The organism is Yoonia sp., assembly GCF_014859355.1.
GTDB lineage: Bacteria > Pseudomonadota > Alphaproteobacteria > Rhodobacterales > Rhodobacteraceae > Yoonia.
In genome coordinates this window covers 1-57,671 of record NZ_JACUUJ010000018.1, presented here as the reverse complement: position 1 = coordinate 57,671, position 57,671 = coordinate 1, and the positions used below count along the sequence as shown (strand labels likewise).

Annotated in this window: 47 protein-coding genes and 1 tRNA gene (1 of these 48 running past the window's edge); 33 read left to right on the top strand and 15 right to left on the bottom strand. The window is 59.2% G+C overall.

The window, feature by feature from the left end; translation table 11 throughout:
* A protein-coding gene (locus IBX59_RS08410) for an adenosylcobalamin-dependent ribonucleoside-diphosphate reductase (protein WP_296374428.1) crosses the window boundary here: on the bottom strand, positions 1 to 2,110 show its 5' portion. The gene continues 203 nt to the left of window position 1, outside the view; 2,110 of the gene's 2,313 nt are visible here — the first part of the coding sequence; the start codon lies at positions 2,108 to 2,110; the stop codon falls past the left edge of the window.
* 150 nt (positions 2,111 to 2,260) lie between these two features.
* On the opposite strand from IBX59_RS08410, the gene IBX59_RS08405 reads away from it, so the two are divergent.
* On the top strand, positions 2,261 to 2,692 hold the full coding sequence (locus IBX59_RS08405) for a DUF1489 domain-containing protein (protein ID WP_296374416.1): 432 nt from the start codon (positions 2,261 to 2,263) through the stop codon (positions 2,690 to 2,692).
* Here IBX59_RS08405 and IBX59_RS08400 read toward each other — a convergent pair.
* Positions 2,660 to 4,063, bottom strand: a complete 1,404-nt coding sequence (locus tag IBX59_RS08400; RefSeq protein WP_296374414.1) for an aminotransferase class I/II-fold pyridoxal phosphate-dependent enzyme — start codon at positions 4,061 to 4,063, stop codon at positions 2,660 to 2,662. The two genes, IBX59_RS08405 and IBX59_RS08400, sit on opposite strands and share 33 nt — an antisense overlap.
* A gap of 151 nt (positions 4,064 to 4,214) precedes the next feature.
* Here IBX59_RS08400 and IBX59_RS08395 point away from each other — a divergent pair, with 151 nt between their 5' ends.
* Entirely contained in the window at positions 4,215 to 4,802 is a 588-nt protein-coding gene (locus tag IBX59_RS08395; RefSeq protein WP_296374412.1) for a hypothetical protein, read from the top strand.
* A 5-nt stretch (positions 4,803 to 4,807) separates the two neighbouring features.
* On the opposite strand, the gene hisG is transcribed toward IBX59_RS08395, so the two are convergent.
* The 3 genes from hisG to hisS are packed head-to-tail and all read right to left on the bottom strand — an operon-like array spanning position 4,808 to position 8,123.
* Positions 4,808 to 5,500, bottom strand: a complete 693-nt coding sequence (gene hisG, locus IBX59_RS08390; RefSeq protein ID WP_296374426.1) for an ATP phosphoribosyltransferase — start codon at positions 5,498 to 5,500, stop codon at positions 4,808 to 4,810.
* Positions 5,497 to 6,573 carry an ATP phosphoribosyltransferase regulatory subunit gene (locus tag IBX59_RS08385; protein WP_296374410.1) on the bottom strand — a complete coding sequence of 359 codons (1,077 nt, stop codon included), beginning with the start codon at positions 6,571 to 6,573 and terminating at the stop codon, positions 5,497 to 5,499. The genes hisG and IBX59_RS08385 overlap by 4 nt, the downstream gene beginning before the upstream one ends.
* Positions 6,573 to 8,123, bottom strand: coding sequence for a histidine--tRNA ligase (gene hisS, locus IBX59_RS08380; protein ID WP_296374407.1), 1,551 nt, complete (start codon positions 8,121 to 8,123; stop codon positions 6,573 to 6,575). The genes IBX59_RS08385 and hisS overlap by 1 nt, the downstream gene beginning before the upstream one ends.
* Before the next feature lie 198 nt (positions 8,124 to 8,321).
* Between hisS and IBX59_RS08375 the strand changes: the two genes are divergently transcribed.
* A complete protein-coding gene (locus tag IBX59_RS08375) occupies positions 8,322 to 8,525 on the top strand; it encodes a SlyX family protein (RefSeq protein WP_296374405.1) in 204 nt (67 codons plus the stop codon).
* A 29-nt stretch (positions 8,526 to 8,554) separates the two neighbouring features.
* On the opposite strand, the gene dnaE is transcribed toward IBX59_RS08375, so the two are convergent.
* Positions 8,555 to 12,055 (bottom strand): DNA polymerase III subunit alpha, encoded by a 3,501-nt coding sequence (dnaE, locus tag IBX59_RS08370; protein ID WP_296374402.1) that lies wholly within the window; start codon positions 12,053 to 12,055, stop codon positions 8,555 to 8,557.
* 126 nt (positions 12,056 to 12,181) lie between these two features.
* Here dnaE and IBX59_RS08365 point away from each other — a divergent pair, with 126 nt between their 5' ends.
* The 9 genes from IBX59_RS08365 to IBX59_RS08325 all read left to right on the top strand — a co-directional run bounded on the left by IBX59_RS08365 (position 12,182) and on the right by IBX59_RS08325 (position 22,879).
* The gene (locus IBX59_RS08365; protein ID WP_296374400.1) at positions 12,182 to 12,496 is read left to right on the top strand and encodes a helix-turn-helix transcriptional regulator; all 315 of its coding nucleotides are present in this window, start codon (positions 12,182 to 12,184) and stop codon (positions 12,494 to 12,496) included.
* Between the two features lie 192 nt (positions 12,497 to 12,688).
* Complete coding sequence (locus tag IBX59_RS08360; protein ID WP_296374398.1) at positions 12,689 to 14,044, top strand: xanthine dehydrogenase small subunit; 1,356 nt, start codon at positions 12,689 to 12,691, stop codon at positions 14,042 to 14,044.
* A complete protein-coding gene (gene xdhB, locus IBX59_RS08355) occupies positions 14,041 to 16,389 on the top strand; it encodes a xanthine dehydrogenase molybdopterin binding subunit (protein WP_296374396.1) in 2,349 nt (782 codons plus the stop codon). The genes IBX59_RS08360 and xdhB overlap by 4 nt, the downstream gene beginning before the upstream one ends.
* A complete protein-coding gene (gene xdhC / locus IBX59_RS08350) occupies positions 16,386 to 17,126 on the top strand; it encodes a xanthine dehydrogenase accessory protein XdhC (protein ID WP_296374394.1) in 741 nt (246 codons plus the stop codon). Before xdhB ends, xdhC begins: the two co-directional genes overlap by 4 nt.
* Positions 17,123 to 18,700 carry an ABC transporter ATP-binding protein gene (locus tag IBX59_RS08345; protein ID WP_296374392.1) on the top strand — a complete coding sequence of 526 codons (1,578 nt, stop codon included), beginning with the start codon at positions 17,123 to 17,125 and terminating at the stop codon, positions 18,698 to 18,700. Before xdhC ends, IBX59_RS08345 begins: the two co-directional genes overlap by 4 nt.
* A gap of 51 nt (positions 18,701 to 18,751) precedes the next feature.
* Entirely contained in the window at positions 18,752 to 19,831 is a 1,080-nt protein-coding gene (locus IBX59_RS08340) for an ABC transporter permease (RefSeq protein ID WP_296374388.1), read from the top strand.
* Positions 19,831 to 20,745 (top strand): ABC transporter permease, encoded by a 915-nt coding sequence (locus IBX59_RS08335; protein ID WP_296374424.1) that lies wholly within the window; start codon positions 19,831 to 19,833, stop codon positions 20,743 to 20,745. Before IBX59_RS08340 ends, IBX59_RS08335 begins: the two co-directional genes overlap by 1 nt.
* A 30-nt stretch (positions 20,746 to 20,775) precedes the next feature.
* Positions 20,776 to 21,855: a BMP family ABC transporter substrate-binding protein gene (locus IBX59_RS08330; protein ID WP_296374385.1), complete on the top strand. Its 1,080-nt coding sequence runs from the start codon at positions 20,776 to 20,778 to the stop codon at positions 21,853 to 21,855.
* Positions 21,856 to 22,027: 172 nt separating this feature from the next.
* The gene (locus tag IBX59_RS08325) at positions 22,028 to 22,879 is read left to right on the top strand and encodes an MBL fold metallo-hydrolase (RefSeq protein WP_296374384.1); all 852 of its coding nucleotides are present in this window, start codon (positions 22,028 to 22,030) and stop codon (positions 22,877 to 22,879) included.
* 56 nt (positions 22,880 to 22,935) lie between these two features.
* Here IBX59_RS08325 and IBX59_RS08320 read toward each other — a convergent pair whose 3' ends face one another.
* Together IBX59_RS08320 and IBX59_RS08315 are read right to left on the bottom strand one after the other, a co-directional pair.
* Positions 22,936 to 24,486, bottom strand: coding sequence for a sodium:alanine symporter family protein (locus IBX59_RS08320; RefSeq protein ID WP_296374382.1), 1,551 nt, complete (start codon positions 24,484 to 24,486; stop codon positions 22,936 to 22,938).
* A gap of 11 nt (positions 24,487 to 24,497) precedes the next feature.
* A complete protein-coding gene (locus IBX59_RS08315) occupies positions 24,498 to 24,938 on the bottom strand; it encodes a universal stress protein (protein ID WP_296374380.1) in 441 nt (146 codons plus the stop codon).
* A 395-nt stretch (positions 24,939 to 25,333) separates the two neighbouring features.
* On the opposite strand from IBX59_RS08315, the gene IBX59_RS08310 reads away from it, so the two are divergent.
* The 6 genes from IBX59_RS08310 (at position 25,334) to IBX59_RS08285 (ending at position 32,131) form a co-directional block, all read left to right on the top strand.
* Positions 25,334 to 27,205 (top strand): putative bifunctional diguanylate cyclase/phosphodiesterase, encoded by a 1,872-nt coding sequence (locus IBX59_RS08310; protein ID WP_367119368.1) that lies wholly within the window; start codon positions 25,334 to 25,336, stop codon positions 27,203 to 27,205.
* A gap of 13 nt (positions 27,206 to 27,218) precedes the next feature.
* Complete coding sequence (ettA, locus tag IBX59_RS08305; RefSeq protein ID WP_296374376.1) at positions 27,219 to 28,874, top strand: energy-dependent translational throttle protein EttA; 1,656 nt, start codon at positions 27,219 to 27,221, stop codon at positions 28,872 to 28,874.
* A 300-nt stretch (positions 28,875 to 29,174) separates the two neighbouring features.
* On the top strand, positions 29,175 to 29,381 hold the full coding sequence (locus IBX59_RS08300) for a cold-shock protein (protein WP_296374375.1): 207 nt from the start codon (positions 29,175 to 29,177) through the stop codon (positions 29,379 to 29,381).
* A 238-nt stretch (positions 29,382 to 29,619) separates the two neighbouring features.
* Positions 29,620 to 29,829 (top strand): cold-shock protein, encoded by a 210-nt coding sequence (locus IBX59_RS08295; RefSeq protein WP_296374422.1) that lies wholly within the window; start codon positions 29,620 to 29,622, stop codon positions 29,827 to 29,829.
* A 119-nt stretch (positions 29,830 to 29,948) separates the two neighbouring features.
* The gene (locus IBX59_RS08290; RefSeq protein WP_296374373.1) at positions 29,949 to 30,611 is read left to right on the top strand and encodes an SDR family NAD(P)-dependent oxidoreductase; all 663 of its coding nucleotides are present in this window, start codon (positions 29,949 to 29,951) and stop codon (positions 30,609 to 30,611) included.
* The gene (locus tag IBX59_RS08285) at positions 30,605 to 32,131 is read left to right on the top strand and encodes a cryptochrome/photolyase family protein (protein WP_296374371.1); all 1,527 of its coding nucleotides are present in this window, start codon (positions 30,605 to 30,607) and stop codon (positions 32,129 to 32,131) included. The genes IBX59_RS08290 and IBX59_RS08285 overlap by 7 nt, the downstream gene beginning before the upstream one ends.
* A gap of 3 nt (positions 32,132 to 32,134) precedes the next feature.
* Here IBX59_RS08285 and IBX59_RS08280 read toward each other — a convergent pair whose 3' ends face one another.
* Positions 32,135 to 33,547, bottom strand: coding sequence for a 2-isopropylmalate synthase (locus IBX59_RS08280; RefSeq protein WP_296374358.1), 1,413 nt, complete (start codon positions 33,545 to 33,547; stop codon positions 32,135 to 32,137).
* Between the two features lie 152 nt (positions 33,548 to 33,699).
* Between IBX59_RS08280 and IBX59_RS08275 the strand changes: the two genes are divergently transcribed.
* From IBX59_RS08275 to gltX, 3 genes are read left to right on the top strand one after another with little or no spacing between them, the layout of a single operon-like run.
* Complete coding sequence (locus IBX59_RS08275; RefSeq protein ID WP_296374356.1) at positions 33,700 to 35,361, top strand: NAD+ synthase; 1,662 nt, start codon at positions 33,700 to 33,702, stop codon at positions 35,359 to 35,361.
* A gap of 2 nt (positions 35,362 to 35,363) precedes the next feature.
* Positions 35,364 to 36,830 (top strand): MFS transporter, encoded by a 1,467-nt coding sequence (locus IBX59_RS08270; protein ID WP_296374354.1) that lies wholly within the window; start codon positions 35,364 to 35,366, stop codon positions 36,828 to 36,830.
* 28 nt (positions 36,831 to 36,858) lie between these two features.
* Positions 36,859 to 38,184 (top strand): glutamate--tRNA ligase, encoded by a 1,326-nt coding sequence (gene gltX, locus IBX59_RS08265; protein WP_296374352.1) that lies wholly within the window; start codon positions 36,859 to 36,861, stop codon positions 38,182 to 38,184.
* Here the strand turns inward: gltX and IBX59_RS08260 are convergent.
* Genes IBX59_RS08260 through IBX59_RS08250 form a run of 3 tightly spaced genes read right to left on the bottom strand, consistent with a single transcriptional unit; the run spans position 38,181 to position 41,931 of the window.
* Positions 38,181 to 38,729, bottom strand: coding sequence for a gamma-glutamylcyclotransferase family protein (locus IBX59_RS08260; RefSeq protein WP_296374350.1), 549 nt, complete (start codon positions 38,727 to 38,729; stop codon positions 38,181 to 38,183). The genes gltX and IBX59_RS08260 overlap by 4 nt on opposite strands.
* On the bottom strand, positions 38,726 to 41,242 hold the full coding sequence (locus IBX59_RS08255; RefSeq protein WP_296374349.1) for an FtsX-like permease family protein: 2,517 nt from the start codon (positions 41,240 to 41,242) through the stop codon (positions 38,726 to 38,728). The genes IBX59_RS08260 and IBX59_RS08255 overlap by 4 nt, the downstream gene beginning before the upstream one ends.
* Positions 41,239 to 41,931, bottom strand: coding sequence for an ABC transporter ATP-binding protein (locus IBX59_RS08250; protein ID WP_296374347.1), 693 nt, complete (start codon positions 41,929 to 41,931; stop codon positions 41,239 to 41,241). Before IBX59_RS08250 ends, IBX59_RS08255 begins: the two co-directional genes overlap by 4 nt.
* Between IBX59_RS08250 and IBX59_RS08245 the strand changes: the two genes are divergently transcribed.
* The 8 genes from IBX59_RS08245 to IBX59_RS08210 all read left to right on the top strand — a co-directional run bounded on the left by IBX59_RS08245 (position 41,930) and on the right by IBX59_RS08210 (position 51,221).
* On the top strand, positions 41,930 to 42,637 hold the full coding sequence (locus IBX59_RS08245) for an arylesterase (protein WP_296374344.1): 708 nt from the start codon (positions 41,930 to 41,932) through the stop codon (positions 42,635 to 42,637). The genes IBX59_RS08250 and IBX59_RS08245 overlap by 2 nt on opposite strands.
* Before the next feature lie 219 nt (positions 42,638 to 42,856).
* Positions 42,857 to 44,416 carry a 2-isopropylmalate synthase gene (locus IBX59_RS08240; RefSeq protein ID WP_296374342.1) on the top strand — a complete coding sequence of 520 codons (1,560 nt, stop codon included), beginning with the start codon at positions 42,857 to 42,859 and terminating at the stop codon, positions 44,414 to 44,416.
* 307 nt (positions 44,417 to 44,723) lie between these two features.
* Positions 44,724 to 45,761 (top strand): rod shape-determining protein, encoded by a 1,038-nt coding sequence (locus IBX59_RS08235; protein WP_296374340.1) that lies wholly within the window; start codon positions 44,724 to 44,726, stop codon positions 45,759 to 45,761.
* 14 nt (positions 45,762 to 45,775) lie between these two features.
* Positions 45,776 to 46,684, top strand: a complete 909-nt coding sequence (mreC, locus tag IBX59_RS08230; protein WP_296374338.1) for a rod shape-determining protein MreC — start codon at positions 45,776 to 45,778, stop codon at positions 46,682 to 46,684.
* The gene (locus IBX59_RS08225) at positions 46,677 to 47,216 is read left to right on the top strand and encodes a rod shape-determining protein MreD (RefSeq protein WP_296374336.1); all 540 of its coding nucleotides are present in this window, start codon (positions 46,677 to 46,679) and stop codon (positions 47,214 to 47,216) included. The genes mreC and IBX59_RS08225 overlap by 8 nt, the downstream gene beginning before the upstream one ends.
* Entirely contained in the window at positions 47,213 to 49,153 is a 1,941-nt protein-coding gene (gene mrdA, locus IBX59_RS08220) for a penicillin-binding protein 2 (RefSeq protein ID WP_296374333.1), read from the top strand. The genes IBX59_RS08225 and mrdA overlap by 4 nt, the downstream gene beginning before the upstream one ends.
* Positions 49,150 to 50,289 carry a rod shape-determining protein RodA gene (gene rodA / locus IBX59_RS08215; RefSeq protein WP_296374331.1) on the top strand — a complete coding sequence of 380 codons (1,140 nt, stop codon included), beginning with the start codon at positions 49,150 to 49,152 and terminating at the stop codon, positions 50,287 to 50,289. Before mrdA ends, rodA begins: the two co-directional genes overlap by 4 nt.
* Positions 50,289 to 51,221 (top strand): glyoxylate/hydroxypyruvate reductase A, encoded by a 933-nt coding sequence (locus IBX59_RS08210; RefSeq protein WP_296374329.1) that lies wholly within the window; start codon positions 50,289 to 50,291, stop codon positions 51,219 to 51,221. The genes rodA and IBX59_RS08210 overlap by 1 nt, the downstream gene beginning before the upstream one ends.
* Positions 51,222 to 51,331: 110 nt before the next feature.
* Here IBX59_RS08210 and IBX59_RS08205 read toward each other — a convergent pair whose 3' ends face one another.
* The 3 genes from IBX59_RS08205 to IBX59_RS08195 form a co-directional block, all read right to left on the bottom strand.
* Positions 51,332 to 52,504, bottom strand: coding sequence for a GGDEF domain-containing protein (locus tag IBX59_RS08205; protein ID WP_296374327.1), 1,173 nt, complete (start codon positions 52,502 to 52,504; stop codon positions 51,332 to 51,334).
* An 85-nt stretch (positions 52,505 to 52,589) separates the two neighbouring features.
* Complete coding sequence (locus IBX59_RS08200) at positions 52,590 to 53,366, bottom strand: SseB family protein (RefSeq protein ID WP_296374325.1); 777 nt, start codon at positions 53,364 to 53,366, stop codon at positions 52,590 to 52,592.
* Entirely contained in the window at positions 53,363 to 53,944 is a 582-nt protein-coding gene (locus tag IBX59_RS08195; RefSeq protein ID WP_296374323.1) for a uracil-DNA glycosylase family protein, read from the bottom strand. Before IBX59_RS08195 ends, IBX59_RS08200 begins: the two co-directional genes overlap by 4 nt.
* A 194-nt stretch (positions 53,945 to 54,138) precedes the next feature.
* Here IBX59_RS08195 and IBX59_RS08190 point away from each other — a divergent pair, with 194 nt between their 5' ends.
* The 4 genes from IBX59_RS08190 to IBX59_RS08175 all read left to right on the top strand — a co-directional run bounded on the left by IBX59_RS08190 (position 54,139) and on the right by IBX59_RS08175 (position 57,410).
* Positions 54,139 to 54,798 carry an ABC transporter ATP-binding protein gene (locus tag IBX59_RS08190; RefSeq protein WP_296374319.1) on the top strand — a complete coding sequence of 220 codons (660 nt, stop codon included), beginning with the start codon at positions 54,139 to 54,141 and terminating at the stop codon, positions 54,796 to 54,798.
* Positions 54,776 to 56,323, top strand: coding sequence for a capsule biosynthesis protein (locus IBX59_RS08185; RefSeq protein WP_296374317.1), 1,548 nt, complete (start codon positions 54,776 to 54,778; stop codon positions 56,321 to 56,323). The genes IBX59_RS08190 and IBX59_RS08185 overlap by 23 nt, the downstream gene beginning before the upstream one ends.
* Positions 56,323 to 57,156, top strand: coding sequence for a 3-deoxy-8-phosphooctulonate synthase (gene kdsA, locus IBX59_RS08180; protein ID WP_296374420.1), 834 nt, complete (start codon positions 56,323 to 56,325; stop codon positions 57,154 to 57,156). Before IBX59_RS08185 ends, kdsA begins: the two co-directional genes overlap by 1 nt.
* 179 nt (positions 57,157 to 57,335) lie before the next feature.
* Positions 57,336 to 57,410, top strand: a tRNA-Gln gene (locus IBX59_RS08175).
* Positions 57,411 to 57,671 lie beyond the last annotated feature (261 nt).

Genomic DNA, 57,671 nt, shown 5'->3' with positions numbered 1-57,671 from the left:
CAATCGCCGCAAGAATGGACGGCACATATTTGCCCTGCATCCATGCGCCGCCGCGCGGGTCGAACACGGCTTTCAGTTCTTCCACCACGAAAGACACATCGCCACCGCGCCGGAAAACGGCGGAAATCATCCGCGTCAGCGCCACGGTCCATGCGAAATGTTCCATGTTCTTGGAATTGATAAATACCTCGAACGGGCGGCGGTGGCCTGCGATCACCAGATCATTGATCGTGATATAGATCGCATGTTCACTGTCGGGCCATTTGAGCTTGTAAGTCGCGCCTTCCAGTTCTGCGGGGCGATCCAGTGGTTCGGACATGTAGACAACTTCGCCCTCTGACGCAAAGACAGTGCCGCCGGCACCGTCGGAGCCTCCGGCGGGAGTATTTTCGGCAAGATGATGCGCAGGCTTTTCCTCGGACACCGACAAGACCGATCCCGTCACGTCATTCGGCCGGTAGGTCGTGCAGCCTTTGCAGCCCTGATCCCACGCGGCCATGTAGACATCTTTGAAATCGTCAAAGCTGATGTCTTCGGGGCAGTTGATTGTTTTGGAAATGCTGCTGTCGATCCATTTCTGTGCTGCGGCCTGCATGCGGACATGGTCCAGCGGCGCAAGCGTCTGGGCGTTCACGAAATGGTCGGGCAAGGGCGCGTCGCCCTTCAGGTCGCGCCACATCTGCACGGCGTAATCGACCACCTCTTCCTCGGTCCGCGAGCCGTCTTTTTGCAGCACCTTACGGGTATACGCATAGGCGAAAACAGGTTCGATCCCAGATGATACATTGCCCGCATAAAGGCTGATCGTGCCCGTCGGTGCAATTGACGTCAGCAGCGCATTTCGGATGCCATTTTGACGGATCGCATCGCGCACATCATCATCCATATGCTGCATTGCACCGCTGGCCAGAAATTTGTCGGCATCAAACAGCGGGAACGCGCCTTTTTCACTGGCCAGATCGACCGAGGCCAGATAGGCGGCGCGCGCAATCGCGTGCATCCATTCATCTGTCTGGGCGGCGGCCTCTTCTGACCCATAGCGCAGGCCGACCATCAGCAAGGCATCAGCCAGCCCTGTCACACCCAAACCAATGCGGCGTTTCGCGTGGGCCTCATCTGCTTGCGCCTGAAGCGGAAAACGCGAGGCATCGACAACATTATCCATCATCCGCACTGCTGTCGCGACCAGATCGGTCAACGCATCCTGATCCAGCGCCGCATCGGCCCCGAAAGGATCGGCCACCAGACGTGCCATATTGATCGACCCTAGCAGACAGGCGCCATAGGGCGGCAGGGGCTGTTCGCCGCAGGGGTTGGTTGCTGCGATGGTTTCGCAATAGGCCAGATTGTTCATCTGGTTGATCCGGTCGATGAAAATCACCCCCGGTTCGGCGTAATCGTAGGTTGATTTCATGATCGCATCCCACAGATCGCGCGCCCGCAAGGTGCGATAGCAGCTGCCATCGAACACCAGATCCCACTGGCCATCGGCCTTGACCGCCGCCATGAAGGCATCGGTGACCAGCACAGACATGTTGAACATGCGCAGGCGGGCGGGGTCGGATTTGGCGGTGATGAAATCCTGAACGTCGGGGTGATCGCAGCGCATGGTGGCCATCATCGCGCCGCGGCGCGACCCTGCCGACATGATCGTGCGGCACATCGCATCCCAGACATCCATGAAAGACAACGGGCCGGAAGCATCCGCCGCCACCCCTTTGACCGCCGCCCCCTTGGGCCGGATCGTGCTGAAATCATAGCCAATGCCGCCGCCTTGCTGCATGGTCAGCGCGGCCTCTTTCAGCATGTCGAAAATTCCACCCATGGTATCGGGGATCGTACCCATGACAAAGCAGTTGAACAGCGTCACCGACCGGGCCGTGCCAGCCCCTGCCGTGATCCGGCCCGCGGGCAGAAATTTGAAATCGGCCAATGCGTCGCGAAATTTGGCTTCCCACAGCGCCGGCTTTTTCTCGACCGCCGCCAGCGATTTTGCGATTCGTGCCCAGGTATCTTCGACCGTCACGTCGATCGGCATGCCATCGGCGCCCTTGAAACGATACTTCATGTCCCAGATCTGTTGGGCAATCGGGGCGGAAAATACGGTCATGGCGGTATCCTTGGTCACGGAAATGGCATTGGGAAGGACTGCGAACATATTGCGAACCCCCGCGCCGGTCAAACCATATCTGGTCATTTCGGCCCCTTGAAAGTAGGTTTCATCGGGTTAACTTTCATCCACATCCCGGGGGGGGATCGCATGACCAAAACAGTGCATATGCTGAAACTATCGGTCGGCACGGATGATGTGGCGGGCCTTGCCGCATGGCAGGGCAGCGCGCGCGCGCAAACCAGTGACGGTTTGCCGCGCCACATCACCCGCATGTGGCCAAAGCGCGGCGATGACATTCTGAACGGCGGGTCGATTTACTGGGTGATCAAGGGCGTGATTCTGTGTCGGCAACCGATTTTGCGGCTGGATGAATATATCGCAGGCGATGATATCCGCCGCTGCGCCATCGTCTGCCAGCCTGGCCTGATCCGTGTCGCAGCGACGCCCAAACGCCCCTTTCAAGGCTGGCGATACCTTGATCCAGCCGATGCCCCCGATGATCTGCCAAAGGGTCGGCAAGAGGAAGACCCCCTGCCGCCCGAACTATCAAAGGCACTGGCCGCCATCGGTGTGCGTTAGCGCGCGCAGCACCGTCGCCACCGTCATCACGTCATCGCGGGTGCAATCAAACTGCCCGACCTGCACGCGGATTACGAACTGGCCTTCATGCCGCGTCTGGGTCAGATAGACCCGCCCGTCATTATTGACCTGCGCAAGCAGGTTTTCCGTGGCCGCATCATCGCCATAACGAAAGGTGAACAGCGACAGAATCGGTGCGGTGACGATGGTAAAACCGGGCATATCACCGATCACCCGCGCCAGTTCCTGCGCCCATGTCACGTGGTTGCGGATACGGGCCCGCAGCCCCTCTAGCCCATAGACGCGCAGCACGAACCAGATTTTCAACGCCCGAAACCGCCGCCCCAGCGGCACGGTCCATTCGTTGAAATTCACCACCTCGTCCTGCCCCAGCGTTTGCAAGTAATCGGGCCGCAGCCCCAATGACCGGATCTGCGGCGCGGGATCGGCCAGAAACTGCACCGCACAGTCAAATTGCACCCCCAGCCATTTATGCGGGTTGAACACCACGCTGTCCGCGCCATCGACACCGCCCCATAAATACCGGAATTCCGGGCAGATCATCGCCGAACCCGCCCATGCCGCATCCACATGGGTGTAAAGATCATGCGCCCGGGCCACCGCCAGACAGTCTGCCACCGGATCGCAAGCGCCGATGGATGTGCCGCCCGTGCAAAGCACCACGCCCGCAGGTTTGTATCCCGCCGCCAGATCGGCGCGGATTGCGGCATCAAGGGCGGCAGGGTCCATCCCGAAATCGTCGCGCGTGGGGATTTTTACCAGATTGGCCTGCCCGATACCGGCCAACCGCACCGCTTTGTCCACAGATGAATGGGTCTGCGCCGACGCATAGATGCGCAGGCGCGGTGCGCCAAACAGCCCCTCGTCAACCGACCGCCAGCCCAAGGCGCGGTCGCGCATCGTCAGCACCGCCGACAGGGTTGCGGTTGTGGCGCTGTCATGGATCGTGCCGGTGAAATGCGCGCCCAGCCCCAGCGCCGCGCGCAGCCAGCCCACCATCACCTGTTCCATTTCCGTCGCCGCCGGCGATGTCTGCCACAGCATCGCCTGTGCCGCGATGGCATTGGCCAGTTGTTCGGCCAGCATCGATGCCGGCGCCGCGTTGGCCGGAAAATAGGCAAAGAAACGCGGGTGCTGCCAATGGGTCATTGCATCGGGCACGATGGCCTCGAAATCCGCGAAAATCGTGTCAACGGGCTCGGCCTGTTCAGGGGGCGCCGTGGGAAGGCGCGCCGCCGTTGCCCCGTAATTCGTCTGCGCCCGCACGGGCCTGTCACGCAGCCCCTTGTGATAGGCCAGCGCCCATTCGGCCGCGCGCCGCGACCATTCCAGCAATTCGTCATGTGTCATGCGCGCACTAAGCCACGGCGCCACCGCCACCGCAAGACAGAGATACCGCGCAAAGGCGCCAGAACGGCAAGCGGCTGATTCCTTTCACATCGCCCTTTGCAAATCTGTGCTAGGCTGACCCTGACAGCAGGGCAGAAACAGGGGCGACACGATGTCAGACAAGGTCACAAACCTGATTGCGCGGATCAAGTCCCTGGAGGACGAGCTGGAGGATGCTTTTGCAGAACAGCGCGCCGCCCTGAACTTGCGCATCGAACATGGCCGCGCCGTTTTCGACCAAGAGGTGCAGCGCCGCCACTCCGCGCTGCGCACCGGACTGCTGCAATATATCGCAGGCTCGCGCCCGCTGATCGTGCTGACCGCACCAGTGATCTATGCGGTCATCATCCCCTTTGTGCTGCTTGATCTGTTCATCACGATCTATCAGGCGGTCTGCTTTCCGGTTTACGGCATCGAAAAGGTCCGAAGGCGCGATTACATCGCGATTGACCGGCACCGGCTGTACTATCTGAACGCGCTGGAAAAAATGAACTGCGTCTATTGCGGATATGGCAACGGGTTGCTGGCCTATGCGTCTGAAATCGCGGGGCGCACCGAAAAATTCTGGTGCCCGATCAAGCACGCCCAGCGCATGGAAAGAACCCACCCGCATTACCCCGACTTTGCCGATTATGGCGACGCAGAGGCCTATCACAAAAAGGTCGAAGCCCTGTCAGCCCGGCCAAAAACTGAAGATTGAACCGCTTAGATCGCCAGCGTGTTTTGCAACGATTTCATCGTTGCCCGCTGCGCATCGGTCCAATCGCGCCGTCGCCCGCGAAACAGCGTGGCCTGCGAGGCATGGATCAAACCGTCTTCCAATATTTTCAGCCCGTTGGCGCGCAGGGTTTCGCCGGTTGATGTGATGTCGGCAATCGCTTCGGCGGTTTCGTTCTTGACCGTGCCTTCGGTCGCGCCCTGACTATCGACCAACTGATAATCCGCGACCCCCTGTTCGCGCAGAAATTCGCGTGCCAACCGGTGATATTTCGTGGCAATCCGCAACCGGAACCCATGACGCGCGCGAAACGCCGCCGCCGCCGCATCCAGATCATCCAGCGTATCCACATCAACCCAAGCCTGTGGAACGGCTACAATCAGATCAGCGCCGCCGAATCCCATCTGCGTCAATTCGGTGACATGGCTGTCCCAGTTCGCGAGCTTTTCACGCACAAGATCAGACCCGGTGACCCCCAGATGGATATTGCCGGCCGCAAGTTCACGCGGAATTTCCCCCGCCGACAACAGCACCAGTTCCATCCCGTCGATCCCGTCCACGGCACCGGCATATTCACGTTCCGACCCTGATTTGCGCAGCGTGACCCCGCGCGCGCCAAACCAGTCAAAGGTCTTTTCCATCAGCCGCCCCTTGGACGGCACACCCAGTTTCAACATCAGTGCAAGGCCTCCATCAGATCAGGGCGGATCACGCCACCCACGGCAGGCACCGCACGCCCCTGCCCCAGCCGCGCGGTCAGCGCATCATACCGCCCACCCGTCGCGACGGGCGGCCGGTCGGGCGCATCCACCGCATAAAACCCGAATACAAACCCGTCGTAATATTCCAACGATGTGCGGCCATAGCTGCCCTCGAATTCGAGCGTTTCCACATCCACGCCACGCGCAGCCAGCGCGTCCAGCCGCTGCGCCATACGTGTCACCGCGCTGTTGATTGCGGGCATATCGACCGCGATGTCGCGCAGCGCACTTAGCACATGTGGCGCGGTTTCATGCAGGCCAAGCAGCGCATCAATCAGTGCCAGTTCCTCGCCCGAGATGGGCGCGGCCGCAGCATCGGCCCGCAGGGCGGCGATGCGCTGTTCCACTTCTGCACGGCTGCGCAACCCGATATCCGGCCCTGCATTTGCAAAAGGATCAGATGCCGCCAGCAAGGCGCGCCGTGACGCAGGCACAGGCACCTTGCCCGCATAGCGTTGCAGCAAGGCCTTGAAACGACGCGGCCGCCAGATGTGGCGCAGCAGCGCATTCTTACGCGCCTGCGTTGTGCGCAACCCGCCCACGGCAGCCATCAGCAGCCCGATGTCACCGGTCGCCGCACGCAACGGCAGCCCTGCCAAAGCGTCGGCAAACAGCGCAAAGACTTCAGCATCCGCAGCAGCGGGGTTCTGGCCGTCGAACACCTCGTATCCGACCTGCACATATTCATTGGCGCGGGTTTCATCGCTGTCCTGTTTGCGAAACACCTTGCCGGCATAGGTATAGCGCGCCGGGTCAGCGTGGCTTTGCATATGCCACTGCACAACTGGCACAGTGAAATCAGGGCGCAGCACCATTTCACCGCGCAAGGGGTCGGTCGTCAGATAGGCGCGCCCGCGAATATCTTCGCCATAAAGATCCAGCAGCGTATCGGCAGGCAACAGCACATCCGACGCAACCACCTGCGCCCCCTGCGCAACGAACAGATCCAGCAGGCGGCGCGCTTCGGTCGAGATGCTCAACATATGTGCCATCAGCCTTGCCCACCCAGAATGGCGCGCACACGGGTCACCATCTGATCGCGCGGCACCTCGTATTGACTGGGCCGGTCCTTCCATTCCGCAAGCGAGGCATTCTTGGCAATTTCCGCCCCCAGCACCAGATCCTTGATCTGCACGACACCGCTGTCAAACTCATCCCCCCCCGCGATGATCGCGATGGGCGCGGCGCGTTTGTCGGCGTATTTCAACTGGTTGCCAAAATTCTTGGGGTTGCCCAGATAAACCTCGGCCCGGATGCCCGCGTTCCGCAATTCCGAAACCATCGCCTGATAATCGGCCATGCGATCACGGTCCATGACGGTGACAACGACAGGCCCCTGGGCTGCATGATCCACCTGCCCCTTGGCCCGCAACGCGGCCAGCAGCCGGTCCACCCCGATGGACACACCGGTCGCAGGCACGGATTGCCCGGTGAACCGCTTGACCAGATCATCATAACGCCCCCCCCCCGCAACAGAGCCAAAGTTGCGCGGCCGCCCCTTTTCATCGGTGATCTCAAAGGTCAGTTCCGCCTCGAAGACGGGGCCGGTATAATAGCCGAGACCACGAACAACGGAAGGGTCGATCACGATGCGGTCGGGGCCATAGCCTTGGGCGGCGAGGAGATCTGCAATTTCCTCAAGTTCATCAAGGCCAGCCGCGCCAACAGCTGATTCGCCAATCAGCGCTCTGAGATTTCGCAGCACCGTAACATCAACGCCCTTGGCATTTAAGACTTCAGCCGCCGTACGGATTCCTGACACGGCCCTTATGGTAGCACTTCGTTGGTAGGTTTTGTTACCGTTAAAATACTGCACAATCGGAGCAACTTGCACATCACTCAACCCAGCACCCTTGGTAAAATCCCCACTCTCATCCTTGCGGCCTTCACCTAGCAACGCACGCACGCCCTCCAAGCCCAACCGATCCAGCTTGTCAATCGCGCGCAGCACAATCCCGCGCTTGGCCTCATTGTCGTCACCCGACAGGCCCGCCACCTCCAGCACCCCGTTCAGCACCTTGCGGTTATTCACACGGATCACGTAATCGCCACGCGCGATGCCCACGGCCTCCAGCGTATCGGCCAGCATGGCGCAAATCTCGGCATCCGCTGCCACGCTCGGCGCGCCGACCGTATCCGCATCGCACTGGTAAAACTGCCGAAACCGCCCCGGTCCGGGTTTTTCATTCCGCCACACAGGCCCCATCGCATAGCGGCGATAAGGGCTGGGCAGATCGTTACGATACTGCGCCGCGACCCGCGCCAGCGGCGCCGTCAGATCATAGCGCAACGCCAGCCAGTCGGCATCCTCCTGCCAAGCAAAAACGCCCTCGTTCGGGCGGTCCACGTCGGGCAGGAATTTGCCCAGCGCCTCGACCGTTTCCACAGCGGATGTTTCCAACGCATCGAACCCGTAACGATGGTAAACCTCGCCGATCTTGCGCAGCATGTCGTTGCGCGCGGTCACATCCGCGCCGAAATAATCCTGAAACCCCTTGGGCGTCTGCGCCTTGGGGCGGGGTTGTTTCTTGTCCTTGGCCATCTGGTCCTGCCTTCGCTGGTCTCGGGGCCGTTTAACCCGACACTGTGACAGGGGCAATGCAGTCCTGCCCCTCTGGCGCGGCAAGGCAGCCGGTTTCGCGCAACGCTCCCCCCTTCATCTTGGCCAAAAAACTCAAATCCCGCCCGTGCAACCAGCGCAAACCGTTGCTTGTGACACGTAACGGTGTAAAAGGCCCCCATGACCGACATTACACATCTGGAAGAACAGATCGCCCATCTGACCCGCATGGTCGAGGATCTGTCCGACATCGTCGCGCGGCAGGAAACCGAACTGGCGCTGGCGACACGGCGGCTGCTGATGCTGATGGAACGCGAAGCCACCCGCGAGTTGGACAGCGGCGGCACCATGCCCCTGGCCGACCAACGCCCGCCGCATTGGTGAAACACCCCGAAAGGTGGGTTTAACCTACCCTACGCGTCCTCCACCTCGATCACACCACCAAGCGACCGCAAGGCGCCCTTTATCTGCGGGTTCACCGGAAATTCCTGCCCCAGATCCAGTTCCACCTCGCCGGGCAGATCATCGCCCATCAGGCAGAAGTAGATCGGCCCGCGCGCCGCGCGCACGCCGTCACGGGCGGCATTTTCCAGAATTCTGGCCACCGCGCCAATCGCATCCGGTGCGTCAATAAACACCCGCAGGCCCGCACCACCCGCATCGGCCACCACGCTGTCAATCGGCGCCACCGACCGGCCCAGCAATTTCAACTGATCGCTTTCCATTGTCGCCACCACCGTCATCACGACCTGCGCGCCGGTTTCCAGAAAATCCCGCGACGCGTCCAGCACATCGGAAAACAGCGTCACCTCATACTGACCCGTCGGGTCTGACAATTGCGCAAAGGCAAAGCGGTTACCGCGTGCCGATTTGCGTTCCTGCCGCCCCGACACGGTGCCTGCCATTTTCACGATGCATTCGCCGCGTTCGGCCTTGGCCGTCACCTCGTCCAGCGTCAGCACCTGCTTGCGTTTCAGCGCACCCATGTAATCATCCAGCGGATGCCCCGACAGATAGAACCCGATCGCCTTGAACTCCTCGGCCAGCCGTTCGGCAGGCAGCCAGTCATCGTCGCCTGCAAGCCGTGGTTCGGGCAAGTCATCGCCTGCCTCGCCGAACAGCGACACCTGGTTGGATGATTTCTGATCGTGGATCGCCGCCGAATAGCCCGACAACGCATCAAGGCTGGCCCTCACCCGCCTGCGGTTTGCATCCAGCACATCAAAGGCCCCCGCCCGTGCCAGCATTTCCAGCGGGCGCTTGCCGATGCGTTTCAGATCGACCCGGCGGGCAAAATCAAAGAGGTTTACAAACGGCTTGTCGCCACGCCCAGCAACGATCAGCTTCATCGCCTCGACACCCACGTTTTTCAACGCGCCCAGTGCGTAAACCAGCTTGCCATCCTTCACGTCGAACGTCGCCATGGACCGGTTCACGCAGGGTGGCGTATATTCCAGCCCAAGCCCCTTTTTCACCTCTTGAAAATACACACCCAGCTTGTCGGTCAGATGGATATCGCAGTTCATGACACCGGCCATGAATTCCACCGGGTGGTTCGCCTTCAGCCATGCCGTCTGATAGCTGACCACCGCATAGGCTGCGGCATGGGATTTGTTGAATCCGTAGTTGGCGAATTTTTCCAAAAGGTCGAAAACCTCGGTTGCCTTCTTTTTATCAACCCCGTTTTCCATCGCCCCTTTTTCGAACTTGGGGCGTTCCTTGGCCATTTCCTCGGCGATCTTCTTCCCCATCGCGCGGCGCAGCAGGTCAGCCCCGCCAAGGCTGTAGCCCGCCATGACCTGCGCGATCTGCATCACCTGTTCCTGATAGACGATGATGCCCTGGGTCTCTTCAAGGATATGATCGATCAGCGGGTGGATCGAGGCCCGCTCTTTCAGGCCGTTCTTCACCTCGCAATAGGTGGGGATGTTTTCCATCGGGCCGGGACGATACAGCGCAACCAGCGCGACGATATCTTCGATACAGGTGGGTTTCATCCGTTTTAGCGCATCCATCATGCCGCTGGATTCCACCTGAAACACCGCAACCGTCTTGGCACTGGCATAAAGCTGGTATGACTTTTCATCATCCAGCGGGATTGCACCGATATCGTATTCAAACCCTCCCGGCGGCTGGTAAAGCACCGTGCCATCGGCGGCCACATTCAGCGGGCGGCCCGCCTTGCGCACCAGGTCAACCGCGTTCTGAATGACCGTAAGCGTCTTCAACCCCAGAAAATCGAATTTCACCAATCCGGCCTGTTCGACCCATTTCATGTTGAATTGCGTGGCGGGCATATCAGATCGCGGGTCCTGGTACAGCGGCACCAACTCATCCAGCGGACGGTCGCCGATCACGACACCGGCGGCGTGGGTGGATGCGTTTCGCAGCAACCCTTCGACCTGCTGGGCGTAGGTCAGCAGGCGGTCCACGACCTCTTCGTTCTTGGCCTCTTCGCGCAGGCGGGGTTCATCGGCCAGCGCCTTTTCGATGCTGACGGGTTTCACGCCTTCCACCGGAATCATCTTGGACAGCCGGTCCACCTGACCATAAGGCATTTGCAATACGCGGCCCACGTCGCGCACCGCAGCCTTGGACAAAAGCGCGCCAAAGGTGATGATCTGCCCCACCTTGTCACGGCCATATTTTCCCTGCACGTAGCGGATCACCTCCTCGCGGCGATCCATGCAAAAGTCGATATCAAAGTCGGGCATCGACACACGTTCAGGGTTCAAAAACCGTTCGAACAGAAGGCTATAGCGCAGCGGGTCCAGATCGGTAATCAGCAACGCATAGGCCACCAGCGACCCCGCCCCCGACCCCCGCCCCGGCCCGACGGGAATGCCATTATCCTTGGACCATTTGATGAAATCGGCCACGATCAGGAAATAACCGGGGAACCCCATGCCTTCGATAATGCCCAGTTCGAATTCCAGCCGTTTTTCATAGTCTTCGACAGGTGCGGCATGGGGGATCACGGCCAGTCGGGCCTTTAGCCCCACATGTGCCTGGCGGCGCAGTTCCGCGACCTCGTCATCGGCAAACTTTGGCAGGATCGGCGCGCGTTTATACACCTTGAAGGCACAGCGGCGCGCGATTTCAACCGTGTTTTCAAGCGCCTCGGGAAGATCGGCGAACAGCGTCGCCATTTCCTGCGGCGATTTGAAATAGTGCTGCGGGGTCAACCGCCGGCGCGATTCCTGCTGGTCGACATAGGCCCCATCGGCGATGCAGATCAGCGCGTCATGCGCCTCGTAAAGTGAAGCTTTGGGAAAATACGCGTCATTGGTGGCCACCAGCGGCAGACCCTTGGCATAGGCCATTTCCACGAAACCGCGTTCGGACAGCTGTTCCTGTTCGGGCAGGCCGCCGTCACCGGGGTGGCGTTGCAGTTCGACATAGATCCGGTCGGGGTATGTGGCCGCCAGCCGGTCCATCAACGCCTCGGCCTTTGGCCGCTGACCCTGCCGCAACAGCCGCCCCACGGGGCCGTCCGGGCCGCCCGTCAGACAGATCAGCCCAGCATTATACTGTGCCAATTCTTCCAGTGTGACCTGCGGCACCTGCCCGTCGCCCTTTAGATAGGCGCACGAATTCAGCTTCATCAGGTTCATATACCCCGCCTCGGACTGGGCCAGCAGCACGACGGGGGCGGGCGCGTCAGGGCGCTTGCCCGGATCAGGGGCGGTATAGGTCACATCCAGCTGGCAACCGATGATCGGCTGCACTCCGGCCTTGGCGGCATATTCTGAAAACTCGAGCGCGCAGAACATGTTGTTGGTATCGGTCACGGCAACGGCGGGCATCCCCATGCCAGCGGCCAGGCCAGAAAGTTTCTTGACCGGCACCGCCCCTTCCAACAGTGAATATTCGGTGTGGACGCGCAGGTGGATGAATCGGGGATGTGTGCTCATGCCGGCCAAAGTATCCGATGCGCGCCAGCGCACAAGGCAGCAATCGGGCTTTGCACAAAACCGCCAAAACCTAGCCCGTTAGCTTAGTTTATTGACAGGGCCGGTGCGATCAGCGACGCGCATGTCATGACAAAACAGCTTGATTCTTTTTTCGGGGCCATGTCGGACCCCACGCGCCGGGCAGTGATCGAACGGCTGGTCAGCGGCCCGGCCACGGTCAGTGAATTGCATGCCCCCCATGCGATGGCGCTGCCGACATTCATGCGCCATCTGCGCGTGCTGGAGGAAACAGGCATTGTCAGGTCGATCAAGAAAGGCCGCGTGCGCACCTGCCATATCGAACCGCATCCCCTGATCGCAGCACAGGGTTGGCTGGCATGGCAGCGGCACCTGTGGGAAACGCGTGCCGACGAAAACACCCCGTATTTTCCCAACCTGTAGGGTGGGTGAAGTTCCACCCTATCTTGCGCGCACTTTGGGCAGGCTTGAGGCGGCACGAAACAGGGGGCGCCGAAATCTCTTGCCAAACCGGGCGGGTGCGGCTTTCATGGACGGGCAAAGGCAGGTTGGTGTCTACGCCGCATCGACACCAGCCAAGACCCTGAACATCGGTAAGGCGGCAGGTTTTACATCATGAATGTCACGTTTCTTCTAAATGGGGAAACCGTGCAGGTCGATGCGGGCGCTACCCGCACCCTGCTGGACTGGCTGCGCGAAGACCGCGCCCTTTGCGGCACCAAAGAGGGCTGCAATGAAGGCGACTGCGGCGCTTGCACCGTGATTGTGCAGGATGACGGCGGGCCAAAGGCACTGAACGCCTGCATCCTGTTTCTTCCACAACTGCACGGCAAGGCGGTGCGCACCGTCGAAGGCATCAGCGCCCCCGATGGCACGCTACACCCGGTGCAGGCGGCCATGGTCGATCACCATGGGTCGCAATGCGGGTTTTGCACGCCGGGTTTCATCGCATCCATGACCGCCGCCCATATGCAGGGCCGCACCGACCACGATGATGTGCTGGCGGGCAACCTGTGCCGCTGCACCGGCTATGCGCCGATCATCCGCGCCGCACAGGCCGCCGCAACCGTCCCGTCACCCGACTGGCTGGCCGATACTCCGCCGGATGTTGACGCCCGGCCCTATGCACCCGAGACGCTGGATGAACTGGCCAGCTGGTATGCCGCACACCCCGATGCGACCCTGATCGCGGGGGCCACGGATGTGGGTCTTTGGGTCACGAAACAACTGCGTGATCTGCCGCAGGTGGCCTTTCTGAACCGCTGCGCCGATCTGCGCGCGATCACGATGACGGATGACAGCATCCAGATCGGCGCAGGCGTCACGATGACGGAGGTCTTGCACAAGATGGGTGAGTATCACCCATCCTACGCAGAACTGATCCGGCGCTATGGCTCTGAACAGGTGCGCAATGCCGCCACCGTCGGCGGGAATATCGCCAACGGATCGCCCATCGGCGATAACCCGCCCGCGCTGATCGCGCTGGGGGCCGTGCTGCACCTGCGCCATGGCGATGCGACCCGCGACATGCCGCTGGAGAATTTCTTTGTTGCCTACGGCAAACAAGACCGCGTGCCGGGCGAACTGGTCACCGGCGTAACGATCCCGCGCAGGGCACCCGATCTGCGCTGCTACAAGATTTCCAAGCGCTTCGATCAGGATATTTCCGCCGTCTGCGGGTGTTTCAACGTCACCGTGACGGATGGCACAGTGACCGCCGCGCGCATTGCCTTTGGCGGCATGGCAGGCACCCCCCTGCGTGCATCAGCGGTCGAGGCTGCGTTGATCGGCAAGACATGGGCGCAGGATACCGTGGCAAACGCCGTGCAGGCATTTGCGCAGGATTACACCCCGATGACCGATATGCGCGCATCGGCGGGTTACCGGCTGCAAACGGCAGAAAACCTGCTACACCGCTATTTCGCAGACCGCAGCGGACAGGTGACAAGCGTGCTGGAGGTGCAAACATGAGCATCGCCAAATCCCTGCCCCATGACGCTGCCCGCCTGCATGTCACCGGCACCGCGCGCTATGTCGATGACATCCCGACGCCGACAGGCACGCTGCATCTGGCCTTTGGCCTGTCCGGTATCGCCTGTGGCGCGATCACGGCGATGGAGCTGTCCGCCGTGCGCGCCGCGCCCGGTGTGGTGGCTGTTCTGACGGCGGATGACCTGCCGTTTGCCAATGATGTGTCGCCATCGATCCACGATGAACCGCTGCTGGCGACGGTGGACCTGCATTATCTGGGCCAGCCGGTGTTTGTGGTTGTGGCCGACAGCCACCTGAACGCGCGCAGGGCCGCACGGCTGGGCAAGCTAACCTATCGTGAAGACCCCGCGATCCTGACCATCGACGCGGCACTTGCTGCCGACAGCCGTTTCGAGGATGGCCCTCGCATCTGGACCAAGGGCGATGTCGATCAGGCGCTGGCATCCGCACCGCACCGCCTGCAAGGCGCGATCAGCATGGGCGGGCAGGAACATTTTTACCTTGAAGGGCAAGCCGCCCTTGCCCTGCCGCAGGAAGGTGGCGACATGGTGGTGCATTCTTCCACCCAGCACCCCACCGAAATCCAGCACAAGGTGGCCGATGCACTGGGCTTGCCGATGCACGCTGTGCGCTGCGAGGTGCGGCGCATGGGTGGCGGATTCGGCGGCAAGGAAAGCCAGGGCAACGCGCTGGCGGTGGCCTGCGCCGTCGCCGCGCGGGCGACGGGGCGGCCTTGCAAGATGCGCTATGACCGCGACGACGACATGATGATCACCGGCAAAAGGCACGATTTCCGCATCAGTTATGACGTGGGTTTTGACGATGACGGGCGGCTGCGTGGCGTGGATTTCGTGCAGATGACCCGTTGCGGCTGGGCGCTTGACCTGTCGCTGCCCGTGGCTGACCGGGCGATGCTGCATGCCGATAACGCCTATCACCTGCCTGCCGCGCGCATCACCTCGCATCGGTTGAAAACCAACACCCAATCCGCCACCGCCTTTCGCGGCTTTGGCGGCCCGCAAGGGGTGCTGGGGATCGAACGAATAATGGACGAAGTTGCTGCCCATCTAGGGCTGGACCCGGTCGCGCTGCGTCAGCGGAATTACTATGACGCGATGCACACAGGGGGGCTGTCTGCCCCCCGCGCTGCGCGCCCCCCCGAAGGTATTTCTGAACAAAAGAAGGCAGGGGCGGTGCAGACGACGCCCTATCAGATGCCGGTCACGGATTTCATTCTGCACGAGATGACAGAAGCGCTGTTGGTCACATCGGACTATCATCACCGGCGCACGGCAATTTCGGATTGGAACGCCGCGAACGCGATCTTGAAAAAGGGGATCGCCTTTAGTCCGGTGAAATTCGGTATTTCCTTTACGCTGAGCCATCTCAATCAGGCGGGCGCCTTGGTGCATGTGTATCAGGACGGGTCGGTCCATATGAATCATGGCGGCACCGAAATGGGCCAGGGGTTGTTCCAGAAGGTCGCACAGGTTGCGGCATCACGGTTCGGGATTGATGTGGCTGCGGTCAAGATTACCGCCACGGATACGGGCAAGGTGCCAAATACATCCGCCACGGCGGCATCGTCGGGGTCGGATCTGAACGGGATGGCCGTGGCTAATGCCTGCGACACGATCCGCGACCGGATCGCGGCCTGTCTGGCCGAATTGCACCATACAAGTGCCGAGAGCGTTCGTTTCGCGGACGGGCAGGTGCATGTAGGTGGGGAAAGCATAAGCTTTGCGCAAGCCGCGCAGACCGCCTATCTGCACCGAGTCAGCCTGTCGGCGACAGGGTTTTACAAGACCCCTGGCCTGTCGTGGGATCGGATCAAGGGCGCCGGCACCCCGTTTTTCTATTTTGCCCAGGGTGCTGCGGTGACCGAGGTGGTGATCGACACATTGACCGGCGAAAACCGCATTCTGCGGACCGATATCCTGCATGATGCGGGGGCATCGCTGAACCCCGCGCTGGACATCGGCCAGATCGAGGGCGGCTATGTGCAAGGCGCGGGCTGGCTGACGACCGAAGAACTGGTGTGGGATGACACGGGCCGTTTGCGCACGCATGCGCCATCCACATATAAAATTCCCGCCTGTTCTGATCGTCCTGATATTTTCAACGTGACGCTGTGGGATGCGCCCAATCCGGCGCAGACGATCTATCGGTCCAAGGCGGTAGGCGAGCCGCCGTTCATGTTGGGCATTTCCGCCTTTCTGGCGCTGTCGGATGCGGTGCGCGCCTGCGGGCCGCATGACCCTGATTTGCAGGCCCCCGCCACGGCTGAACAGGTGCTGGCCGCCGTGCAAAGGGCGCGGGGATGAAAGATTTTATTCGCATCAGCGTGCTGAAAACCGCAGGCTCTGCGCCGCGCGGGCCAGGCACGCAGATGTGCGTCTGGGCGGACAGGACGACAGGCACAATCGGCGGCGGTGCGCTGGAATGGCAGGCCATGGCCGAGGCACGTGCAATGCTGGCGAATGGCCGCGCACATCTGACGCGAACAATTCCGCTTGGTCCTGCGCTGGGGCAGTGCTGCGGCGGATCTGTCACGCTGGATTGGGCACGCAATGTGCCGGCGCAGGCACCTGCGGGGCGTCCTCTCTGGATTTACGGGGCCGGGCATGTGGGGCGCGCCATTGTCACCGTCATGGCCCCCCTGCCCGATTTCACGATCACTTGGGTCGATACCCATGCTGACAGGTTTCCCGAAACGGATGTAACGACACTTGTGGCCACTGCCCCTGCGCTGGCCGTGAAACATGCGCCCGACGATGCCGCGCATCTGATCCTGACCTATAGCCACGAGATCGACCTTGCCTTATGCCATGCCATTTTGTGCCGCGATTTTTTCAGTGTCGGGTTGATCGGATCGGCAACCAAATGGGCGCGGTTCAAAACGCGGCTGGTCGCCTTAGGGCACAGCCCTGCCCAAATTGCGCGCATTGCCTGCCCGATTGGCGACCCTGCCCTTGGAAAACATCCCGCAGCAATTGCACTTGGCGTCGCAACTGCCATGATGGCCGACAACACACACCGCGCCAAGGACCGCACGGCATGACTGAACCACTGTTGCGCCTGTCCGGCCTGACCAAAGCCTACCCGGGTGTCGTCGCCAACCGCGACGTGTCATTTGATATTGCGCGCGGCGAGGTCCATGCCCTGCTGGGGGAAAACGGCGCTGGCAAATCGACGCTAGTGAAAACGATCTACGGGTTGGTCAAACCCGACCACGGCACGATGATGCTGGCGGGGCAACCCTTTGCCCCGGCAGATCCCCATGCGGCGCGGACTGCCGGCGTGGCGATGGTGTTTCAGCATTTTTCGCTGTTCGACGCGATGAACGTGGCCGAAAATATCGCCCTTGGCATGGAAAACCCGCCCCCCCAGCGCGCGATTGCGGCACAGGTGCGCAGGGTGTCCGACCAATACGGGCTGCCGCTGGACCCGACCCGGATCGTGGGCGAATTGTCTGCCGGGGAACGCCAGCGGGTTGAGATCATCCGCTGCCTGCTGCAAGACCCCAAGCTGTTGATCATGGACGAACCCACATCGGTGCTGACCCCGCAAGAGGTGGCGATCTTGTTCGAAACCCTGCGCAAACTGCGCGCGGAAGGCACCGCGATCTTGTATATTTCGCACAAGCTGGAGGAAATCCGCGCCCTTTGTGACACAGCGACGGTGCTGCGGCTGGGTGCGGTTGTTGGCACCTGCGACCCGCGCGTGACATCAGCCCGCGATATGGCCGAACTGATGGTGGGCGCGGTGTTGCAGGCGCCGCAAAAGGCCGACCGGCGCGCAGGCGACGTGGTTTTGACACTGCAAAACCTGAGCGCGCGCGCGCCCCATCGTTTCGGCACGGCACTGATGGATATCTGCCTTGATGTCCGCAAAGGCGAGGTACTGGGCATCGGCGGGGTTGCGGGTAACGGGCAGGACGAACTGGTCGCGGCGCTGTCGGGCGAGCTACGCACAAAGGCCGGGATGATCACCTATCAAGGACGCCAGATTGGCCAGATGTCGCCCAACGCCCGCCGCCGGATCGGCCTGCTGGCCGCGCCCGAGGAACGGATGGGCCATGCCGCCGCCCCTGACATGTCGCTGACTGAAAACGCAGTGATGACGGCAATGACGCGACAGGCGCTGACCAGCTATGGATTTGTCCACTGGGCCCGCGCGCGGGCTTTTGCCCAAGGTGTGATCAGCACGTTTGACGTGCGTACCCCTGGGCCAGGCACTGCCGCGCGGTCGCTGTCGGGGGGCAATTTGCAGAAATTCGTTATTGGCCGCGAGATCATGCAGAACCCCGATGTGCTGGTGGTCAATCAGCCCACATGGGGTGTTGATGCATCGGCTGCCGCCGCAATCCGGCAGGCGCTGCTGGATCTGGCCGCCAAAGGGGCGGCGGTGATCTGCATTTCGCAGGATCTGGACGAATTGATGGAAATTTCCGACAGGTTCGCCGCATTGAACGAGGGCCGCCTGTCGGTGCCGCGCCCGGCAAAAGGGCTGAGCGTCGAAGAGATCGGCCTGATGCTGGGTGGTGCGCATGATATGGAAGTCGCGCGGAACGGGCGCGAAGCAAAAGGTGCGCGGGACGCGCAGAAGTCAGGGGTGTCGCATGTGGATGGGTAGGGATGCCTCCGGCGGGAGTTTTTTGGCCAAGATGAAGGGGGAGACGGACAGATGATCACCCTTGACAAACGGCCGCAACCGTCGCGGCTGTGGACAATTGCGACCCCGCTGCTGGCAGTGGTGTTGACAATGGTCTGCGGCGGACTGTTATTTGCCGCGCTTGGCAAGAATCCTGTTGTCACGATCCGCACGATTTTCCTTGATCCCTTGTTTTCGGAATTCGCATGGTATTACCGCCCGCAACTGCTGATCAAGGGGGCGCCATTGGTGCTGATCGCCATTGGCTTGTCATTCGGGTTTCGCGCCGGGATCTGGAACATCGGGGCCGAGGGACAATATATTGTCGGAGCGATTTGCGGGGCAGCCGTTGGGCTGGCGTTTTATCCGGTAGAGTCTGCGCTGATATTTCCGCTGATGGTGCTGGCCGCGGCACTGGGGGGCATTGCATGGGGGATGATCCCCGGTGTGTTGCGCGTGAAATTCGGCACCAATGAAATTCTGGTGTCATTGATGCTGGTCTATGTAGCCGAGCAATTGCTGGCTGCCATGGCGCTGGGTCGGCTACGCAATCCGCAGGGCATGGGGTTTCCCGGCAGCCGGAACCTTGCGCAATATCCCAGCGCGACAAGCTGGATCAACGAAAGTGCGGGGATGCATTGGGGCATTGTTGCGGCCTTTATTGCCGTGATCTTTGCCTATATCGCCCTGTCGCGGCATATTTTCGGGTTTCAGGTGCGCCTGTCAGGGCAAAGCCCGCGTGCGGCACGCTTTGCCGGGGTGAACCCCGGCTTGCTGGTGTTGGTTTGCATGGGCATTTCGGGCGGGCTGGCGGGCCTTGCGGGTTTGTTCGAGGTTGCGGGCCCCGCTGGCCAGATCAGTATTGATTTCAACGCAGGCTATGGGTTCACGGCCATTATCGTGGCCTTTCTGGGCCGGTTGCACCCTGTCGGTATCTTGCTGGCGGGCGGCCTGATGGCGCTGACCTATATCGGGGGCGAGATTGCGCAATCCAATCTGGGCTTGCCGGGGGCGGCGATCCAACTGTTGCAGGGGATGCTGTTGTTTTTTCTGTTGGCGGTGGACCTGCTGACCAATTACCGTGTCCGGCTGCGCAAAAGCGAGGTGGCATGATGGACCTGTCCGCGATCAACCCGATCCTGTTGCTGGCATCACTTATGGTTGCGGCCACGCCCATTATGCTGGCCGCGATCGGCGAACTGGTTGTCGAACGCGCGGGCGTGCTGAACCTCGGGGTAGAGGGGATGATGATCACAGGGGCCGTCTGCGGCTTTGTCGTGGCGGTCAATACCGGGTCGCCGTGGCTGGGGTTTCTGGGGGCTGCTGTGGGCGGGGCGTTATTATCGCTGATTTTCGGGGTGCTGACGCAGGTGCTGTTGTCCAATCAGGTGGCCACCGGGCTGGCACTGACACTGTTTGGACTGGGGCTGTCGGCATTGATGGGACAGGGGTATATCGGGGTCAGGGCACCTGGGTTTACTGACCTTCATATCCCGCTTTTGGCGGATATTCCGGTGATCGGGCCGATTGTTTTTCAGCATGATCCGATGGTCTATGTCGGGCTGGGGATAGTCGCCGCCGTTTGGGCGTTTCTGACATACAGCCGTGCCGGGCTGATCCTGCGGGCGGTTGGCGAAAACCACGAGGCCGCCCATGCGCTGGGATATCACGTGGTGCGGGTGCGTCTGCTGGCGATCATGTTCGGGGGCGGCTGCGCGGGGCTGGGTGGCGCCTATCTGTCGCTTGTGCGGGTGCCGCAATGGACCGAAGGCATGACCGCAGGCGCAGGTTGGATCGCGCTGGCGATTGTCGTGTTTGCAAGCTGGCGGCCATGGCGGCTTTTGCTGGGGGCCTATTTGTTTGGCGGCGTCACGGTATTGCAGCTTAATCTGCAAGCGGCCGGGGTTGCGGTGCCTGTCGAATATCTTTCCATGTCGCCCTATCTGGCCACCATCGCCGTTCTGGTTATTATGCGGACGGGGCGGGCACCGGGGTCGCTGGCCCAATCTTTCCATGCCTCACGCTGAGGCGAAACCAAGTCCACCAAGGGGATGAACATGACGATAAAAACACTTTTGGCTGGGGCTGGCATCGCGCTTGCCCTTGGCACAGCAGCCTTTGCTGACGCGCACGGACCGACAAAGCTCGGTTTTGTGTATGTCGGGCCCGTCGGTGACGGCGGCTGGACCTATGAACACAACAAGGGCCGCCTTGCGGTCGAGGCACATTTCGGCGACGCCGTTGAAACGGTCTTTGTCGAAAGCGTGCCAGAGGGCCCCGACGCCGAACGCGTGATGACCCAAATGGCGCTGCAAGGCGCTGATCTGATCTTTACAACGTCGTTTGGTTTTATGGACCCGACGATCAACGTCGCGGCGAAATTTCCCGATGTGAAATTCGAACACGCCACAGGCTACAAACGCGCCGACAACGTATCGACCTATTCTGCACGTTTCTACGAAGGCCGTGCCATTCAGGGCCATATCGCTGGGCAGATGACGCAAAGCAACATCATCGGCTACATCGCGTCCTACCCGATTCCAGAGGTGATCCGTGGTATCAACAGCGCCTTTGTTCACGCCAGGGAAGTGAACCCGGATGTGGAATTCAAGATCATCTGGGCCTATACATGGTTTGACCCTGCAAAAGAGGCCGAATCCGCCAAAGTGCTGATCGAACAAGGGGCAGACGTGATCTTGCAACATACCGACAGCACCGCGCCACAAGCCGCAGCACAGGCCGCAGGCGACGTTGTGACGTTCGGTCAAGCGTCCGATATGGCCGAATTTGCGCCCTTCCCGCGGGTGTCGTCCATCATTGACGACTGGGCGCCCTATTACATCGCGCGGACCCAAGCCGTGATTGACGGCACCTGGGAAAGCAAGGACACATGGGACGGTATCGGGCCAGGCATGGTTGGCATTGGTGAGATCACCGACGCGGTTCCCGCTGAAATCAAAGCCTCTGCCGAGGCGCTGCGCGACCGGATCGCATCGGGCGAATACCACCCGTTCACCGGCCCGCTGAACAAGCAGGACGGGTCCGCATGGTTGGCGGCAGGTGAAACTGCCGATGACGGCACACTGGCTGGCATGAATTTCTATGTCGAAGGACTGACCGGCGAAATTCCACAGTAATTCAGCGATATAATATTTAGATCTGACCCCGCTTTGGCGGGGTCTTTTTTTGTTAAGAGGGTGGCAAAAGCGGCTGACAACCGCCCTGACGGCCGGGCGCGGCTTTGCCTATATTGCATTTTGATATACAGCATCGCATATCCCCGCAAACTGATGAAAAGGAACAGGCCTCATGTCAAACTCGGTGGCTTTGATGGGCGTCAAAGGTGGCCCGGCGATCCGTCCGCATTCGCATATGCCAACGGCAAACCTGCTGCGGTTGGACGGCAAGACAATTGTCGTTGATGCGGGGCTCGGCGTGACCCGCGGCATCTGCGATCAGGGTGTCGCGCTGACCGATATCGACATGATCTTTATCACCCACCTGCATTCCGATCATTATCTGGAACTGGGGCCGCTGTTGCATACCGCATGGACGGCGGGTCTGAACCGGCCTATCCCCGTGATCGGGCCTGTCGGGCTGTCGGCCTATTGGGTGGGCTTTCAACAATCCATGGGGTTTGACATCGCCCTGCGCATTCAGGATGAAGGGCGCTGCCATTTCGGTAGCCTTGCAAAAATCAGCGTGCTGACCCCCGGCCAGGCGCAATATGGCGACATCACCGTCACCACCCTGCGCAACACCCATCCGCCGATCAAGGAAACCTTTGCCCTGCGCTTTGAAACAGGCGACGGCACGGTCGTGTTTTCCGGCGACACCGCCTTTATGCCGCAAATGACCGAATTCGCGCAGGGTGCCGACCTGTTGGTGCACGAAGCGATGTTGCGCGACGGGGTCGAGGCGCTGTGCGCCCGCATGACCAATGGCGACGAACGCCTGCGCGCGCATATCCTGAACAGCCATACCGATGCCGCCGACGTGGGCCGCATCGCCACCGAGGCCGGGGTCAAGCAACTGGCGCTGAACCATTTCGTGCCTGACGGTGACCCCGATTTCACGGATGACCACTGGACAGCCGAAGTGCGCAAACACTGGTCCGGCCCGCTGCATCTGGGCAAGGACGGCATTGTGATCGCGTTCTGACGACACAAAAAGGGCGCGCAGGTTGCCCTGCGCGCCCCTTTGTCATGTCAACACCTTCACTGCTTGAATTTGACAATCTCGCCCGACTTCAGGCGGCTGACATAGCTGTTCAATTCGCGCCTGACGATCGGCATCAGGAAATACAGCGCGATGATGTTCACGATGGCCATTGAAAATAGCATGGCATCCGAAAAGTCGATGACAGGCCCAAGGCTGGCCGCCGCACCGATCACGATGAACAGGCAGAAAATGATCTTGAAGACCAGCTCCTTCATCGCGCCTTCACCGAACAGATAGGTCCAGGCCTTCAGCCCGTAATAGGACCAACTGATCATGGTCGAAAAGGCAAACAGCACCACGGCCACCATCAGCAGGACAGGGAACCATGAAAACGCCTGTGCATAGGCCGCCGATGTCAGGGCAACACCGCCCACATCACCTTCGGTCGCGATCCGGCCCAATTCCGCGTTCCAGATATACAGCCCGGTTTCAGGGTCAAAGTTCAGCACACCGCTGATCACGATCACCAGTGCGGTCATTGTGCAGATCACCACCGTGTCGATGAACGGTTCCAACAGGGCCACATAACCTTCGGTCACGGGCTCCTTTGTCCGCACGGCCGAGTGGGCGATGGCCGCCGACCCAATCCCTGCTTCGTTGGAAAACGCTGCACGCCGGAACCCCTGGATCAGCGCGCCGGTAAAGCCGCCGACAACGCCAAGCCCGGTAAAGGCCCCCACAAAGATCTGCCCGAACGCCCATGCGATCTGGTCATAGTTGATGATCAGGATCAGGATCGACACCAGCACATAGAAAATTCCCATGAACGGCACGACCTTTTCGGTCACCCGCGCAATGGATTTCAAGCCGCCCGCGATCACCGCGAACGTCACCAGCGCCAGCACCACACCGGTGATCCAACCTGGATAATCCCCGACAACACCGGAAATCTGCGCGTGCGCCTGATTGGCCTGAAACATGTTGCCGCCACCCAGCGCGCCCAGAATGGTAAAGATGGAAAACATCACCGCCATGAACCCGCCCAGCGGCAGCCCGCGTTCCTTGAACCCTTTGGTAATGTAATACATCGGCCCGCCGGACACGCTGCCGTCAGGGTATTCGTTGCGGTATTTCACGCCCAAGGTGCATTCGGTGAATTTGGTCGCCATGCCAAACAGGCCCGCAACCACCATCCAGAATGTCGCACCTGGCCCGCCGATGCTGACCGCCACCGCGACACCCGCGATATTGCCCAGACCCACAGTGCCCGACAGCGCCGTCGCCAGCGCCTGAAAATGGCTGACCTCGCCCGCGTCATTGGGGTCGGAATAATCGCCCTTGACCAGCCGGATCGAATGGACAAAGCCCTTGAACTGGATCGCCCCGAAATAGACGGTAAAGACCAGCGCACCAACCACCAACCAAAGCGCGATCCACGAAAAACTGGTGCCCGGCAAAGGTGCAAAGATGAACGACACATACCAGCCGGTATAATCTGCGAAAATCGCATTGATCCGCGCATCAAGGCCTGACGCTTCTTGTGCAGCGGCCATGCCGGGTAGAAGGGCCGCAATCAGCCCTGTCACAAAGACAAAGAATTTCGACATAACTTTACCCCTCATGGAATGATCGTGACAGGAACCGAGGCTGTCGCCACCAGCCGCCCTGCGACGCCACCGAAAATGCGTGACTTCAGGCCGCGTGTGCCCACACGCCCGATGATGATCTGCTTGGCGCCACGTTCGCGCGCCAGAGATTCCAGAATATCCGCAGCATCTCCGTGCCGGACGATCCCCACCACATCAAAGCCTTCCGTCGCGGCCCGTTCCAGCGCCGGATCAAGCACGCGTTCACGCGCCATGGCGATTTCTTGTTCGCGGCGTTGGTGGCGTTTTTCGTTTTCTTCGGGGGTTTGAAAGCTGAATGGCGACCATTCAATCACATAACAAATCACGATCGTGCAGTCCCCGACGGCTTTGGCGCGGTCCTTGGCAAAGGCAAGCGCCCGCGCCCCCGCCTCGGACCCATCCAGACCAACAACAAATGTTGTCTTACTCATGGCAATGTCCCTGTGTTGCTTTTGTTGCGTATCGTCAGACAAGGCTTGCGCCCGGTTCATCGTGCAGGTTCTGCTGCCTGCCTGTTTTGTATCTTAGGGGATTGTGCTAACTTTGCGAAAAAAACTTGTTACCTGCCTTGATTACAGTTCTTTTTCGCGAATATTTAATCAAAAATTATCGTTTGGCCTGAATATCAGTCAGTTTAAGGCAGATTTCCCGTCACAAAACTTTTAACACAGACAACATTCATCCCGATTTACCGGAAAATTCAATCATTGACGCAGCGACCACCATGCCTGTTTGACTCGGCAAACATGGTTCGGCAGGAATATTAACCTGACCTAGAGGATTGCGTGAAAAAGATGCGTCAAAGGAAATAGTCACGTTTATTGCCATGTTCAGTCCACCCATTATTTTCAGCATATTTTCCCTACCCGCGCTTATCGCCGTTGGCTTTGGATGGCGGCAGCATACGCACCTCAGACGTGTTCAGGCCCAGCTTGCGCAGGAACGGCAGGTTACGTCCTATCACAGGATGTCGTCACAAAATGCCGATGCCGGAATTCTGGTGCAGACGATGGATGGCATCACGCTTTGGGCCAACGATGCCTATTACAGAATAATGAAACGCACCCCACAAGAAGTATTGGGCCGGAACCCCTTGTCATTTGCCCTGCCCCCGGACAAGACGCCGGAAGATGCGGAAATCAAAGCATTTCGCCATGATAATGACGACCCCACCAGCACAAAAATCATCTTGCGCGAAAACATCCGTGGAGATGGCAAAACGATCTGGCTGGAAACTACCACATCTTTTCAGGTTGAAGATGGCGACGAAGAACGCGCCATACTGGTTTGTCGCGACGTCACCAACACCATCAACAGGGAACGGCGGATCAAGGCCGCAAGTGACAAACTGACCCATATCGCGGCGCATGATACGCTGACCGGGTTGGCAAACCGGGGTGAATTTCTGCGGTTCATCAACCAGGAAATGACAAAAAAACAGCAGCAAACCACCTTTGGCATTTTGCATATCGATCTCGATAATTTCAAACAGATAAATGACACGCATGGTCATTCGGCCGGCGATACCATTCTGGTCACGATTGCCGGACGCATGCGCGAATGTATGCGCGAAACCGACCTGATCGCGCGGATCGGCGGGGATGAATTTGTCGCTGTTTGCACCGGTTTGCACAGCCTTGAAGAACTGGAAGAGATTGGCAAATGCGTCATTGAAGCCGTCGAGGAACCCATCATTTGGGACAATCGCGCCTTGCGGTGCGGCATCAGCATCGGGGCTGCGCTGTCAAATGAAAATATCATGTCGGCCGACGACCTGCTGGTCCGATCCGATTTTGCGCTTTACGATGTGAAAAAAAACGGCAGGGGCAGAATTGCCACCTATAATAAAGAGCTTTACGTTCGTCATACGAATGAACGGTGCATAGCGCACAAATTGCATAAAGCCGTACAAAACGAAAGTCTGGCTTTTTTGTATCAACCCATCGTGGGAATCGCATCCGGGCAAATTCGCGGGTTTGAAACGCTTGTGCGGCTAAACCGGCCAACCGGCGATTTGCTTGCCCCCACAGCCTTTTTTCCCGTGGCACGGTCTCTCGGACTGATGGCCGATATTGATTTTCTGGCAATGCGCGCCGCAACGAACCTCAAGGCGCAGTTGAACGCTGCCGACTTTGGTCAGATTTATATCACTTTCAACGTCTCACCCGAGGCAATCAGCCATCCTGACTTTGCCTCACGACTAGATCGCGACATCTTATCACATGCGCTGCGATGCCGGGACATCATCATCGAACTGCCTGCGACAATAACCCAGCAAATCCATGACAATGACTCAGCTATCAAAAAGGCCATCATCGCATTGAACAAAGCGGGGTATATCACAATTTTGGATCATTTCGACTGTGGCAACGTGGGTCTGGGGCATCTGGCAAAACTGGCGGTCAGCGGCATCAAACTTGATTGTTCAATGACCGGTTCCATCCGTGACGACCACAAGGCCATGACAATTTTCACAACCCTGATCGACCTGTGCCGCAAACTGGACCTGAGTGTCGTGATCAAGTCCGTGGAAGACCCTGATCAGGCGAGCTTGATCACAGATTGCGGCGGGGACGTCATGCAAGGGTTCTGGATTGCCCCACCAATGCCCGAAGAAGAGGTCATTCCATGGCTTTCGGCCAACACCGATTGCCCCGGCGGCATGGCATCGCTATCTAAGGAGCAACTCATACCATAGCGGAGCATGCCAAATGGCTAGCAATCAATTCGTCTATTTCATGGACGGCGTCTCAAAAACTTACCCCGGCGGAAAAAAGGTGTTCGAAAACATCCGCCTGAACTTTCTACCCGGTGTAAAAATCGGCGTCGTCGGCGTGAACGGCACCGGTAAATCCACACTGATGCGGATCATGGCGGGCCAGGACAAGGATTTCGCAGGCGAGGCATGGGCGGCCGAAGGCGCGCGCGTGGGCTACCTGCCGCAAGAGCCCGAACTGGACCCCAACCTGAGCGTGCGCGAAAATGTCATGCTGGGTGTCGCTGACAAAAAGGCGATTCTTGACCGCTATAACGAAGTCGCGATGAACTATTCGGAAGAAACCGCCGATGAAATGGCGCAGCTTCAGGATGAAATCGACAGCCAGAACCTTTGGGACCTCGACGCGCAGATCGACATTTCAATGGAGGCCCTGCGCTGCCCCCCCGATGACGCCGACGTCACCACCCTGTCAGGCGGTGAAAAACGCCGTGTGGCGCTGTGCAAACTATTGCTGGATGCGCCAGACATGTTGCTGTTGGACGAACCGACCAACCATTTAGACGCCGAAACAATCGCATGGCTGCAACAGCACCTGATTGATTACAAAGGCACAATTCTGATCGTCACCCACGACCGCTATTTCCTTGATGCGATCACCGGCTGGATTCTGGAACTCGACCGCGGGTCGGGCATCCCGCACGAAGGCAACTATTCCAGCTGGCTGGAAGCCAAGGCAAAGCGGCTGGAACGCGAAGCCAAAGATGATAAATCCAAACAACGCACCCTGCAACGCGAACTGGAATGGATGCGGCAGGGCGCCAAGGCGCGGCAGGCGAAATCAAAGGCGCGGATCAGCGCCTATAACGATCTGGCCAACCAGTCAGAGCGTGAAAAGATGGGCCGCGCCCAGATCATCATCCCCAACGGCCCCCGTCTTGGGTCCAAGGTGATCGCCGTGGACGGGCTGAAAAAACATATGGGTGACAAGCTCTTGGTCGAAAACCTGTCGTTCGATCTGCCCCCCGGCGGTATCGTTGGTGTGATCGGGCCGAACGGCGCGGGGAAATCCACGCTGTTTTCCATGCTAACGGGCCAGACCGAACCGGATGAAGGCACCGTGGAATACGGCGAAACTGTCCAACTGTCCTATGTGGACCAGTCGCGCGACGCCTTAAGCCCTGACAGCACGGTCTGGGAAGAAATCACCGGTGGTGCGGAAATCATCGAACTGGGCGATGCATCAATGAACAGCCGCGCCTATTGTTCGGCTTTCAACTTCAAGGGCGGCGACCAGCAGAAAAAGGTCGGTCTGCTGTCGGGCGGTGAACGCAACCGCGTGCATATGGCAAAACTGCTGAAATCCGGCGGCAACGTGTTGCTGCTGGACGAACCGACCAACGATCTGGACGTTGAAACGCTCCGCGCACTTGAGGATGCCCTGGTCGATTTCGCCGGCTGCGCAGTGGTCATCAGCCACGACCGTTTCTTCCTTGACCGGATCTGCACGCACATCCTTGCGTTTGAAGGCAACGCCCATGTCGAATGGTTCCAGGGCGGGTTCACGGACTACGAAGAGGATAAAAAGGCACGGCTGGGCGCCGATGCGCTGGAACCCAAGCGGATGAAGCACAAGAAATTCGTGCGCTAAGGATTCATTGCACGCGAAATGAAGGGCCACGCGTCAGGTGTTGCCGATCATTTCAGGCTGATAAATTTTCCGGATGTTTTGCCTTTGGAGAACATCAGGATCTACACATCCACAAGCCCGACGCGAAATTGTTACACGGATTTCACTTGCATTTCACTGCGCAAAGCCCCATGTGAAGGCTGCATACGTTATTCATCTCGACCACTGTTTTCCCTTTCGGCTACAGTCATTCGATTTTGCACTGACTACGCCGGGCTGTCGCAATCACGTGGGCAGCACTGATACTAAAGGAAAAACACGATGGCTACTGGCACCGTGAAATGGTTCAACGCAACTAAAGGCTTCGGCTTTATCGCTCCCGATGGCGGCTCAAAGGACGTATTCGTCCACATCTCCGCTGTTGAGCGCTCTGGCCTGACCGGCCTGAAAGACGACCAAAAGGTCACTTTTGATGTCGAATCTGGCCGTGACGGTCGTGAATCTGCGATCAACCTCGCACTGGCATAAGCTGAGTGCATGAAATTTAGGCGCGCAACGATATGCGCGCCTTACCTTCGGCAGTCGGTTGCTGGCCGAATGTCAATTATCCAAATTTCTTGATTTTTACGCTGATTCTGGCATGATGAATCTGCGACGTTAACCTATCGAACACTGTATCCTTCACGGCCCAGTCACGCGATCCGAGTTTGACCGAGCCAGCCCGCTGCAATTTCGCGAGCGGGAAAAGATGAAGGAAGGCAAAGACATGGCTTCAGGCACTGTCAAATGGTTCAATACAACCAAAGGTTATGGATTTATCGCTCCCGATGGCGGGTCGAAAGATGTATTTGTGCATATTTCAGCAGTTGAACGGTCTGGTTTGACCGGGCTGAAAGATGACCAAAAAGTCAATTTTGATATCGAAGCGGGGCGTGATGGGCGTGAAAGCGCTGTAAACATTACCTTGGCCGGCTAAACAGTTAAAAACGCGAAAAGGGCGCTTTTGTCGGGCGCCCTTTTGCATGCGGGTCACTTCCCTGTCGCGCTTGTCAAAAGCGATATTCGCCCCACCTTTCCATCTCGAAGGAGATTGGGATGCGTGCATTGATAATTGGGGCCAGCGGCGGCATCGGCGCAGAAATCGCCCGCCAGATCACGCGCTTGGGCGGAAACGTCACTGCGCTGTCGCGCAGTGTTGACGGCTTGGATTTGACAGACCCCGCGTCGGTCAACCGCCACCTGGGGCAATTGACCGGGCCATTCGATCTGATTTTTGTGGCTGTAGGTATTCTGGCACCGACAGGCAGCAGTCCGGAAAAATCGCTAAGCGCCATCAGCGCAGGCGATCTTGCGCAGGTATTTGCCGTCAACAGCATTGGGCCCGCGCTGATCTTGTCCCATGTGCCGCGCCTTTTGCCCAAAGACGGGCGCAGCGTGGTGGCCGTTTTATCGGCGCGCGTCGGTTCCATCGGAGATAACAAGATCGGCGGTTGGTATAGCTATCGTGCATCCAAAGCGGCGCTGAACCAGATCGTGCATGGCGCAGCGATAGAGCTGGGCCGTTCGCACAAAGGATCAATTTGCGTGGTCCTGCATCCCGGCACGGTGGAAACGCCGTTTACTGCCAATTATGCGGGCCGTCATAAAACTGTTCCGGCAAGCACAGCCGCCACAAACCTGCTGACTGTGCTGGATAGGCTGAAACCCGAAAATTCTGGCGGTTTTTATGATTACGCAGGCAAGGAAATCCCATGGTAAGGTTGGTTTTGGTCCTGGGCGACCAGCTGTCGCACAACCTGTCTGCCTTGCGCAAGGCCGACAAAGGCCGCGACATCGTCGTCATGGCAGAGGTCGCCGACGAGGCATCCTATGTCCCTCACCACCCCAAGAAAATCGCTTTTACTTTTGCTTCGATGCGCAAATTTGCCCGCAGCCTGCGCGATGACGGCTGGCAGGTGGCCTATGCCACGTTGGATGACCCTGACAATGCCGGTTCCATCACCGGCGAACTGATCCGCCGCGCGTCGGAACATGACGCAGCCGGTATTATCTATACCGAACCGGGCGAATGGCGGCTGATCAGCGCACTGGCCGAAATGCCACTGAAATCCCACTGCTTGCCCGATGACCGTTTCATCGCCAACCATCAGGAATTTGATGCTTGGGCCAAGGGGCGCAAGACGCTGCGGATGGAATATTTCTACCGCGAAATGCGCCGCAAGACGGGCCTTTTGATGGATGGCAAAAACCCTGAGGGTGGCAAGTGGAACTATGACCACGACAACCGCAAACCGGCCCCGGGTGATGTTGATTATGACGGCCCAATGCAGTTTGCAACGGATGACACTGTTAATCAGGTGCTTGATCTTGTCCAAGCCCGCTTTGGCCATCATTTCGGCACGCTGCGCCCATTCTGGTTTGCGACAGATGCAGCACAAGCGCGGCGACATCTGGACCACTGGATCAAGGGTGGGTTGCCAAATTTCGGAGACTTTCAGGATGCAATGCTGGATGATCACCGCTTTTTATATCATGCGGTTGTCGGGCTTTACATCAATGCGGGCCTGCTGGATCCGCTCGATGTGTGCCGCCGCGCAGAACAGGCCTACCGCGAAGGCGCGGCACCGCTGAACGCCGTCGAAGGGTTCATTCGCCAGATCATCGGCTGGCGCGAATATGTGCGCGGCATCTATTTTCGCGAAGGCCCCGATTATGTCACGCGCAACGCGCTGGGACATACCCGGGACCTGCCCGCGATGTTCTGGGGGGCGGCGACGCGCATGAATTGCATTGCAAAATCTGTCGCCCAAACCAAGGCCGAAGCCTATGCCCACCATATCCAGCGTCTGATGGTCACGGGGAATTTTGCGTTGCTGGCCGGGGTTGATCCGGCCCAGGTGCATCAATGGTATCTGGCCGTCTATGCCGACGCCTATGAATGGGTCGAGGCCCCGAATGTCATTGGCATGAGCCAATTCGCCGATGACGGGATCATCGCATCAAAACCCTATATTTCATCGGGTAACTACATTCACAAAATGTCAGATTACTGCGGCAACTGCACCTATCGCGTGCAAGACAAGAGCGGCCCAAAGGCCTGTCCTTTCAATGTTTTATACTGGCATTTTCTTGATCGCCACCGCGACAGATTTGCACGCAATCCACGCATGGGAAATATGTATGGGGTCTGGGACCGGATAGACGAAATCCGGCGCAACACGATCCTGCAAGCGGCAGAGGATGTGTTGCACCGGCTGGATGCAGGCGACGCGGTCTAGCGATCAGTTCGCGCCGCCTGTTTCTGATACCAATGCGCCATCAGACCAGATGCCGACACTTTGCTGGCCAGTGGCGTAACGCATTGTGCCTTCACCTTCACGGCGGCCCCGCACAAAGGTGCCTTCATAAACATCGCCGTTGGCATAGGTCGCCACCCCTGCACCGCTAATTTCACCATCCGCCCATTCTCCGACATAGGTAAAGCCGTCAGGCAAGGTGATTTCGCCGCGGCCATGCCGTTGTCCGTTCAGGAATTGCCCTTCGTAGACGGTGCCATCGGCATAGGTGGCGGTGCCACGACCGTTGCGCTGGCCGTCAGCCCACTCACCCTCGTAGACATAGCCGTCGGCATAGGTCATCTTGCCTTGACCATGATTTTTGGCGTTCAGAAATTCACCTTCATAGGACAGACCATTCGGATAAAGGGCAATCCCGAAGCCGTTGATCACACCTTTATCCCAAGCCCCTTCGTAGCTTGATCCGTCAGGATAGGTGATTTTACCCTGACCATCAGCCAGATCAGCGGTGAATGACCCCTGATAGACAGCCCCGTCAGGATAGGTGACTTCGCCCTGCCCTTCGATCTGGCCGTTCACCCATGCGCCAATGTAAACATAACCATCCGTGCCACGAAACGTGCCTGCACCATGCCGCCGGTCGTTCAGAAATGACCCTTCATAGGTGTCACCGTTGGCATATGTTACTTTGCCGTTGCCCTGGCGCTGGCCGCCGGATAGCGGACCTTCGTAAATATCGCCATTGGTCTGGATCAATGTGCCATTGCCTTCGATCTGGCCATCCACCCAATCACCGCGATAGACGAGACCATCAGCCATGGTCATCGTGCCAAAACCATCGCGTTCACCGGCGCGCAACATGCCTTCGTAGACGGCACCATCGGTATAGGTGACGCGGCCTTCGCCTTCTTTGACGCCATTGACCCACGGACCTTCGTAGATATACCCATCCGGGCTGGTCATCTTGCCGACGCCGTGGTGCATCGCATTACGGAATTCACCTTCATAGACCACACCATTGGCGTATTCCGCACGGCCTTGTCCGGTAATATTGCCGTCAACCCAGTCACCTTCAAAGGTGCCACCATCGGCGAATGTGATTCGCCCGCGCCCTTCAGGCTTACCTGCAGCAAAGGTGCCTTCGTAGATTGAACCGTTCGGGAAGCGCGCCACGCCCTGACCACGGATTTCACCCTGTGACCATTCGCCGGTATACTGATAACCGTTGGGCAGCGTGTAAGTGCCGGTGCCGTCTTGTTTTCCGTCAACAAAAGTTCCCCGGTAAACGCCTCCATCATCGTAACTTTTGGTCTGAACGTCCTGCGCATACGCAGCGCTGGCCAGCGCTGCCGCCGACAAAACCGCAGCTGTGCCCGTGTTCCATCCAAACTTCGTCATTCGTCTCTCCGATCCATCCGTCAAGTTTTCAGCCTAGAACAGGGGCCAGAATGTGACAACGTTAAAGGATTGTCCCATCTGTTCATCGGGCCTTCTGGCTTTCCACTCCGTCGTAATCTGCTACATCATTCGCAAGCTATTGGGACAAAACTATGACAAAGACATTTCGCCTGACCATGGCGCAGTTCAACCCGACGGTGGGCGACATAACGGGCAACGCAGCCCAGGCCCGCGACGCATGGGCGCAGGCAAAGACAGCCAGCGCCGATATGGTCGCGCTGCCGGAAATGTTTCTGACCGGGTATCAGGCCCAAGACCTGATCCGCAGACCCGCCTTTGTTGCAGATGCCATGCGCACACTGCGCCTGCTGGCGCTGGATTGCGCTGAAGGCCCCGCGCTGGCCATCGGTGGCCCCCTGTCCGAGAAAGAGCAGTTATACAACGCCTATTTCATCCTGAAATCTGGCAAGATCCACGCCACCATGCGCAAGCATGTCCTGCCAAACTTCAATGTTTTTGACGAAAAGCGCCTGTTCAAAAGTGCCGATATTTCAGGCCCTTACACGGTGGGTGACGGACCCCGTATCGGCAGCCCGATTTGCGAGGATGCGTGGTATCCCGATGTGGCAGAGGCCATGGTCGAAAGCGGCGCGGACATTCTGATCGTGCCGAATGGATCGCCCTATTTTCGGGGTAAATTCCCGATCCGCATGAACAATATGGTCGCCCGCGTGATCGAAAACGATGTGCCACTGGTCTATCTGAACATGGTCGGCGGGCAGGATGATCAGGTGTTTGATGGCGGGTCGTTCGTGTTGAACCGGGGCGCAAAACTGGCGGTGCAGATGCCGGTGTTTGAAACCGGTATCGCCCATGTGGATTTTCACCAGACCGATCAGGGCTGGGTGGCGCAGGCCGGCACAAAAGCCACCCTGCCCGACGACATCGCGCAGGATTACCGCGTCATGGTGGAAGGTCTGCGCGATTATATGCGCAAGACAGGGTTCAAAAAGGTTTTATTGGGTATGTCAGGGGGCATCGATAGCGCGATGGTTGCGGCCATCGCCGTTGATGCGCTGGGCGCTGACAACGTGCGCTGCGTGATGCTGCCGTCGGAATATACCAGTCAGGCGTCGCTGGATGATGCGGCCGCAGCGGTCAAGGCGCTGGGCTGCGCTTATGACACCATCAGCATCGCAGGCCCCCGCGCCGCTGTGACCGCCGCACTGGCGCCCGTGTTCGGTGATCTGCCCCCCGACCTGACCGAGGAAAACATCCAGTCGCGCATCCGTGGCCTGTTGTTGATGGCGCAATCCAACAAATTGGGCGAAATGCTTCTGACGACCGGCAATAAATCCGAAGTGGCCGTGGGATATGCCACGATCTATGGCGATATGGCGGGCGGTTATAACCCAATCAAGGACATGTATAAAACTCGCGTTTTCACCACCGCGCGCTGGCGCAATGCCAATCACCACAGCTGGATGCATGGCCCGGCGGCCGAAGTGATACCGACCGCGATCATCGACAAACCCCCGTCAGCCGAACTGCGCCCCGACCAGCGCGATGACGACAGCCTGCCGCCCTATGATATCCTTGACGGCATTCTGGAAATGCTGGTCGATCGCGAAGCATCGGTCGCGGATTGTGTTGCTGCCGGTCACGACCGTGCCACGGTTAAGAAAGTCGAACATCTGATTTACATCAGCGAATACAAACGGTTCCAATCGGCCCCCGGCCCGCGCCTGTCGAACCGGGCGTTCTGGCTGGACCGGCGCTATCCCATCGTGAACCGCTGGCGGGACGATAGCTGATCATGACGCAGGATCATCAGGCGGCGCACCTGCCGGGGCGCTGGTTTGCCATGGCTGCGCTCCTGATGGCGAATTTCATCAACCTGATCGACGTGACCATCGTCAACGTCGCCCTACCCAGCATGCAGGATGCTTTCGGCGCGACAGATAGCCAGATCGAATGGGTCGTGGCCATCTATATCCTGACATTTGCGCTCTTGTTGCTACCCATGGGCCGGTTGGGCGATGTGGTGGGGCGCAGGCGGATGTTTCTGCTGGGCGTTGGCGTTTTCACGATGGGTTCAACACTGTGCGGGTTAGCGCCGGGTATCAACAGCCTTGTCGCCGCGCGCGTCGTGCAGGGGGTCGGCGGGGCGATGATGATTCCGCAGACATTGGCGATTGTGCCCGCGCTTTTTGCGCCCAAGGAACGCGGTCTGGCATTTGCACTTTTTGGGCTGGCCTCGGGCCTTGCGGCGGTGGCGGGGCCGGTTTTGGGCGGGTTGCTGATTGCAGGCGATTTCTGGGGGCTGGACTGGCGGCCAATCTTTCTGGTGAATATCCCGGTTGGCGCGATTGCAGTGCTTGCAACCCTCCGCTTTGTCCCTTCATTGCCGGGCGATGCCGCTTTGCGGCTGGATTTTATTGGTGTAGGCATCGCGGGTCTGGCCCTGCTGATGGTGTTGTTTCCACTGATCGAAGGGCGGCAGTTGGGCTGGCCCTTGTGGTGCTGGCTGCTGATGCTGGGGGCGATCCCCGTAACCGCTGGTTTCGTGATCTGGCAAAAGGCGCAGGCCCGCCGCGATGCCCCGCAACTAGTCCCCGCCAGCCTGTTCGACAACCGGGAATACATGATCGGCACCGGGCTGATCATGCTGATTTTTGCGGGCATTCCAGGTTTTTTCCTGATCCTGGCTGTTCTTTTGCAGGTCGGCAACGGGCTGACGCCCCTGCAATCCGGCCTGACCACGGTGCCGTTTTCCGCAGGCGTGCTGGTTGCGTCGATCCTATCGGGCAAACTGGGCGTGCGCTGGCCCCGCGAAAGGATCGCCACCGGCGCTGTCTGCCTTGCGCTTGGTATGATCGGGCTGCGCTTTGCCCTGCCCGGCGCGGGCGAAGACCTGTCTCGCACGGTGCTTGCCCTGCCGCTGGTCGTGGCAGGGGTTGGGTTGGGCAGCGCGATATCGCCGCTGTTCCAGACCGTTCTGGCCAATGTCGCGGGGCGCGATACCGGGTCCGCGTCGGGTGCGCTGCAGGCGTTTCAGCAGGTGGGGGCAGCACTGGGCCTTGCCGTAATGGGCGAGCTATTCTTTTCCACGCTGAAAACTCGCCTGCCCCGTGCCGCTGACCCGGTTGCTGTTTATTCCGATGCGATGTCGCTGGCGGTGACCTTTTCAACGGTGTCATTCTTCCTGATTGCCCTGCTTGTCTGGCGCCTGCCGGCCCCACCTGACCCGACCGCCAAGGTGGACAAACCCGCAGCAGTATGAGACAGGCAAAACCAACAGGAGATACCCCATGACCATCACCAGATTTGCCCCATCACCGACCGGCTGGATCCATATCGGCAACCTGCGCGCTGCCTTGTTCAACTATGCCATCGCGCGCCAGAACGGCGGCACATTCATTCTGCGGATCGACGACACCGATGCGGAACGGTCGAAAGAAGAATACGTTGAAGGCGTGAAAGAAGACCTGACATGGCTGGGCATCAAATGGGACCGGATAGAACGCCAATCCTTGCGCTTGGATCGTTATGCACTGGCCAAGCAGCGCCTGACCGACATGGGCCGCCTTTATGAATGTTTCGAAACGCCGACCGAACTGGACCTCAAGCGCAAGAAACAGCTGAACATGGGCAAGCCGCCGGTCTATGACCGCGCGGCGCTTGATCTGACCGAGGCGCAGAAAGAGACCTATCGCGCCGAAGGACGACAGGGGCACTGGCGGTTCAAGCTGGATCTGGAACGCATCGAATGGCATGACGGGATCATTGGCGACATTTCCATTGATGCGGCATCTGTCAGCGACCCGGTGCTGATCAAGGGCGACGGGCAGATCCTTTATACCTTTGCGTCGCCGGTTGATGATGTGGAAATGGCGATCACCGATATCGTGCGCGGGTCCGACCATGTGACCAACACCGCCACGCAAATCCAGATCATTCAGGCGCTGGGTGGCGCTGTGCCGCGTTTTGCCCACCATTCACTGCTGACCGGCCCACAGGGCGAGGCACTGTCGAAACGGCTTGGCACGTTGGCGCTGCGTGATCTGCGCCGTCAGGGCGTCGCGCCGCAGGCGGTGCTGTCGCTGATGGCGCGGCTGGGGTCATCTGACCCGGTGGAACTGCGCGCCAATATTGATGCGATTGTAGCGAATTTCGATGTGTCTAAATTTGGTGCCGCCCCGACAAAATTCGATGCCGCCGACCTGATCCCGCTCACTGCGCGCTATCTGGCAACACTGGATCACACCGACGTGGCCGATACGATCCGCACGGCAGGCGTGCCCGATGCACTGGCCCCGCTGTTCTGGCGTGTCGTGCGCGAAAATATTGAAAAACTGGATGATGTGGCCCCTTGGTGGGCGTTGTTCCGTGACGGGGGCACACCGTTGGTCGCAGATGAAGACCGCGACTTTGTGGAAAAAGCCTTTGGTCTGCTGGATAATCCGCCCTATACCACCGACACTTGGGCGAACTGGACCACTGCGGTCAAGGACGAAACCGGGCGCAAGGGCAAGGCGCTGTTCATGCCGCTGCGCAAGGCCGTGACAGGCATGCAACGCGGCCCGGAAATGGCCGATGTCATGCAGCTTTTGCAGAAAAAACCAAGCTTGGGCTAAACGTTTACCTGCGCCAGATGGTGATCGACAAGCGCCGTTTCAGCCTGCGTCAACTTTTGGTGGCGCGGGTAGACGGGGTTTGACCGGTCATCGTGAACCCGCGTGTCCCAGCCTGCGGTCGTGGCGAAAAAATGCGCCACGCCTTGCGCCCCATACATCCGCAAATACCCCTGCACGACCACATCAAGATAGCTGCGCAGGATTGGATGATCACCGCCGGATGCCGAAACGTGGTGCGGGCTGACCTGATAGACCGCCGTGGGCGCATTGGGGCCATCATGCAACACCGCACGGCTGACATCGTGCCGGACATAGGCGGCTTCACGGGCGTCCAGCGCCAGCCAGTCGGCACCGGGCACACGCGCGACAACACCGTAGATCACGCTGGCGGGGTCAGGTTCAACAGACAAAAACGCCACTTCGCGCAGGCGGGTGTGCCGCCAGACCCGCCGCCAGCCCTGCAAGCGCGCCGGGCGCGGATCTGCGTAAACATGGGTGGCCAGATTGACCAGACTGCCATAGCCGAAAAACGCCGGATCACTCATTCGCGCGCCCGCAACACCTGTGCCGGTTTCGCCGCCAAGGGCCGCCACGCAAACGCCAGCCCCGCCAAAAGCGACGCCAGCACGCCCCCCACGATAATCGCCAAGGCATTGCCCCATATCACCGTATAATCACCATTCATGACAAAGGTGGATACCGCCCAACCGCCCAGTATCCCCGCGCCCAACGCCACAATTCCAGCAGCAAAGCCCAACAGCGCCGCGCGCAGCGCAAAGCTCGCCAGAATACGGGCGCGGCTTGCACCAAGGGTTTTCAGCACCGCCGCTTCGAAAGTGCGCGACCGTTCACCGGCCGCTGCGGCCCCGATCAGCACCAAAAAGCCGGTCAACAGGGTGATCAGCGCGCCGTATCGGGTGGCTGCCGAAATCCCGCCGATCAGCTGAACCACCTGATCAATCGCATCACGAATACGAATGGCCGTGATGTTGGGATAGGCGGTGGCCACATCCCGTAAAATCGCGGCCTCGGCCTGTTCTTCGGCATAGACGGTGGAAATCCAGCTATGCGGGGCACCGGCCAGCGCAGCCTGATTCAGCGCCAGCACAAAGCCGATTCCGGCGTCCTGCCAACTGACATTGCGAAAGCTGGTCACAGTGCCGGTGATGTCGCGGCCAAGGATGTTGACGGTCATCGTATCGCCCAGTTGCAACCCGATCTCGGCGGCTTCCTCAGCGGCAAAGCTGATTTGCGGCGCGCCATCATAGCCTTCGGGCCACCATTCGCCCGCCATCACCTCCGTGCCGGTTGGTTGTGCATCAGCATAGGTCACGCCGCGATCACCACGCACGACCCAATGGCCATCTGCAAATTCTTCGGCCGCTTGGCCGTTTATCCGCGTGATGATGCCGCGCAGCATCGGGGCGCTGTCCACGCGTGACACGGCAGGGTCATCGGCCAGCCGTTCCCGAAAACCGTCGATCTGGTCCGGCTGGATATCGACAAAGAAATAGCTGGGTGCCACGTCGGGCAGATCGCCCGCCAACGACTGGCGCAGGTTGCCGTCGATCTGGCCGACAGCCGCTAGCACGGCAAGCCCCAGCCCCAGCGACAACACGACCGAGGTGCTTTCGCCGCCACGCGCCCCAATGGCCCCCAGCGCCAGCCGCAGCACAGGCCACCCCCGAGCTGGTTGGCGGAACCGCCGTGCGACCCAGCGGATCATCAGCGCAGCGACGACAAGAATGGCCAGCGCGCCTATGATACCCCCCGCCGTCCAAAGTGTCAGAAAGACGGTGCCGGAAAACCAGATCGCCGCCGCCAGCAGCACCGCCAGCAAGACAGCAATAATGACCAGGTATCGCGTCGCAGGCAGCGCGCTGGATGACGCGAATGCATCACGAAACAGGGTGGCGGCGCGGATATCTTCGGTCTTGGCCAAGGGCCAGAGCGTAAAGATCAGCGCGGCCAGCACGCCGTAAACCGCAGCCTCGATCAACGGCGCGGGGTAGATCGCGAAAACGGCGGGAATTGGCAGGCTTGCGGTGATGACAGTGGCAAAGGCAAGCGGCAGACCGGCCCCGATGACCAGCCCCAGCAGCACCCCAAGCAGCGTCAGCGCCGCAATCTGGATAAAATAGGTCTGGAAAATCGTGGCCCGTGTCGCACCCAGCGTTTTCAGCGTAGCGATCACGCCGGTCTTGCCCGCCAGATAAGCGCGCACCGCAGCGGAAACACCGACCCCGCCCACAGCAAGGCCCGACAGCCCGACAAGGATCAGAAATGCCCCGATCCGGTCCACGAACATTTCGGCCCCGCCAGCGCCGCGCCGCGCGTCGCGCCAACGCAGACCGCTGTCGCGAAACCGTGTCTTGGCGGCATCCTCCAGCGCCTGCAAATCAGCGCCGGGGGGAAGGTCAAGCCGGTAGTGCGTGGAAAACAGCGTGCCTTCGGCGATCAGCCCACTGTCAGCCAGCGCATCTGTCAGCACGATCGTGCGGGGGCCAAGGCCGAAACCACCCGCCGCATTATCTGGGTAACGCTCAAGCACGGCGCGCAGGGTAAAGGCCTGCGTGCCAAGGCTGAACTGATCCCCCGGCGCCAAACCCAACCTATCGGCCAGCACCCGTTCCATCACGCCACCATAATCAGCCAAAGCGACATCAAGCGGCATATCGGGGCTCAGCGTGACCGCGCCGATCAGCGGATAGGCCGCGTCAACCGCGCGCACCTGCGTCAGCGCGCGTTCGGCATCATCGCCCCGGTCCACCACGATCATCGACCGGAAATCGACCGTTTCAGACACCTGATCAGCGATAGATTGCATCCACGCCAGCTCTGCCTCGCGGGCGAAACGATAAGTGAAATCCACCTCTGCATCGCCGCCCAACAAGGCCGCACCATCGCGTTTCAGACCCGCCTCGATGCTGGATCGCACGGTGCCGACTGCGGCAATGGCCGCCACGCCCAGCGCAAGGCAGGCCAGAAACACGCGGAACCCGCGCAAACCACCGCGCAATTCACGCCCGGCCAGACGGAACGGAACAGGCAGGATCATTCGGCAGCCTTTGCCATGGCGTCTTCTATCCGTCCGTCGCGCAAGCGCACCACGCGGTCGCAGCGGCTGGCCAGTTCGTGCGAATGGGTCACCATGATCAGTGTGGCACCGTGCCGGTCGCGCAGATCGAACAGCAGATCAATGATCGCCTGCCCGTTGGTTTCATCAAGGTTTCCGGTTGGTTCATCCGCCAGCAGAATACGCGGCCGCGGGGCCGATGCGCGCGCCAGCGCGACCCGCTGCTGTTCGCCGCCCGACATCTGGCCGGGGTAATGGTTCATCCTGTCGGCCAGGCCGACGCTGCGCAATTCCGCCTCGGCGCGGGCAAAGGCATCACGCGCGCCGGCCAGTTCCAGCGGGGTTGCGACGTTTTCCAATGCAGTCATTGTCGGGATCAGGTGGAAAGACTGGAACACCACCCCCATATTATCCCTGCGAAAGCGGGCCAACTGGTCTTCGTTCATCGCGGTCAGATCCTGACCCAGTGCCATGATCTGCCCCGATGACGCCTGTTCCAGCCCGCCCATCAACATAAGGAGCGATGATTTGCCCGACCCACTTGGCCCCACAAGGCCCAATGTTTCCCCTGCCGCCACGCTAAGCGTGATGTCGTGCAAGATGTCCACGCGGCCAGCGTTACCATCCAGCGACAGGTTGGCGTCTGAGATTTTCAAAACAGGGTCGGTCATGCGGGCGGCCTTTGATCGGGTCATTTCATTTGGATATGGGGCAGTTTGCGCCCTGCGCAACCTGACGGTGGCAGTTTTGCTGGCAAGTGGTGCCGCACAGGCCGAAACCGTCACGATTGCCGCCATGGGTGACAGTCTGACAGCAGGTTACGGGCTGCCGCAGGGTGACGGCTTTGTGGCGCAACTGCAACGCTGGTTGCAGGAACAGGGTGCCAACGTGACCTTGGTGAACGCAGGCGTTTCAGGGGACACAACCGCAGGCGGGCGCAGCCGCGTTGACTGGACCCTGACGCCAGAGGTGGACGCGATGATCGTGGCGCTTGGCGGCAACGACTATTTGCGCGGCATTGACCCGGCGGTCAGCCGCGCCAACCTTGATGCCATCCTTGCCGCTGGTGATGCCGCTGGGGTGCGGATGTTGCTGGTCGGGATAGAGGCAGGGGGTAATTACGGCCCCGCCTACAAGACAGCGTTTGACGGGATCTATACCGATCTTGCGGCGCAGTATGACCTGCCGCTTTATCCTGATTTCTTTGACGGGTTGCGCGCTGCGGCCGGCAGTCAGGACGGGATCGCCCCCTATATGCAGGCGGACGGCATACACCCGAACGCGCAAGGCGTCGCCACGATTGTGGCCGATATCGGGCCTTTGATCCTTGATCTGATTGACGCAACCCGCCCCCCTGACGCCACGTTTGCGCAGTGATCAAAATTGTGACCGGCACATACAATTTGAACTTTTCAATAGAAAATTCCAGAGTATAACAGCAGTCATGATGATCAGCGCACATATCACCGACCTGGCCCCGATTGGGCTGTTTTCGCGCGACATCCTACTCCTTAGCCACGTCTGAGCGTGCCTTTCGGCGCGGACGCTCGGACTGGTGCAGCGCCGTGACACGCTAAGGACAAAAGGAATACCAAAATGACCAAAGAAAAAGTGTTGATTTTCGACACCACATTGCGCGACGGCGAACAATCGCCCGGTGCCACCATGACCCATGCCGAAAAGCTGGAAATCGCCGAACTGCTGGACGAAATGGGCGTAGATATCATCGAAGCCGGTTTTCCCATCGCATCAGAGGGTGATTTTCGCGCTGTCAGCGAAATTGCGCTGCGGTCCAGGGACGCCACGATTTGCGGACTGGCGCGCGCCAACTACAAAGATATCGACCGCTGCTGGGAGGCCGTGAAGGCCGCAAAATCCCCGCGCATCCATACCTTTATCGGCACCTCGCCGCAGCACCGTGCGATCCCGAACCTGAACATGGATGAAATGGCCGAACGCATCCACGACACGGTGACCCATGCCCGCAACCTATGCGACAACGTGCAATGGTCGCCTATGGATGCCACCCGCACGGAAGAGGATTACCTCTGCCGCACCGTCGAAATCGCGATCAAGGCAGGGGCGACGACGATCAACATTCCTGACACCGTGGGTTACACCGCCCCGGTCGAAAGCGCGGAATTGATCCGCATGTTGATCAACCGGGTGCCCGGTGCGGATGGTGTGATTTTCGCCACCCATTGCCACAACGATCTGGGCATGGCGACCGCCAACAGCCTTGCCGCTGTCGCAGGCGGGGCGCGCCAGATTGAATGCACGATCAACGGGCTGGGCGAACGCGCGGGCAACACCGCCTTGGAAGAGGTGGTGATGGCACTGAAAGTCCGCGGCGACATCATGCCGTATGAGACCCGCATCGACACCACAAAAATCATGCATATCTCGCGCCGTGTGGCGACTGTTTCGGGTTTTCCGGTGCAGTTCAACAAGGCGATCGTGGGCAAAAACGCCTTTGCCCATGAAAGCGGCATCCATCAGGACGGCATGTTGAAAAACGCCGACACGTTCGAAATCATGCGCCCAGTCGATGTGGGCCTTGCAGGCACGTCGCTGCCCTTGGGCAAACATTCGGGTCGGGCCGCGCTGCGGGCGAAACTGGGGGCCTTGGGTTACGATGATCTGGCCGACAACCAGTTGCAGGATGTGTTCGTCAGGTTCAAGGAACTGGCTGACCGGAAAAAGGAAGTGTTTGACGACGATCTGCTGGCCTTGATGCAGCAGAACGACGGCGCCGAGGACCGGCTGAAGCTGAAATCGTTGCGGGTTGTCTGTGGCACCGAAGGGCCGCAGCAGGCCGACATGGTGCTGGAAATCGACGGTGCCGATGTCAAGACATCGGCCACGGGCGACGGCCCTGTTGATGCGACGTTCAACGCGGTCAAGGCGCTGTTTCCCCATGGCGCGCGCTTGCAACTTTATCAGGTCAACGCCGTGACCGAAGGGACCGATGCGCAGGCCACTGTTTCCGTCCGAATGGAGGAGGAAGGCCGCATCGCCACCGGCCAGTCCGCCGATACTGATACCGTCGTCGCCAGCGCCAAGGCCTATATCAACGCGCTGAACCGGCTGCTGGTGCGCCGCGAAAAATCTGCGCCCGGCTATGACGTCAAGGGCGTCAGCTACAAAGACAGCTGAACAACAGACTCAGTCAGCAGTCTGAAGGGCGATCCGGGTGACCAGGTCGCCCTTTTTTGTTTTTCTGCCAGGGTGCTTGCCGTGGTGTATAAGAGCCTCCTTTGTTGAAAATATCATAATAAGACAATTAAATTGATAATTTCTTGCATTTAACACCTAATAAAATTGCAAATTTTAAACTGGCAAATTGCCGCCGCAAGCTTGAAATCAAGGGCTTCTATCCACAGGCAGCACCGTTTATAACGCCCTAAGGCTGCAATCGCGGGACACGGCGGCCATTCACTCTATCACACGGGAAGGCCACGGCATGTTCGGCTTAGGCGGTTTATTTTCATCTGACATGGCGATTGATTTGGGTACGGCGAACACGCTGGTCTACGTGAAAGGCCGTGGCATCGTTCTGTCGGAACCATCCGTGGTCGCATACCATATCAAGGATGGCGTCAAAAAAGTTCTGGCCGTTGGCGAAGACGCCAAACTCATGCTGGGCCGCACCCCGGGCAGTATCGAGGCGATCCGGCCAATGCGCGACGGTGTCATCGCAGATTTTGATGTGGCCGAAGAAATGATCAAACATTTCATCCGCAAGGTGCATCGGCGGTCCACTTTTTCGAAACCCAAAATCATCGTCTGCGTCCCGCATGGCGCTACGCCGGTTGAAAAACGGGCGATCCGCCAGTCGGTCCTGTCTGCCGGCGCACGTCGGGCGGGGCTTATTGCCGAACCTATCGCAGCCGCCATCGGGGCCGGCATGCCGATCACCGATCCAACCGGTAACATGGTTGTGGATATCGGCGGGGGCACGACCGAAGTCGCGGTTCTGAGCCTTGGCGACATCGTTTATGCACGCTCCGTCCGCGTCGGCGGCGACCGTATGGATGAGGCAATCATCAACTACCTGCGCCGCCAACATAACCTGCTGATCGGGGAAAGTACCGCAGAGCGGATCAAAACATCTATCGGCACCGCCCGCATGCCCGACGATGGCCGCGGCCAGTCGATGCATATCCGGGGCCGTGACCTGCTGAATGGTGTGCCAAAGGAAACCGAAATCAATCAGGCCCAAGTGGCCGAGGCGTTGGCCGAACCCGTTCAGCAAATCTGCGAAGCCGTGATGACAGCACTTGAGGCCACGCCGCCCGATTTGGCCGCCGACATTGTGGACCGGGGCGTGATGCTGACAGGCGGTGGCGCCTTGCTGGGTCAGCTTGATCTGGCATTGCGCGAACAGACCGGCCTGGCCATTTCGGTGGCGGACGAGTCACTCAATTGTGTTGCCTTGGGCACGGGACGCGCACTGGAATATGAAAAGCAGCTGCGGCATGTGATAGACTACGACAGTTAAAACCGAGGAGCGCCTTGGCACGCGACGCAAACAGCGAAGACTTTATCGGCCCGATCCGCAGATTGCTGGTTGGGTTGCTGGTGCTTGTGCTGTTTGGTGTGTTCGTGATCTGGCGGATCGACAACCCCCGCGTCGAACAGTTTCGGGCCGCCGCCATCGACAAGGTTGTGCCTTCCTTTGAATGGGCGATGCGCCCGGTCACAGGCATGGCCAATCTGGTCAGTGATTTTCAAAGCTACAGCCAGTTGGCAGCGCAAAATCAGGATTTGCGCCGCGAATTGCAGCAGATGAAAGCGTGGAAAGAAGCAGCTTTGCAGCTTGAACAGGAAAACGCCAAACTTTTGGGGTTGAACAATGTCAGCCTCAATCCGCAACTGACCTATGTCACGGGGGTGGTGATTACCGACAGCGGATCACCCTTTCGGCAATCTGTTTTGGTCAATGTCGGCACACGCGACGGGATCGTCGATGGCTGGCCGACAATGGACGGCATCGGGCTTGTTGGCCGGATTGCAGGGGTGGGTAAAAGCACGAGCCGTGTGATGCTGCTGACCGACACGTCCAGCCGTATCCCCGTCACGATCCAGCCATCTGGGCAAAAGGCCATTCTTGCGGGCGACAATACGCTGACCCCGCCACTGGATTTTCTGGAAAATACAGATTCGATCCGCCCCGGAGACCGCGTTGTTTCGTCAGGTGACGGGGGTGTTTTTCCGGCGGATTTGCTGGTGGGTCAGGTCGCTCTTGGGGTGGATCAGCGGCTCAGGGTGCGCTTGGCGGCCGATTATCAACGTCTGGAATTCCTGCGCGTTCTCCGCGCCCCACCCCATGAAGAGATTACCGACCCAGGCGGGTTGCTGACCCCGAATACTGGTTTCATCGGTCCTGTTCCCCTGAACGCGTTGGAGCTTGCCGATGGCTGAGGCGGTATCGGCATCGACCTGGGCCAAGCGGCTGATATTTTTGGCCTTGGCCTTTTTGATCATTATCATGCAGCTGGTCCCGCTTGATATGCGCCCGCCCCGCTGGGCCGCGCCGGATCTGCTTTTGGCTTTTACCTTGGCATGGGTGGCACGCAGGCCAGACTGTCTGCCGGTGGCGGTGGTCGCTGGGATTTTTCTGTTGGCCGACCTTTTGTTCCAGCGGCCGCCAGGGCTTTGGGCGGCGCTGGTCGTGATCCTGAGCGAAACGCTGCGGCGGCGTTCACGCGAATTCCGCAATATGCCCCTGCTGCTGGAATGGGGCACAATCGCGTTTGGGATTGTCGCCATCACGCTGGCCAACAGGGTCGTGCTGGCAATTGTGATGACACCACAGGCGCCGCTAGGGTTGACGCTAAGCCAGATGGTGCTGACGATCGCCATTTATCCACTGGTCGTTTTTGTCAATCACAGCCTGCTGGGCGTGCGTCGGCTTGCCCCCGGGGCGGTTGATGGGAAAGGGCACAGATTGTGAAACGGACGGCAAAGGACATTATCGAAAGTTCGCGCATGATCAGCCGCCGGGCATTGGTCATCGGGGCCGCGCAGATGGGTATCGTTGGCGCACTGGGGCTGCGTCTGCGGTCCATGCAGGTGGAACAGGCTGACCAATACCGACTTTTGGCCGAAGAAAACCGGATCAACATGCGCCTGTTGCCCCCTGCCCGTGGGGTGATCTTTGACCGTAACGGCATTGCGATTGCCGAAAACGAACAGAATTACCGTGTTGTTATGGTGCGCGAAGATGCAGGCGACGTCGGCGAGGTGCTGGCGAGGTTGACAGAGATCGTTGATATCGATCCGGCAGACCTGACCCGCGCGATGGAAGAAATGCAGCGTCGTTCGCCCTTTGTGCCGGTAACGATCGCGGAACGGCTATCGTGGGAAGATGTGGCGCGCATTAACCTGAACACCCCCGCCCTGCCCGGCATCTCTGCCGAAGTGGGGCTAAGCCGGGTTTACCCTTGGGGGGCGGATGTGGCGCATGTGGTGGGCTATGTCGGCCCGGTCAGCGATTACGACCTGAGCCGGATCGATGATCAAGACCCGCTGTTACAGATCCCCAAGTTCCAGATCGGCAAAAACGGCGCTGAAAACAAGCTTGAACACGCCCTGCGCGGCAGCGCGGGCACCCGCCGGATCGAAGTGAACGCCGTCGGCCGTGTGATGCGCGAACTTGACCGGCAGGAAGGAATCCCCGGCAAGGATGTGCAACTGACAATCGACTCCCGGTTGCAAAGCTATGTGCAGGCGCGGCTGGACGGAGAAAGTGCCGCCGCTGTCTTGATTGATCTGGAACATGGCGACCTGCGCGCGATCGCATCTGCCCCGGCGTTTGACCCGAACCTTTTTGTGCGTGGCATCTCTGTGCGCGACTGGACCGACTTGAACCAGAACAAATACCGCCCGCTGGCTGCCAAGGCCGTACAAGGCACCTACCCGCCCGGTTCGACCTTCAAAATGATGACAGCTCTCGCCGCGTTGGAAGATGGCGTAATCAGCCCGGAAGACACAGTCTATTGCCCCGGTTACACCGATGTATCAGGTATTAGGTTTCACTGTTGGAAACGTGGCGGGCATGGCAACATCAACCTGCACGAAAGCCTGAAACAAAGCTGCGACTGTTATTATTACGAGATCGCCCAGCGCGTCGGCATCGACAAGATGGCCGCAATGTCACGCAAGTTCGGGCTTGGGGTGCGCCATGATCTGCCCTTGTCTGCCGTCGCCGAAGGGCTAGCCCCCGACCGCAACTGGAAATCCTCCGTGCGCGGCGAAAACTGGCGGATCGGCGATACTGTCAATGCTTCGATCGGGCAAGGCTACGTGCTGACTTCGCCTTTGCAACTGGCGGTCATGACGGCCCGCATCGCCACGGGTCGCGAAATCACGCCCCGGCTGGTACGGCTGATCGACGGGGTGGCACAGCCCAGCGGGATGGGCGAAAGCCTTGGGCTGAACGAAAATCTGATGCGCCGGATCAGGGCGTCGATGGATGACGTGTGCAATGACCGGCGCGGAACGGCCTATGGGTCGCGGATCCTGAAAGAAGAATACAAGATGGCGGGCAAGACCGGCACAAGTCAGGTTCGGCGGATTACCCCTGAAGAACGCGCCGCCGGTGTCACGCGCAACGAAGACCTGCCATGGGAACGGCGCGACCACGCGCTTTTTGTCAGTTTTGCGCCCTTTGACAAACCGCGCTATGCGTTGTCGGTGGTGGTGGAACATGGCGGTGGCGGATCAGCAGCCGCGGCTCCGATCGCCCGCGATATCATGCTGCAAGCCTTATATGGCGGCCCACCGCCGCTGGATGCCTACCCGGCCGCCGTGCGCGAGCGGATCGCGGCGCAGCAAGAACGGATCAATGCCCGCATCCCCCCCGGGTCCAAGGGACTGGGCCGCGCATGACCTATCTTGCCTATAACACCAAATTCGTTCCAACCGGATTTCGCAAGTTGTTCTACCTGAACTGGCCTGTGATCCTGCTGCTGACGGCTGTCGCCTCTGCCGGATTTCTGATGCTCTATTCAGTCGCCGGAGGCTCTGCAACACCATGGATGGAACCACAGATGAAACGCTTTGCCGCCGGGATGGTCCTGATGGTGGGGATCGGGATGGTGCCGATCTGGTTCTGGCGCAATATGGCGGGCGTCGCCTTTGGTATTTCGCTTTTATTACTCGTCGCGGTTGAATTTTTCGGCTCTGTCGGGATGGGGGCGCAACGTTGGATTGATCTTGGTTTCATGCGGCTGCAGCCATCAGAGCTGACGAAGATCACGCTGGTGATGTTCCTGGCCGCCTATTACGATTGGTTGCCAAATGATCGTGTCTCGCGCCCGCTGTGGGTGCTGCTGCCGGTTTTGTTTATCCTGACGCCGACCGCCTTGGTTATAATGCAACCCGATCTTGGCACGGCCATACTGCTTTTGGCAGGGGGCGGGGCTATCATGTTTCTGGCGGGTGTGCACTGGGCCTATTTTGCAACCGTCATCGCCGGTGGCATCGGGGCGATTGTCGCCGTCATGCAAAGCCGGGGGACAGATTGGCAGCTGCTTAAGGAATATCAGTATCGCCGGATCGATACCTTTCTTGACCCCTCAAACGACCCGCTTGGCGCGGGGTATCACATCACGCAAGCCAAGATCGCGCTGGGGTCGGGCGGCTGGACAGGACGGGGGTTCATGCAAGGCACCCAAAGCCGGTTGAATTTCCTGCCCGAAAAACATACCGATTTCATTTTTACAACTTTGGCCGAAGAATTCGGTTTCGTCGGCGCGATAACGCTGCTTGTGCTTTATCTGCTGATCGTGGTGTTTTGCGTCGTGTCGGCCATCAACAACCGCGACAGGTTTGCATCACTTTTAACGTTGGGAATCGCCGTGACATTCTTCCTGTTTTTCGCGGTCAATATGGCGATGGTCACTGGACTGGCACCCGTGGTCGGTGTGCCGCTTCCCTTGGTCAGCTATGGCGGATCAGCGATGCTGGTCTTGCTGGTGGCCTTCGGGCTTGTCCAAAGCGCCCATGTTCACAGGCCACGCTAATGATCAATGTTCTTTTTTCCGCCCAGCCCCAAAATTGGGCCGACTATGAAACGCCATTGCGGACTGCCTTTGCGGATGCTGGGCTTGATGTGAACCTGTCGCAGGATCACCCGCCCGAGACAGTCGATTACATCGTTTTTGCACCGAACGGCCCGGTGACAGACTTTCGCCCTTTTACCACCACCAAGGCCGTGATGAGCCTTTGGGCCGGCGTTGAGACAGTGGTGGACAATGCCACATTAACCCAACCGCTGGCGCGGATGGTGGATGACGGACTGACGCGCGGCATGGTCGAATGGGTGACAGGCCACAGCCTGCGGCATCATCTGGGAATGGATACGCATATTCACGGGCAAGACGGCGCGTGGCGCAACAGCAGTTACCCGCCTCTGGCCAGTGATCGCCCAGTTACAATTATGGGGCTTGGTGCGCTGGGGCAGGCCTGTGGTCAAATGCTGCATCTGCTGGGTTTTCCTGTCACAGGGTGGAGCAGATCACCAAAATCAGTGCAAAACATCCATTGTCTGCATGGGGATGACGGATTGGCCGCTGCGCTGCGCGACGCACAGATCGTCATCCTGTTGCTGCCACAAACCCCCGAAACAGAAAATCTGCTCAATGCTGAAACGCTGGGCTTGCTGGCACGGGGGGCCTTTGTGATCAACCCCGGTCGCGGCCCGTTGATTGACGATGCGGCACTGCTGGCCGCACTGGACAGCGGGCAGGTCCAGCATGCGACGCTGGATGTCTTTCGCACCGAACCGCTCCCGAAAGATCACGCCTATTGGGCGCATCCACACGTGACTGTGACACCACATATCGCGTCAACCACGCGGCCAGAAACAGCTGCACGGGTTATCGCCAAGAACATTGTGCGCGGCGAACAGGGGCAGCCGTTTCTGCATCTCGTGGATCGAAAACTGGGATATTGACCCCCGGCAGGTCAAGATCCAGTGAGATGCCACGCAGCGCAGGCCCGGCCGCTATTTCCGACGGGCAAGTCAGCGCACCATTCCCCTTAGGGCGCCGGGGCCATAAAAGATTATTCACCCGCAATCACGCCACGACCATCAGCCTTTGCGCGATATAGCGCCGCATCTGCGCGGCGCATCAACTCCTCTACCGGGGACGGTTGGGATGCTTCGCTAAATCCAATGCTGGCCCCGGCAACCAGCGGGATATCCCCCCATTGGATCGGCTGGCGCAAGCGGCACAATACATCTTGCAAATGGTCTTTGCCGGAAATGTCAGGTCGCACTTCCTGCCAAAGCACAAATTCATCGCCCCCGATACGAAAAATCTGGCCATGCGTATCATCGGGCATGATCCGCAGCCGCTGCCCGATTTCCTGCAACACGTAATCACCGGCCGCATGGCCGTGGGTGTCATTGATCTGTTTGAAATAATCCAGATCGATACAGGCGCAGATGATTTTCCGATCCAACAACAAACGCTGGTCATCAGCCCATCTGCGCGAAAATTCGGCCAACGCATAGCGATTTTCCAGACCCGTCAGTGGATCAAGCCGCGCCATCTGGTCAAGGCTTTGGTTCAGGCGGTGCGCACGGATCGACATCATTGCGAAAACCCACAGAACTGCCGAAAATGCCAGGACATAGGCAATTGTTACCCCCGCCTGCACCAACGCCGTCGCCGATGCGCCAGCGGCTACCATCCCTAGGCGCACCAGATACGCCAGCGCCACAGCAACAAATGGCAAAGTCAGCAAAACCCGACTGTTCATATCAAGCGTATCAGCCTGCTGCCATAATCGTCGCGCCAGACCCACGCAGATGGTACCGTTGATCAGTGAACTTGTCAAAAACAGGGCAAGTGGGTTAACCAAAACCACTGCCACAACGCATTGCGCTGCCGTCAACCCGCACCATAGCAGCGCCCAGATTGGCCAGCGGTAGGGCACGTCCAAAACGGTCAATGCGGCCAGGTATGCCGTCAAGATGCCGCCAAGTGCGCCAGCAATGACCAAAGTCGCCGCCAGCCAGAAATCCAGCATCGCACCAAATGCCAGGGTTGCGGTGGCGATCAGCAAAAATACATGCGTCAAAACCAGTTCTTTTGCGGCAGCCTGATGCCCCTGCATCCGGTCATGCCGCTGTTCGACCAAGAGCAAGACCAGTGAAAAGACCACAACAATACTGGCAATCGCAACCACGATGCCAATGTCGACGTCACGATTGATTTCACCACCGTCCATTTGGGGCCTGTGTGTTGCCTGCATCGGACAAAATTAACACGAAGGTCTAAAAGGCCACTTAACAGCCCACTGGAAAATGTCGTGTTCAGCGTAGCCGCGGTGGTTTTGCCGGGTCCATGCCCGGTGCGCCCGGCGTTTGCGGCGCAACGGCTTCTGGCAGGTCAAACCGCAAACCGACCCGCGCCAGATGCGCCGCCAGCGGGTCAGACGCCCGCACAAACATCACATCCATCACGCCAGCTTCGATTCCGGAAAATGTCAGGGCTTCGCTGGCAGCATTGGCCAACGCCCGTTCTGCCCCCGAAACTGCATCGACAAAGGCCAACACATGCCCACGTGTGCCATCATCATAAATGGCTGCCGCCAAATAAGCAAAGCGCGCCAGCCCTGACGCAATCGCCAGCTTCCGGTCCAGCCCGGTGATCACCGCCTCTGGCAGACCCTTGGGGGGGGCAAGCTGGGACAGGCGCGCCTCTTTTTCATCGGGGGCGTTTGACAATGTGGCGACCAGCCAATCCACCGCCTCTGCCGGGATCAGCATGGCAGATGGCGCGATCTCTGGGTTCAGAGCAAGCCCAATCCCCTGCCCGGCCAGCATTTGCACCAATGCCCGCCCCGGCATCCCGGCATAAGGCGCGGCGCGGCCCACGAATTGCGACAGCCTTTCCTCTCGATCAAACACAAGGGCAAATTGCTGATCTTCGATTTCGAACAATTCGGGCGAAACCTGATCATCGCGCGCCTCTTCTCCCAGCAGCATGAACAATTCGCTATCCGCCAAACGTTCGTAAAACCGCAAGCGCGCGGCGTCGTCATCAGGCGCAGCCTGCATGGCGGCATGGGCTTGGTCCAGATCGGTCATTGCAACACGTCCTTTATACGGGTCTGCAGTGCAGGCAGCAGGTCTGCCGCAAACCACGAATGTTTCTTGAGCCATCCGGTATTACGCCACGACGGATGCGGCAAGGGAAAGACACGCGGTGCATGGTCGCGCCAGCCGCGCACTGTCTCGGTGACGGTGCCTGCGCCACCCAGACGCCAACGATGGGCGTAACCGCCAACCAGCACGGTCAGTGGCACGTCACCCAGCATGTCCATCACCTGATCATGCCATGTCTGGCTACAAATTCTTGGCGGCGGCAGGTCCGACCCGGCCTTGTTGTAACCCGGAAAGCAAAAGGCCATCGGCACAATCGCCACCTGTTCGCGCCTGTAAAAGGCATCTGCGTCCAACCCCAGCCAATCGCGCAAACGATCGCCGGAACGGTCCCAAAATGGCTTGCCTGCTGCATGCACGCGCATCCCCGGGGCCTGACCGACAATCAAAAGACGGGGTTTTCCCGCAAACCAGACCACAGGCCGCGGCTGGTGGCCCGTCGCTGTTGCGGCAAAGCGCGCGCTGCACAAACGGCAGTCCGAAATACGTGATTGCAGTGTCATCCGCACAGGTTAACGACGGACAGATAAAACGAAAGCCCCGCTGACCTGTTTCGTCACAGGAATTCAGCGATTCATACTATAATAATACCGTATTTTTGCGCTAAACTAGCAATACCGCGCATGTCATATCACAAACTTAACCCGTTTCGCATACGACCAATGTTATGCACCCGGGGACCAAACAAAGGGCAACAATGCTGGAATTCGCGCAGGTCAGCAAAACTTTTTGGACGGGGACGCAGCGCAAGGTGATCCTTGATCGCGTGTCATTTCGTGTGGAACTGGGCCATTCACTGGGGATTCTGGCCCCGAATGGCACCGGCAAAACGACGCTGATCAATATGATGGCAGGGCTGGAACGACCGGATGAAGGCCAGATCACGCGCGGATGCCGTATTTCGTTTCCGCTTGGTTTTATGGGGGGCGTGGTCAACCGGCACACTGCCATGGAAAACAGTCGCTATATCGCGCGGCTTTACGGGCTGGATCCTGACTATGTTGAAGCATTTTGCCGATGGCTTTGCGGGCTTGAGGAATATTTCGACATGCCCGTCGGCACCTATTCGCAAGGCATGAAACAACGGCTTAACTTTGCGCTGATGCTCGCTCTCGATTTTGACATATACCTGATCGACGAGGGCATGCCAAACGCCACCGATGCGGAATTCAATCGCAAGGCGGGCGAAATTCTGCGCGAACGGCTTGAGAAAACGACAGTGATCATTGTATCGCATCAACCAGCCACGCTGGAACGGTTCGCCCGGTCGGCGGCCGTATTGAAAAACGGGCAGTTACATATATTTGACACCCTGGAAGAGGCAAAGGCGGTTTATGACTACCAAATCCAAGGTTGACAAATTTCGCATCCGGCGGGGCGGTGCGCATGATGTGGCGGCAGACAACGGCCCGACGCACGCGCCGATGGTCAACGATCCCGATACCACCGCTGTTCTTGATTCCATCAGCAAGGAAGGGCTGACTGGCCGCCAACTGCGTCTGGCGCGCCGGGTTGCGCAAAAACGCGGGCTTGCGGTCGAGTCTGACTTTGATGCAGTGCGTCAGTTACGGCAGGCGGGCATTGATCCGTTTCAGCGCTCTTCTGTGCTGGACCTGATCGCGCCTGTTGCATCACAGGCGAACGGCCAGCCCGAACAGTCGCAACTGCCGGACAGCTTGCCGCGCGGCGGAATACATCTGCCAACCGCCGATCGCAACACGGCCGCCGACAGGCGCACTGCAGAAATCATGCAGATACAACGTCATATCGCCAGCCGCCGCCGCCGCAAGCTGGCGTTGTTGATGACGCGCCTGTCGTTCTTTGTCTTTTTGCCAACCTTCATTGTGGGGTGGTATTTCTTTACGATGGCGACCCCGATGTATGCCACCAATTCCGAAATAGTGATCCAACAGGCTGACAGCGCAGGTGCCGCAGGGTTGGGTGGGCTGTTTCAGGGCACATCAATGGCGACCCAGCAAGACAGCATCGCGGTGCAATCCTATCTTGCCTCGCGCGAGGCGATGCTGCGGCTGGACCATGACCACGGCTTCAAAGCGCATTTCAGCGACCCCATGATTGATCAGATCCAGCGCCTGCCTGAAAACGCCACAAATGAGGCTGCCTTCAAGGTTTACAGCAAGCAGGTGCGCATCAGCTATGACCCCACCGAAGGCATCCTGCGGATGGAAGTTGTCGCCGCTGACCCCGCCAAAAGTCAGGAATTTTCCGAAGCATTGATCAGCTATGCCGAAGAACAGGTTGATCAATTGACCAGCCGTTTGCGCGCCGATCAAATGCAAGGTGCACGCCAAAGTTACGAAGCAGCAGAGGCGCGCCGTGCCGCAGCACTTGCACAATGGCTGGCGATTCAGGAACAGGTGCAGCAGATTGACCCAGCGGGCGAAACAGCCGCCCGCACCCAGCAGATCGCACGCCAGGAAAGCGAACGCCAGCGACTGGAACTGGTGTTGCAATCGCGCCTGAACGTCGAACGCCCAAGCGAAGTGCAAGTGCAGGCGCTGCGCGACCAAATTGCCAACATCGACAGGTTGATCGCCGCACTGCGCAGCGATATGACATCGGCCAGTGATACCGGCGACGCATCACAGGCATCGCGCAACACCGAACTGCGCGCTGCCGAGGAAAACTACACCTTTCAGACGCTGATTGTGCAACAGGCCCTGACCCAGATGGAGGCCGCCCAGATTGAAGCCAACCGTCAGGTCCGCTATCTGTCCCAAAGCGTCAAACCCATCGCCCCGGACGAGGCGACCTATCCACGGGCCTTTGAAAACACTGTTCTGGCCTTTCTCATCTTTTCAGGGATTTATCTCATGATTTCACTTACCGCATCGATCCTGCGTGAACAGGTCAGCGCATGATGCACGATGTTCAAATCGGCGCACTAACCGTCAGCAATGACCGCCCTCTGCTCGTCATTGCAGGCCCATGCCAGTTGGAAAGCGTGGATCACGCCCAAATGATCGCGGGCCAGATGGCCGAAAACTGTGCTGCGGCCGGCGCGCAGTTTGTTTTCAAAGGCAGCTACGACAAGGCCAACCGCACGTCACTGGGCGGCAAGCGCGGGCTGGGCATGGATGCAGGGCTACGCGTCATGCAAGCGGTAAAAGATACCATTGGTTGCCCGGTGCTGACGGATATTCACGCGCCTGAACATTGCGCAACCGTCGCATCGGTCTGTGATGTGATGCAGATACCGGCGTTCCTGTGCCGCCAGACAGACCTGTTGCTGGCGGCTGGCGAAACTGGCGCGGTGATCAACGTGAAAAAAGGGCAGTTTCTGGCACCTTGGGATATGCCCAATGTGGTGGCAAAGATCGAAAGCACCGGCAACCGGCGGATCCTTTTAACCGAACGCGGCGCGTCCTTTGGTTATAATACACTGGTGGCTGATATGCGGTCGCTGCCAATCATGGCGCGCACCGGCTATCCGGTCGTGATGGATGCCACACATTCGGTCCAGCAACCCGGCGGACAGGGCGGGTCATCTGGTGGGCAGCGCGAATTTGCGCCTGTCATGGCCCGGGCAGCGGTATCACTGGGAATCGCTGCGGTGTTTATCGAAACACACGAAAACCCCGACACGGCGCCATCTGACGGGCCAAACATGATTCCACTGGGCCAAATGGGTGCCTTGGTGCGCAGTCTGATGGCGTTTGACGCCTTGGCAAAAGCCGACCCGCTGCGGGTGTGACAACGGATGGGGCCTTTTGGGGGCCCTGTCAGCAGCACGAACGTTCCGGATGTCGCCAGCATTGGTGATGCTGGTTTACGCAAAACCCTGACCAGACAAATATACCGAATGAATAGCATATTTTTGTGCAAACGGGGCTTGAACCGGCCACGCCTTCGCAGTATCCAGCCTCACGCTGATGGGATGTAGCCAAGTGGTAAGGCAACTGTTTTTGGTACAGTGTACCGTAGGTTCGAATCCTACCATCCCAGCCAGCTAACCTTAACTGTTACTTTTCAATGGCTTACGTGCTTGCGGCTAGAGCAAAGTGTTACAAACGGGTGTGTGTCATTCATGGCACAAAGTTAGACGCCTTTGGCGCCTGAGCCCAGCCAGTTTCATGCTTTTCACAAAGTAACTGCCTTGGCAGTGATTCCAATGATCAAGACAGGCAGAACTGTTGTGGTCGTAGCTTATCGTTGACTGCTGGATCGGAAGCGATTGAACTCTGATTTCTTCGATCGATACCGCGGGAC

Coding starts and splice junctions, on each gene's coding strand:
- kdsA (WP_296374420.1), top strand. CDS start 56,323: ATGCACGATGTTCAAATCGGCGCACTAACCGTCAGCAATGACCGCCCT.
- IBX59_RS08190 (WP_296374319.1), top strand. CDS start 54,139: ATGCTGGAATTCGCGCAGGTCAGCAAAACTTTTTGGACGGGGACGCAG.
- IBX59_RS08275 (WP_296374356.1), top strand. CDS start 33,700: ATGACAAAGACATTTCGCCTGACCATGGCGCAGTTCAACCCGACGGTG.
- IBX59_RS08210 (WP_296374329.1), top strand. CDS start 50,289: ATGATCAATGTTCTTTTTTCCGCCCAGCCCCAAAATTGGGCCGACTAT.
- IBX59_RS08400 (WP_296374414.1), bottom strand. CDS start 4,063: ATGACACATGACGAATTGCTGGAATGGTCGCGGCGCGCGGCCGAATGG.
- IBX59_RS08250 (WP_296374347.1), bottom strand. CDS start 41,931: ATGACCGACCCTGTTTTGAAAATCTCAGACGCCAACCTGTCGCTGGAT.
- rodA (WP_296374331.1), top strand. CDS start 49,150: ATGACCTATCTTGCCTATAACACCAAATTCGTTCCAACCGGATTTCGC.
- IBX59_RS08195 (WP_296374323.1), bottom strand. CDS start 53,944: ATGACACTGCAATCACGTATTTCGGACTGCCGTTTGTGCAGCGCGCGC.
- IBX59_RS08200 (WP_296374325.1), bottom strand. CDS start 53,366: ATGACCGATCTGGACCAAGCCCATGCCGCCATGCAGGCTGCGCCTGAT.
- IBX59_RS08315 (WP_296374380.1), bottom strand. CDS start 24,938: ATGAGTAAGACAACATTTGTTGTTGGTCTGGATGGGTCCGAGGCGGGG.
- IBX59_RS08225 (WP_296374336.1), top strand. CDS start 46,677: ATGGCTGAGGCGGTATCGGCATCGACCTGGGCCAAGCGGCTGATATTT.
- IBX59_RS08205 (WP_296374327.1), bottom strand. CDS start 52,504: ATGGACGGTGGTGAAATCAATCGTGACGTCGACATTGGCATCGTGGTT.
- IBX59_RS08235 (WP_296374340.1), top strand. CDS start 44,724: ATGTTCGGCTTAGGCGGTTTATTTTCATCTGACATGGCGATTGATTTG.
- IBX59_RS08330 (WP_296374385.1), top strand. CDS start 20,776: ATGACGATAAAAACACTTTTGGCTGGGGCTGGCATCGCGCTTGCCCTT.
- IBX59_RS08395 (WP_296374412.1), top strand. CDS start 4,215: ATGTCAGACAAGGTCACAAACCTGATTGCGCGGATCAAGTCCCTGGAG.
- IBX59_RS08300 (WP_296374375.1), top strand. CDS start 29,175: ATGGCTACTGGCACCGTGAAATGGTTCAACGCAACTAAAGGCTTCGGC.
- IBX59_RS08260 (WP_296374350.1), bottom strand. CDS start 38,729: ATGAGTGATCCGGCGTTTTTCGGCTATGGCAGTCTGGTCAATCTGGCC.
- IBX59_RS08325 (WP_296374384.1), top strand. CDS start 22,028: ATGTCAAACTCGGTGGCTTTGATGGGCGTCAAAGGTGGCCCGGCGATC.
- dnaE (WP_296374402.1), bottom strand. CDS start 12,055: ATGAGCACACATCCCCGATTCATCCACCTGCGCGTCCACACCGAATAT.
- IBX59_RS08245 (WP_296374344.1), top strand. CDS start 41,930: ATGCGGGCGGCCTTTGATCGGGTCATTTCATTTGGATATGGGGCAGTT.
- ettA (WP_296374376.1), top strand. CDS start 27,219: ATGGCTAGCAATCAATTCGTCTATTTCATGGACGGCGTCTCAAAAACT.
- IBX59_RS08340 (WP_296374388.1), top strand. CDS start 18,752: ATGATCACCCTTGACAAACGGCCGCAACCGTCGCGGCTGTGGACAATT.
- gltX (WP_296374352.1), top strand. CDS start 36,859: ATGACCATCACCAGATTTGCCCCATCACCGACCGGCTGGATCCATATC.
- IBX59_RS08345 (WP_296374392.1), top strand. CDS start 17,123: ATGACTGAACCACTGTTGCGCCTGTCCGGCCTGACCAAAGCCTACCCG.
- IBX59_RS08335 (WP_296374424.1), top strand. CDS start 19,831: ATGGACCTGTCCGCGATCAACCCGATCCTGTTGCTGGCATCACTTATG.
- IBX59_RS08285 (WP_296374371.1), top strand. CDS start 30,605: ATGGTAAGGTTGGTTTTGGTCCTGGGCGACCAGCTGTCGCACAACCTG.
- IBX59_RS08375 (WP_296374405.1), top strand. CDS start 8,322: ATGACCGACATTACACATCTGGAAGAACAGATCGCCCATCTGACCCGC.
- hisS (WP_296374407.1), bottom strand. CDS start 8,123: ATGGCCAAGGACAAGAAACAACCCCGCCCCAAGGCGCAGACGCCCAAG.
- IBX59_RS08320 (WP_296374382.1), bottom strand. CDS start 24,486: ATGTCGAAATTCTTTGTCTTTGTGACAGGGCTGATTGCGGCCCTTCTA.
- IBX59_RS08295 (WP_296374422.1), top strand. CDS start 29,620: ATGGCTTCAGGCACTGTCAAATGGTTCAATACAACCAAAGGTTATGGA.
- IBX59_RS08360 (WP_296374398.1), top strand. CDS start 12,689: ATGAATGTCACGTTTCTTCTAAATGGGGAAACCGTGCAGGTCGATGCG.
- IBX59_RS08405 (WP_296374416.1), top strand. CDS start 2,261: ATGACCAAAACAGTGCATATGCTGAAACTATCGGTCGGCACGGATGAT.
- IBX59_RS08240 (WP_296374342.1), top strand. CDS start 42,857: ATGACCAAAGAAAAAGTGTTGATTTTCGACACCACATTGCGCGACGGC.
- IBX59_RS08365 (WP_296374400.1), top strand. CDS start 12,182: ATGACAAAACAGCTTGATTCTTTTTTCGGGGCCATGTCGGACCCCACG.
- IBX59_RS08270 (WP_296374354.1), top strand. CDS start 35,364: ATGACGCAGGATCATCAGGCGGCGCACCTGCCGGGGCGCTGGTTTGCC.
- IBX59_RS08310 (WP_367119368.1), top strand. CDS start 25,334: ATGTTCAGTCCACCCATTATTTTCAGCATATTTTCCCTACCCGCGCTT.
- IBX59_RS08280 (WP_296374358.1), bottom strand. CDS start 33,547: ATGACGAAGTTTGGATGGAACACGGGCACAGCTGCGGTTTTGTCGGCG.
- IBX59_RS08385 (WP_296374410.1), bottom strand. CDS start 6,573: ATGGCACATATGTTGAGCATCTCGACCGAAGCGCGCCGCCTGCTGGAT.
- IBX59_RS08255 (WP_296374349.1), bottom strand. CDS start 41,242: ATGATCCTGCCTGTTCCGTTCCGTCTGGCCGGGCGTGAATTGCGCGGT.
- IBX59_RS08290 (WP_296374373.1), top strand. CDS start 29,949: ATGCGTGCATTGATAATTGGGGCCAGCGGCGGCATCGGCGCAGAAATC.
- IBX59_RS08185 (WP_296374317.1), top strand. CDS start 54,776: ATGACTACCAAATCCAAGGTTGACAAATTTCGCATCCGGCGGGGCGGT.
- xdhC (WP_296374394.1), top strand. CDS start 16,386: ATGAAAGATTTTATTCGCATCAGCGTGCTGAAAACCGCAGGCTCTGCG.
- xdhB (WP_296374396.1), top strand. CDS start 14,041: ATGAGCATCGCCAAATCCCTGCCCCATGACGCTGCCCGCCTGCATGTC.